General features: G+C 66.1%; 54 protein-coding genes and 2 tRNA genes (1 of these 56 running past the window's edge). 20 read left to right on the forward strand and 36 right to left on the reverse strand.

Annotated elements, in window-relative coordinates; translation table 11 throughout:
- From IEV87_RS04385 to IEV87_RS04395, 3 genes are all read left to right on the forward strand, one after another.
- Positions 1-579: the 3' portion of a hypothetical protein gene (locus tag IEV87_RS04385; protein WP_188476451.1), read on the forward strand. The gene continues 231 nt to the left of window position 1, outside the view; 579 of the gene's 810 nt are visible here — the last part of the coding sequence; its start codon lies beyond the left edge, outside the window; the stop codon is at positions 577-579.
- Between the two features lie 79 nt (positions 580-658).
- On the forward strand, positions 659-3,010 hold the full coding sequence (locus IEV87_RS04390) for a peptidoglycan DD-metalloendopeptidase family protein (RefSeq protein WP_188476452.1): 2,352 nt from the start codon (positions 659-661) through the stop codon (positions 3,008-3,010).
- Between the two features lie 52 nt (positions 3,011-3,062).
- Entirely contained in the window at positions 3,063-3,920 is an 858-nt protein-coding gene (locus IEV87_RS04395; RefSeq protein WP_188476453.1) for a hypothetical protein, read from the forward strand.
- 82 nt (positions 3,921-4,002) lie between these two features.
- Here IEV87_RS04395 and tssH read toward each other — a convergent pair whose 3' ends face one another.
- From tssH to IEV87_RS04470, 15 genes are all read right to left on the reverse strand, one after another.
- On the reverse strand, positions 4,003-6,624 hold the full coding sequence (tssH, locus tag IEV87_RS04400; RefSeq protein WP_188476454.1) for a type VI secretion system ATPase TssH: 2,622 nt from the start codon (positions 6,622-6,624) through the stop codon (positions 4,003-4,005).
- Positions 6,625-6,646: 22 nt separating this feature from the next.
- Positions 6,647-7,639, reverse strand: a complete 993-nt coding sequence (tssG, locus tag IEV87_RS04405) for a type VI secretion system baseplate subunit TssG (RefSeq protein WP_188476455.1) — start codon at positions 7,637-7,639, stop codon at positions 6,647-6,649.
- The gene (gene tssF, locus IEV87_RS04410) at positions 7,636-9,540 is read right to left on the reverse strand and encodes a type VI secretion system baseplate subunit TssF (RefSeq protein WP_188476456.1); all 1,905 of its coding nucleotides are present in this window, start codon (positions 9,538-9,540) and stop codon (positions 7,636-7,638) included. Before tssF ends, tssG begins: the two co-directional genes overlap by 4 nt.
- 3 nt (positions 9,541-9,543) lie before the next feature.
- Positions 9,544-10,146, reverse strand: a complete 603-nt coding sequence (tssE, locus tag IEV87_RS04415) for a type VI secretion system baseplate subunit TssE (RefSeq protein WP_188476457.1) — start codon at positions 10,144-10,146, stop codon at positions 9,544-9,546.
- Between the two features lie 51 nt (positions 10,147-10,197).
- Positions 10,198-10,683 (reverse strand): Hcp family type VI secretion system effector, encoded by a 486-nt coding sequence (locus IEV87_RS04420; RefSeq protein WP_188476458.1) that lies wholly within the window; start codon positions 10,681-10,683, stop codon positions 10,198-10,200.
- Between the two features lie 38 nt (positions 10,684-10,721).
- Positions 10,722-12,215: a type VI secretion system contractile sheath large subunit gene (tssC, locus tag IEV87_RS04425; RefSeq protein WP_188476459.1), complete on the reverse strand. Its 1,494-nt coding sequence runs from the start codon at positions 12,213-12,215 to the stop codon at positions 10,722-10,724.
- A 45-nt stretch (positions 12,216-12,260) separates the two neighbouring features.
- The gene (gene tssB / locus IEV87_RS04430) at positions 12,261-12,815 is read right to left on the reverse strand and encodes a type VI secretion system contractile sheath small subunit (protein WP_188476460.1); all 555 of its coding nucleotides are present in this window, start codon (positions 12,813-12,815) and stop codon (positions 12,261-12,263) included.
- A gap of 130 nt (positions 12,816-12,945) precedes the next feature.
- Positions 12,946-14,310, reverse strand: a complete 1,365-nt coding sequence (locus IEV87_RS04435; RefSeq protein WP_188476461.1) for a type VI secretion system protein TssA — start codon at positions 14,308-14,310, stop codon at positions 12,946-12,948.
- A 10-nt stretch (positions 14,311-14,320) separates the two neighbouring features.
- A complete protein-coding gene (gene tagH, locus IEV87_RS04440; RefSeq protein ID WP_188476462.1) occupies positions 14,321-15,910 on the reverse strand; it encodes a type VI secretion system-associated FHA domain protein TagH in 1,590 nt (529 codons plus the stop codon).
- Between the two features lie 35 nt (positions 15,911-15,945).
- On the reverse strand, positions 15,946-16,530 hold the full coding sequence (locus IEV87_RS04445) for a DUF6931 family protein (protein WP_188476463.1): 585 nt from the start codon (positions 16,528-16,530) through the stop codon (positions 15,946-15,948).
- Positions 16,531-16,581: 51 nt separating this feature from the next.
- Entirely contained in the window at positions 16,582-16,839 is a 258-nt protein-coding gene (locus tag IEV87_RS04450) for a PAAR domain-containing protein (protein WP_188476464.1), read from the reverse strand.
- Positions 16,840-17,011: 172 nt separating this feature from the next.
- Complete coding sequence (locus tag IEV87_RS04455; RefSeq protein ID WP_188476465.1) at positions 17,012-17,617, reverse strand: hypothetical protein; 606 nt, start codon at positions 17,615-17,617, stop codon at positions 17,012-17,014.
- The gene (locus tag IEV87_RS04460) at positions 17,617-18,240 is read right to left on the reverse strand and encodes a hypothetical protein (protein WP_188476466.1); all 624 of its coding nucleotides are present in this window, start codon (positions 18,238-18,240) and stop codon (positions 17,617-17,619) included. Before IEV87_RS04460 ends, IEV87_RS04455 begins: the two co-directional genes overlap by 1 nt.
- Positions 18,241-19,227, reverse strand: coding sequence for a DUF4123 domain-containing protein (locus IEV87_RS04465; protein WP_188476467.1), 987 nt, complete (start codon positions 19,225-19,227; stop codon positions 18,241-18,243).
- Between the two features lie 60 nt (positions 19,228-19,287).
- Complete coding sequence (locus IEV87_RS04470) at positions 19,288-21,348, reverse strand: type VI secretion system Vgr family protein (RefSeq protein ID WP_188476468.1); 2,061 nt, start codon at positions 21,346-21,348, stop codon at positions 19,288-19,290.
- A 316-nt stretch (positions 21,349-21,664) separates the two neighbouring features.
- Between IEV87_RS04470 and IEV87_RS04475 the strand changes: the two genes are divergently transcribed.
- From IEV87_RS04475 to IEV87_RS04490, 4 genes are all read left to right on the forward strand, one after another.
- Positions 21,665-21,741 (forward strand) — tRNA-Asp (locus tag IEV87_RS04475).
- Between the two features lie 217 nt (positions 21,742-21,958).
- A tRNA-Asp gene (locus IEV87_RS04480) sits at positions 21,959-22,035 on the forward strand.
- Between the two features lie 244 nt (positions 22,036-22,279).
- Positions 22,280-23,080: a CatB-related O-acetyltransferase gene (locus tag IEV87_RS04485; RefSeq protein WP_188476469.1), complete on the forward strand. Its 801-nt coding sequence runs from the start codon at positions 22,280-22,282 to the stop codon at positions 23,078-23,080.
- A 117-nt stretch (positions 23,081-23,197) separates the two neighbouring features.
- Complete coding sequence (locus IEV87_RS04490) at positions 23,198-24,076, forward strand: glycosyltransferase family 2 protein (protein ID WP_188476470.1); 879 nt, start codon at positions 23,198-23,200, stop codon at positions 24,074-24,076.
- Here IEV87_RS04490 and IEV87_RS04495 read toward each other — a convergent pair whose 3' ends face one another.
- From IEV87_RS04495 to IEV87_RS04510, 4 genes are all read right to left on the reverse strand, one after another.
- Positions 24,077-24,955, reverse strand: coding sequence for an alpha/beta fold hydrolase (locus IEV87_RS04495; RefSeq protein ID WP_188476471.1), 879 nt, complete (start codon positions 24,953-24,955; stop codon positions 24,077-24,079).
- The gene (locus IEV87_RS04500; RefSeq protein WP_188476472.1) at positions 24,952-26,322 is read right to left on the reverse strand and encodes a M20/M25/M40 family metallo-hydrolase; all 1,371 of its coding nucleotides are present in this window, start codon (positions 26,320-26,322) and stop codon (positions 24,952-24,954) included. The genes IEV87_RS04495 and IEV87_RS04500 overlap by 4 nt, the downstream gene beginning before the upstream one ends.
- Before the next feature lie 189 nt (positions 26,323-26,511).
- Entirely contained in the window at positions 26,512-27,039 is a 528-nt protein-coding gene (locus IEV87_RS04505; protein ID WP_188476473.1) for a DUF1697 domain-containing protein, read from the reverse strand.
- Between the two features lie 57 nt (positions 27,040-27,096).
- On the reverse strand, positions 27,097-27,849 hold the full coding sequence (locus IEV87_RS04510) for an endonuclease/exonuclease/phosphatase family protein (RefSeq protein ID WP_188476474.1): 753 nt from the start codon (positions 27,847-27,849) through the stop codon (positions 27,097-27,099).
- A 37-nt stretch (positions 27,850-27,886) separates the two neighbouring features.
- Between IEV87_RS04510 and IEV87_RS04515 the strand changes: the two genes are divergently transcribed.
- Positions 27,887-28,522, forward strand: coding sequence for a hypothetical protein (locus tag IEV87_RS04515; RefSeq protein WP_188476475.1), 636 nt, complete (start codon positions 27,887-27,889; stop codon positions 28,520-28,522).
- Positions 28,523-28,561: 39 nt separating this feature from the next.
- On the forward strand, positions 28,562-29,440 hold the full coding sequence (locus IEV87_RS04520; protein ID WP_308419879.1) for a DMT family transporter: 879 nt from the start codon (positions 28,562-28,564) through the stop codon (positions 29,438-29,440).
- An 81-nt stretch (positions 29,441-29,521) separates the two neighbouring features.
- On the opposite strand, the gene IEV87_RS04525 is transcribed toward IEV87_RS04520, so the two are convergent.
- Positions 29,522-30,928 (reverse strand): protein adenylyltransferase SelO, encoded by a 1,407-nt coding sequence (locus IEV87_RS04525; RefSeq protein ID WP_188478341.1) that lies wholly within the window; start codon positions 30,926-30,928, stop codon positions 29,522-29,524.
- On the opposite strand from IEV87_RS04525, the gene IEV87_RS04530 reads away from it, so the two are divergent.
- The gene (locus IEV87_RS04530) at positions 30,928-31,926 is read left to right on the forward strand and encodes a hypothetical protein (RefSeq protein WP_188476476.1); all 999 of its coding nucleotides are present in this window, start codon (positions 30,928-30,930) and stop codon (positions 31,924-31,926) included. The two genes, IEV87_RS04525 and IEV87_RS04530, sit on opposite strands and share 1 nt — an antisense overlap.
- Position 31,927: 1 nt before the next feature.
- On the opposite strand, the gene IEV87_RS04535 is transcribed toward IEV87_RS04530, so the two are convergent.
- The 3 genes from IEV87_RS04535 to IEV87_RS04545 all read right to left on the reverse strand — a co-directional run bounded on the left by IEV87_RS04535 (position 31,928) and on the right by IEV87_RS04545 (position 34,014).
- The gene (locus IEV87_RS04535) at positions 31,928-32,374 is read right to left on the reverse strand and encodes a GNAT family N-acetyltransferase (RefSeq protein ID WP_188476477.1); all 447 of its coding nucleotides are present in this window, start codon (positions 32,372-32,374) and stop codon (positions 31,928-31,930) included.
- Positions 32,371-33,309, reverse strand: coding sequence for a nucleoside hydrolase (locus IEV87_RS04540; protein WP_188476478.1), 939 nt, complete (start codon positions 33,307-33,309; stop codon positions 32,371-32,373). The genes IEV87_RS04535 and IEV87_RS04540 overlap by 4 nt, the downstream gene beginning before the upstream one ends.
- Before the next feature lie 78 nt (positions 33,310-33,387).
- Positions 33,388-34,014, reverse strand: coding sequence for a TetR/AcrR family transcriptional regulator (locus IEV87_RS04545; RefSeq protein ID WP_188476479.1), 627 nt, complete (start codon positions 34,012-34,014; stop codon positions 33,388-33,390).
- Between the two features lie 99 nt (positions 34,015-34,113).
- Here IEV87_RS04545 and IEV87_RS04550 point away from each other — a divergent pair, with 99 nt between their 5' ends.
- Entirely contained in the window at positions 34,114-34,683 is a 570-nt protein-coding gene (locus IEV87_RS04550) for a carboxymuconolactone decarboxylase family protein (protein ID WP_188476480.1), read from the forward strand.
- Positions 34,684-34,966: 283 nt separating this feature from the next.
- On the opposite strand, the gene IEV87_RS04555 is transcribed toward IEV87_RS04550, so the two are convergent.
- Positions 34,967-35,977, reverse strand: a complete 1,011-nt coding sequence (locus IEV87_RS04555; protein WP_188476481.1) for a Fe(3+) ABC transporter substrate-binding protein — start codon at positions 35,975-35,977, stop codon at positions 34,967-34,969.
- 79 nt (positions 35,978-36,056) lie between these two features.
- Positions 36,057-36,875 carry a nucleoside triphosphate pyrophosphohydrolase gene (gene mazG / locus IEV87_RS04560; protein ID WP_188476482.1) on the reverse strand — a complete coding sequence of 273 codons (819 nt, stop codon included), beginning with the start codon at positions 36,873-36,875 and terminating at the stop codon, positions 36,057-36,059.
- A gap of 64 nt (positions 36,876-36,939) precedes the next feature.
- On the opposite strand from mazG, the gene IEV87_RS04565 reads away from it, so the two are divergent.
- Entirely contained in the window at positions 36,940-38,103 is a 1,164-nt protein-coding gene (locus IEV87_RS04565) for a M20 aminoacylase family protein (protein ID WP_188476483.1), read from the forward strand.
- Positions 38,104-38,106: 3 nt separating this feature from the next.
- Positions 38,107-39,072: an agmatinase gene (speB, locus tag IEV87_RS04570; RefSeq protein WP_188476484.1), complete on the forward strand. Its 966-nt coding sequence runs from the start codon at positions 38,107-38,109 to the stop codon at positions 39,070-39,072.
- A 58-nt stretch (positions 39,073-39,130) separates the two neighbouring features.
- Here the strand turns inward: speB and IEV87_RS04575 are convergent, their stop codons facing one another.
- From IEV87_RS04575 to yajC, 5 genes are read right to left on the reverse strand one after another with little or no spacing between them, the layout of a single operon-like run.
- On the reverse strand, positions 39,131-39,484 hold the full coding sequence (locus tag IEV87_RS04575; RefSeq protein ID WP_188476485.1) for an Mth938-like domain-containing protein: 354 nt from the start codon (positions 39,482-39,484) through the stop codon (positions 39,131-39,133).
- 11 nt (positions 39,485-39,495) lie between these two features.
- Positions 39,496-40,248 carry a sulfite exporter TauE/SafE family protein gene (locus tag IEV87_RS04580; RefSeq protein WP_188476486.1) on the reverse strand — a complete coding sequence of 251 codons (753 nt, stop codon included), beginning with the start codon at positions 40,246-40,248 and terminating at the stop codon, positions 39,496-39,498.
- On the reverse strand, positions 40,241-41,209 hold the full coding sequence (gene secF / locus IEV87_RS04585) for a protein translocase subunit SecF (protein WP_188476487.1): 969 nt from the start codon (positions 41,207-41,209) through the stop codon (positions 40,241-40,243). The genes IEV87_RS04580 and secF overlap by 8 nt, the downstream gene beginning before the upstream one ends.
- Before the next feature lies 1 nt (position 41,210).
- A complete protein-coding gene (gene secD / locus IEV87_RS04590) occupies positions 41,211-42,842 on the reverse strand; it encodes a protein translocase subunit SecD (protein WP_188476488.1) in 1,632 nt (543 codons plus the stop codon).
- 23 nt (positions 42,843-42,865) lie between these two features.
- The gene (yajC, locus tag IEV87_RS04595; protein WP_188476489.1) at positions 42,866-43,156 is read right to left on the reverse strand and encodes a preprotein translocase subunit YajC; all 291 of its coding nucleotides are present in this window, start codon (positions 43,154-43,156) and stop codon (positions 42,866-42,868) included.
- Between the two features lie 215 nt (positions 43,157-43,371).
- Here yajC and ccmA point away from each other — a divergent pair, with 215 nt between their 5' ends.
- Genes ccmA through IEV87_RS04620 form a run of 5 tightly spaced genes read left to right on the forward strand, consistent with a single transcriptional unit; the run spans position 43,372 to position 46,097 of the window.
- Positions 43,372-43,989 carry a heme ABC exporter ATP-binding protein CcmA gene (ccmA, locus tag IEV87_RS04600; protein ID WP_188476490.1) on the forward strand — a complete coding sequence of 206 codons (618 nt, stop codon included), beginning with the start codon at positions 43,372-43,374 and terminating at the stop codon, positions 43,987-43,989.
- Complete coding sequence (ccmB, locus tag IEV87_RS04605) at positions 43,986-44,642, forward strand: heme exporter protein CcmB (protein ID WP_188476491.1); 657 nt, start codon at positions 43,986-43,988, stop codon at positions 44,640-44,642. The genes ccmA and ccmB overlap by 4 nt, the downstream gene beginning before the upstream one ends.
- Positions 44,643-44,684: 42 nt before the next feature.
- Positions 44,685-45,416, forward strand: a complete 732-nt coding sequence (locus IEV87_RS04610) for a heme ABC transporter permease (protein WP_188476492.1) — start codon at positions 44,685-44,687, stop codon at positions 45,414-45,416.
- The gene (ccmD, locus tag IEV87_RS04615) at positions 45,413-45,574 is read left to right on the forward strand and encodes a heme exporter protein CcmD (RefSeq protein WP_188476493.1); all 162 of its coding nucleotides are present in this window, start codon (positions 45,413-45,415) and stop codon (positions 45,572-45,574) included. Before IEV87_RS04610 ends, ccmD begins: the two co-directional genes overlap by 4 nt.
- Complete coding sequence (locus tag IEV87_RS04620; RefSeq protein WP_188476494.1) at positions 45,561-46,097, forward strand: DsbE family thiol:disulfide interchange protein; 537 nt, start codon at positions 45,561-45,563, stop codon at positions 46,095-46,097. The genes ccmD and IEV87_RS04620 overlap by 14 nt, the downstream gene beginning before the upstream one ends.
- Positions 46,098-46,278: 181 nt before the next feature.
- Here IEV87_RS04620 and acnA read toward each other — a convergent pair whose 3' ends face one another.
- Positions 46,279-49,053, reverse strand: a complete 2,775-nt coding sequence (gene acnA, locus IEV87_RS04625; RefSeq protein WP_188476495.1) for an aconitate hydratase AcnA — start codon at positions 49,051-49,053, stop codon at positions 46,279-46,281.
- A gap of 228 nt (positions 49,054-49,281) precedes the next feature.
- Here acnA and IEV87_RS04630 point away from each other — a divergent pair, with 228 nt between their 5' ends.
- Positions 49,282-49,995, forward strand: coding sequence for a DUF1223 domain-containing protein (locus tag IEV87_RS04630; protein WP_229737422.1), 714 nt, complete (start codon positions 49,282-49,284; stop codon positions 49,993-49,995).
- On the opposite strand, the gene IEV87_RS04635 is transcribed toward IEV87_RS04630, so the two are convergent.
- The 5 genes from IEV87_RS04635 to purB form a co-directional block, all read right to left on the reverse strand.
- Complete coding sequence (locus IEV87_RS04635) at positions 49,992-50,900, reverse strand: lysophospholipid acyltransferase family protein (RefSeq protein WP_188476496.1); 909 nt, start codon at positions 50,898-50,900, stop codon at positions 49,992-49,994. The two genes, IEV87_RS04630 and IEV87_RS04635, sit on opposite strands and share 4 nt — an antisense overlap.
- A gap of 12 nt (positions 50,901-50,912) precedes the next feature.
- Complete coding sequence (locus IEV87_RS04640; protein ID WP_188476497.1) at positions 50,913-51,812, reverse strand: DMT family transporter; 900 nt, start codon at positions 51,810-51,812, stop codon at positions 50,913-50,915.
- 136 nt (positions 51,813-51,948) lie between these two features.
- Positions 51,949-53,001: a flagellar motor switch protein FliG gene (locus IEV87_RS04645; protein WP_188476498.1), complete on the reverse strand. Its 1,053-nt coding sequence runs from the start codon at positions 52,999-53,001 to the stop codon at positions 51,949-51,951.
- Positions 53,002-53,079: 78 nt separating this feature from the next.
- Positions 53,080-53,235, reverse strand: a complete 156-nt coding sequence (locus IEV87_RS04650; protein ID WP_188476499.1) for a hypothetical protein — start codon at positions 53,233-53,235, stop codon at positions 53,080-53,082.
- Positions 53,236-53,319: 84 nt separating this feature from the next.
- A complete protein-coding gene (gene purB / locus IEV87_RS04655) occupies positions 53,320-54,627 on the reverse strand; it encodes an adenylosuccinate lyase (protein ID WP_188476500.1) in 1,308 nt (435 codons plus the stop codon).
- Between the two features lie 100 nt (positions 54,628-54,727).
- Between purB and IEV87_RS04660 the strand changes: the two genes are divergently transcribed.
- Positions 54,728-55,135 (forward strand): DUF6314 family protein, encoded by a 408-nt coding sequence (locus IEV87_RS04660; RefSeq protein WP_188476501.1) that lies wholly within the window; start codon positions 54,728-54,730, stop codon positions 55,133-55,135.
- Positions 55,136-55,251: the final 116 nt, after the last annotated feature.

A 55,251-nucleotide genomic window follows, 5' to 3' on the forward strand; every position in this document is an offset into this window, starting at 1 on the left:
CCGGGGCGGCCGCAGCCGTCGATCATCGTCGGGCTGATCGATCCAGGCGCGGAGGAAGATTTCGGCGTGGAAACGCTGCTTCCCGCCACGGTGGACCAGTTCGGCTTTGCCTTCGACGATCTCGTCAAGCGCGCCGCCATGCGCGCCGAGGACCCGGAGATGTTCCGCAAGCTGGTAGAGGGCGGCCATCTTGACCCGCCGGTCGGTGAGGAAGCCCGCGCGCTGCAGACCGAAATGGCGCGGATGAGCTGCTATCGCATGGGCATCGACGGCCAGTGGGGTCCGGGATCGCGCCGCTCCGTCGACAGCTACTTCGAAACGCTGGACAACGGGCTGACGCGGACCGAGGAGGACGCGACGCCGGAACTGTTCCGCACGGTGCTGCTGAACGGCGACGTGGACTGCCCGGTGCCGGTGGCGGCCAGCCCCGCGCCGCGGGCATCGTCGTCCACCTCATCCCGTCCCGCCGCGACATCGACGGCGCGGCAGTCGACCCCGCGTGCAGCGCCCGCTCCGGCGGCGAAGCCTGCGACCAACACCGGCCGGCTCGGTCGGCTTGGAACGGGCGTTCTGCGCTAGGACCGGAGGGCGGGGACGTGCAGGGCAGGTTTCCCCAGCTTTGGTCCGGACCATCCCGGAACCGCCGCCCTGATCCCGCATGAGCTATGACGTCGACCCCAGTTTCCGTGGCTCCGGCAGGAAATGGCGGCGGCGGCGGCAATGGCGACTGGTCCGGCGGGTGCTGGGCGGGGTCGCGGTGCTTGGGCTGCTTGGCTTTGGCGGGGTGATGATGTTCGGCGGTCCGGGCGATCCGGAATATGCGTCCGGAAACGCGGGTGACGGCGGGGGCCTTGGCGACGACGAGGAACTGGTGCAGACGCAGGAATCGGCGGATGCAGGCATCACCGTGGCGGCGGCTGCGGCGGATGTGTTCCTCGACATTCGCGGCGAGCCGATGATCCTGACGCTGGCGACCGGGCCGGGGCGGGGCGGGCGCAAGATGATCCTGTCGGCCCCTCTCGACCCAGACCGTGCGCGCGCGGGAACTGAGGTGGTGGCGCTGAACGACACGCTGCTCGACGCGTCGCAGCAGGTGCAGCTGACCATTCCGTCTTCCAGCGCGGACCTCGCCGCCTTCCAGGCGCGGCGCGCGACGGCCTTTGAGTCGGAACCGGCGGACTCCGCCCCGGTCGAGGACCTGGGAGAGGTGGAGGAGGGTTCCATCGTCACAGTGCAGGACGGGGATGCAAGCTGGGGCGAGGTTCTGGGCGGGGACGGCACCGGCTCGACCGAGGTCAGCTATGTCGAGACGGTGATCGAGAACACCACGACCGAGCGCGGCGCCATCCCGGGCGAGGCGCGGTCGGTGCTGTTCCGTGACGACGTGACCCGGCTGAGCGCGGACAAGGACCTGAAGACCGTGCTCGAGGAATTCGGGGTCGAGACGGAGGAGGCCGAGCGCACGGTGCAGGCCCTGACACGCCGGGCGGAAGAGGCGGGCAGGGACCCGGGCCCGATGGTGTCGCTGGTCGCCGGGGGGCTGGTCGCGATCCGGATGACCGAAACCCGGCCCGGCGCGCAGATCCTGCAGCTGTCCATCTATGCCCCGACCGGATACCTCGTCAGTATGGCGCAGCCGGGGCCGGGGCGGTTCGACCTCGCCTCCGATCCGTGGTTCAACGACAACCTGCTTCTCAAGGCCGGGCGGGCGCAGCGGCGCAGCAGCGAACGGGGAGAGGTGCGGCTGAAGGATGCGGTCTACACCACCGCGCTGCGCAACGGGGTGCCCTCGGACCTCGTCGGGGAAATGATGGTGATGCTGGCGCGGGTGCAGGACCTTGACCAGATCGCGGGTGAGGAAGACCGGTTCCGCCTGCTCTACAAGACCGGGTCGGAGGGGGCGCCTGCGGGGCGGATCCTCTATGCCTCGCTCTCGGGGCCGCAGATTTCGCTGGACTGCTACGTGGTGACGCGGGCGGACGATGCAGGCCTGTTCGAATGTTTCGATCCGAACGGGACCGGCGGGATTTCCGGCGGCGGCGCGGGGCTTGGTCCCGGTTTCGTGGTGCCGGTCGCGGGGACCAAGACCAGCGGCTTCGGCCCGCGCATGCATCCGGTGCTGGGACGGATCATCAACCACAACGGCGTCGACTGGGGCGCACCGACGGGCACGCCGGTGCACGCCACCGCCGGCGGTCGCATATCCCGCGCAAACCGGTCGGACAGCTACGGCAACATCGTCTACATCGACCACCCGGGAGGGGTGCAGAGCCGCTACGCCCACCTCGACAAGTTCGCGACGGGACTGAAGGAGGGGCAGAGCGTGGATGCGGGGCAGCTGATCGGCTTTGTCGGCACCACGGGCCGGTCCACCGGGCCGCACCTGCATTTCGAGATCATCATGAACGGCACACCGGTCGATCCGCTGACACTTGGCGCGTCGCAGGGCGGCGGCGGTGCGGTGGAGGCGCTGGTCAACCGGATCATCCAGGTGGAAAGCGCGGGCAATGCGCGCGCCAAGAACACACGGTCGACAGCGACGGGACTGGGGCAGTTCATCGACTCCACCTGGCTTCGGATGATGCGCACCTACCGGCCCGACCTGGTCAAGAGCCTCAGCCAGCAGGAGCTTCTGGACCTGCGTTTCGATCCGGGGATGAGCCGCACCATGGTCACCAACCTCGCCCGCGAGAACGAGGCCTTCCTGCGCGGACGGCGGCACGAGATCACGTCGGGGCGGCTGTACCTTGCCCACTTCCTCGGACCGGCGGGGGCGGACGTGGCGCTGCGAGCGGATCCGTCGGCAACGGTGCTGGCGGTGATGGGTTCGGGGGTGGTCAACGCCAACCCCTTCCTGCGCGACAAGACGATCCGCGACCTGACCGACTGGGCCGACCGCAAGATGAACAGCGCCCCCGCGCGGAGTTCCGTCGTCTCTGCCCCGCGGGTGGTGCCGGCGGCAGTGACGGCGTTCAAGGAAGCGGTGGACAAATTCTGGGAGGCTCTCTAGGCTTTCCGCCAAGTCAATTTGTCAAGTCTTTTCATAGCGTATGAGGTCGATCATGGGTGGCGGAACGATCAAGCTTGCGGAGAGCCCGATCGGGGCTCGGACCAACCACAGCATCGGGGTATTGAGCCCGGCCAGCTGCGGGGCCTTGCGTGACAAGGTGGCCAACATCGAACGCACGATCCGCGCCGCCGAAAAGCGCATGGACGAGGAGCTGGCACATGTCGAGTACATGATGCGGCTGAACGCAGGCCTCTTCACCGCCAACATCGTGCGCGATACCTGCACGGCCTTTCTGGACCTCGGGGCGTCGATTGCCGGGATGATGGGACTGAAACAGGTTGAAGCGACCGCCAAGGCCGGGATCACCGCCATAGACACGGTGAAGCTGGGGGGCGAGGTCTACATGGGCCAGAAGTCCTGGGGACAGGCGGCGATCGAAGGCGCGGACCTCGGGGCCAAGCATCTGCCATTCGGCAGGATGGTGCCCGGTGGCGGCAATCCGGCGGACGCGGCGGCACTGGCCTTCGCGACGCAGAAGGTGACAAAGACGGGCAAGTTCGGCGCAGACCTCGCCTCCGCCCCGTCCGACGAGAAATCAAGGGCCACGGTGCGCTTTCTCGCGGACAGCATCACCTCGACCTCCGGCCTGATCCAGGAGGGGATCAAGGGGCCCAACCCGAAGGGTGCCGGCTTCCTCGGCGCGTTCAACGGAGCCGTCGGCGTGGTGATGGCGGCAGAGAACTACGACGTGAACATGACCAAGGCGATGGACAGCTATTTCGAGGAACGTGGCAACCTCGAGGTCAAGGCGATGGAAATCCGCTTCCGTTTCAAGCGCAAGATCGCGCCCTTCCTGGCCGAGACCGACCGGCTGGCGAAGGAGCTCGAGGGGTGTGCGCCGGCGGGGTGAGATTGAAGGCAGATACCGGACGCCCGAAGCAGGCGCCGGACGGAACAGTCAACCCGAGCCAGTGCAGCGGCAGGTTCGCACGTTACGCAATCTCGTAGGCAAACGCCCCGTCGTTCAGCGTGACCTCGACCTTCCGGATTTCCTCTCCGGCGACCATCTTCTCCAGAACCTTGCGCGACAATTCCGGCAGGATGGAATTGGTGATGATGTTGTCGATCATCCGCCCTCCCGAATCCGGGTCGCGGCACTGGTCGGTGATGTGGGTCAGGACGTCGTCGCCACAGACCAGTTCGGCGTTGTGCGAGGCTTTGAGCCGTTTCGCGACGGAGCGCAGTTTCAGCCGGGTGATGTCGGCGAGCGCCGCCGCCCCGAGGGGGAAGTAGGGGATCGACACGATCCGGCCCAGAAGCGCGGGGGGGAAGACGTCGAGCTGGAAGGGTTTCAGACCGGCCGAGAGTTCCTCAACATCCGGGGTGGTGTTGCCCTGGTCCGCCATCTCCATGATGACCTCGGTGCCGACGTTGGAGGTCAGCAGGATCAGCGTGTTCTTGAAGTTGATCGGGCGGCCGTTGCCGTCCTCCATGATGCCCTTGTCGAAGACCTGGAAGAATAGTTCGTGGATGTCGGGGTGGGCCTTTTCGACCTCGTCCAGCAGGACGACGGAATAGGGTTTGCGCCGCACCGCCTCGGTCAGCCGCCCGCCTTCTCCATAGCCGACGTAACCCGGAGGGGCGCCTTTGAGGAGGGAGACGGAATGAGCCTCCTGAAACTCGCTCATATTGATCGTGATGATGTTCTGTTCGCCGCCATAGAGCGCCTCGGCGAGTGCCAGCGCAGTTTCGGTCTTGCCGACGCCGGAGGGGCCGCAGAGCATGAAGACGCCGATCGGCTTGTCGGGGTTGGCGAGCCCGGCGCGGGAGGTTTCGATCCGTTTGGCGATGGTGGTCAGGCCGTGATCCTGGCCGATCACCCTTTCCTTGAGCCGGTCGGCGAGGGTGAGCACGGCGGCCAGTTCGTCCTGCACCATCCGGCCCGCCGGAATACCGGTCCAGTCAGAGATCACGGTCGCCACGGCCTGCGCGTCGACATGGGCGTAGACCATGCGGTCATCGGGCTTGGCGGCTTCCAGTTCGGCCATCTTCGCGGCTAGGGTGGATTTCGTCTCCTCTGTCGCGTCTTCGGCCCGTGCGGCGTCGCGGAGCGAGATGATCTCGTCGACCAGCGCCTTCTCGGCAGTGTATTTCGCTTCGAGTTCAGCAAGGTCCGCCTCGATCTTCGCCTTGTCCTCGGCGGCGGCGGTCAGGCGGTCCTCGTCCGTGCGGCCCAGTTCGCGTTCCGAGGTCTTGGAGGCCATTTCAACGTCCAGCGCGCGGATCGCTTCGCGGAGGTCGGCGATGCGGGCGGGGGTGGTGGCCTGGCTGACGGCGACGCGGGAACAGGCGGTGTCGAGCAGGGAGACGGCCTTGTCGGGCAGTTGCCGCGCGGGGATGTAGCGGGCCGAGAGGGAGACGGCGGCGACGATGGCCTCGTCCGAGATACGCACGCCGTGGTGCTTCTCCATCGGGGCGAGGATGCCGCGTAGCATGAAGCAGCAGCGTTCCACGTCCGGTTCGTCCACGTTGACGGGCTGGAAGCGGCGGGTGAGGGCCGGGTCCTTTTCGAAGTAGGTGCGGTATTCGGCAAAGGTCGTCGCGCCGATGGTGCGCAGGGTGCCGCGTGCGAGGGCCGGTTTCAGCAGGTTGGCCGCGTCGCCGGTGCCCGCCGATCCGCCCGCGCCGATCAGGGTGTGCGCCTCATCGATGAAAAGGATGATCGGGGTGGGGCTGGCCTGCACCTCGTCGATGACGGATTTCAGGCGCTGTTCGAATTCACCCTTCATGGACGCGCCGGCCTGCATCGCCTGGATGTCGAGTTCGAAGAGCTTTGTCCCCTGCAGTTTCGGCGGCACGTCGTTCTTCGCCAGCCGCTGCGCGAAACCTTCGACCACGGCGGTCTTGCCGACCCCGGCCTCGCCCGTCAGGATCGGGTTGTTCTGGCGGCGGCGCAGCAGCACGTCGATGATCTGGCGGATCTCGTCATCGCGGCCGGCGATCGGGTCCATGGTGGCAGCGGCAGCGGTCATGTCCTTGGCGAAACGGCCAAGGGCGGTGGAGGCCTTGGGGCCGTCCTCAGCCGTGGCGGAGGGGGAGGACAGGCCGGAGCCGTCCATGGGGCGCATGTCCGATTCCTCGCTTCCCGCCCAGAGGGTCGCGGAGTCGGCGGCGAGGGTGTCGGCGGAAAGATCCCCCAGGACCGGGGACAGGGCCCGCAGGTTGCGGCGTTGTTCGGATTTCGACAGCATGGAAACCAGCGCGTGTCCGGTGCGGATCTGGACCTCTCCGAACAGCAGCGTGGCATAGGTCCAGGAGTGGTTCAGCGTCGAGGACAGGGTTTCCGAGATCGTCGGCATCTGCGTGACGTTCTTGTCGAGCTTGGAGAGCGCCGTGGTCAGGTCGGTCAGCACACGGGCGCGGTCCAGTCCCATCTCGCGCAGGGTGACGGAGATGTCAGAGTCCTTGTTGGACACCACATGGTAGAACCAGTGCAGGATATCGACATGGCGGTGGCCTTCGCCCTTGGCCATGCGCATGGCCTGGATGAAGGCGTCATAGCCGGTGCGGTTGAGCTTTCCGGCATAGGTTTCGACTTCGATTTCTACGGCCATGATCTATCCTCTGGGTCAAATGTCAGGGTCCGGGCACGCGGTACCGGCACAGTTTCACAAGCGGGTTCCCCGGATCGGCGGGGGAGGTATCGGGCAGGGCAGTCATCCAGCCGAGTTCGGCGCTCGCGCCAAGGCGGGCTGGGACAACGGCGGCACGGGGCAGCCAGAGCGCGACCTCGACCGAAAAGAAATGGCCGAGATAGCCCTGGATCAGGTCGGCCAGTTCAGCGTGACGCGGACGGCCAGGCAGGAAGGTGCGGTATTCGTCCAGATCGGCGCATTCCAGATGCACGACGATCTTTTCCCCGGTTGTGGCGGTGCGGCTGCCAAGCTTGATGTCGCGGCCAAGCCCCATGCCGGACTGTCCCATGCGGGAAAGGTCCTCGGGCGCGAAGTCCAGCCAGCTTGAGACGAATTCGTCGATCCGGACCCTGATGCCGAAATGCGCGCGCAGAAGCTGGCGCAGTTTCACCGGGGTCTTCACGCGTCCCAGTTGCAGCGCGGTGTAGCGCAGGCGGGTGGTGTCATCGACCGCGCCGCGCCCGGCATGGGCAGGGCCGGCGTCGCCGGTGAAGGCGCGCAGGTGGTCGGGAAAGCTGCCGCCCGTGGGGTGGTCGAACTGGGTGATGGGCCGGGCGTCGGACCAGGATCGAAAGAACAGCTGCTGGAAACGGGCGACGAGGATGTCGGTGAAGCGGGTAAAGCTCGGGTCGCCGTTGCGGGCCCAGAGATCGGCCTCCCGCGTCATCGACAGGGGCAGGGGGCCGAAGGGGCCGAACATGCCAAGGAAACGCGGGCGGACCTTCGGGGGATTTGCGCTGAGGTCGACGTCGGACAGGTCGGTGTCGGGAAAACCGAGGTAGGGGTCCTGACCAAGGGCCACGATGTCGTCGTGCAGGCGGCGGCTCTGCCCGATACGGGGTTTGCGGCCCGCCTGACGCTCCAGCACGCGCAGCAGGGCGAGGAAGCCGAAACCGCGCCTGCGTTCGCGCCTCGCGTCCTTGTCGAAGGTCATAGCAGCGGTCCCGAACCGCCGCGCGGCGGCCAGCGCTTGATCTCTGTCCCCTTGCGGTTCACGGCAACAGTTTCGGTGAAGGTGTTCACCGCGGCGCTGTCGGCAAAGAACCGGTCGAGCACGGCCGACAGGGTCACGATCCCGCCGGTGTCGAAGACGTTCTCGTCGAAGGTCAGGGTGATCCGCGTGCCGCGCGTCGGCAGGTAGCCCTCGGCGCGGCGCACGGTGCGGATGCAGGGAGCGGCCTGCATTGCGGTTATGCCGTTGATCTGGGTCTCCGACAGCTGGTGCGACACGTCGGAGAACAGGCGCAGCGTCTCGCGCAGGGCGTCGACGTTGCCGCTGCCATCGGGGCCAAGGAAACCGCGGTAGGACATCGACAGGACGGAGATCAGCCGCCAGTAGTTGTCGCCCGCGCTCATCCGGTGCGGGGCCTCGCTCTCGATCTCTGCCAGGGCCTCGCGCGGTTCGCTTGGACCCGCGATGCAGGTCATGCGGACGGTGCGGTCTTCCATCAGGTGAAAGGTCGCATCGCCCATGGGGAGGATCTCCGGCAGGTGCCGGTTGGAACAGAGCGTGCTGACGAAGAGATGGGAAGCGTGATCGCCCTCGGGCGGTTCGTACAGCGTCAGCCAGGTATCCGTGCCCTCGTATCGGTAGCGCGTGCCGCCCTGGCGGAGTTCCTGGGCCGAAAGTCCCCGCCGTTCAGTATGCGCAGTGTAGTAGAGCGTCTGGCGAGGGGTGAGATCGGTGGCGGGCACGGCGTAGAGCGGCAGTACTTCTACCTTGTCGCGGTCGCCTTCGTATTGCGCGCGGACGGACGTGATGCGCTGCACCTCGTAATGCGTGATCGGCGGGCGGTTCGGGCGGACGGGCAGGCGGTGCTGGCGCTTGTCCAGCGCGATCGGCTTGGCGTCGTCGGCAAAGAGGTTGACCGCCGGGGTGCAGAACAGCCGCAGCATGTCCGGTGCGAAGTGGGAGACCAGATGCGGGTCGGGGCGGTCCAGCTCCAGCACCACCCGGACGGAGGAAGCCGGGATGCCGCGCAGGGTCTCTCGCAGCTCCATCAGGCGCAGGCCGAGGAACTTACGGGGGAAGGCGAAGTATTCCAGCAGCGTGGAAAAGCCGGGGAACAGGCGCTCGTCCCGTCCGAACAGGGGTGCGTCCGGGTCGAAGCCGATCTGCGCCAGCCGGTCGCGCGGAACGGTGCGGGTGACGGGATCGCCAAGTTCGTCCTCCCAGACCAGGCTCATCCGGGTGACGCGGCAGAAGGCCTGTTCATAGAGCGCGGAGGCATCCCGCAAGGACCCGCCGAAATGCACGGTGAGGTCCGGTGCGGCGAGGTCGGAGAGCGCCTTGGCATCGGTGCGGCGCAGGGTGAAGACCAGCGCGGCGGTGGTGTCCGGCGCGGCCTCGATCCCGAGGGCGGTGAGGGGGGTGGTGCGGTCGTGGTAGATGGCGTCGGGGATCTCCACCGGCCAGAAATCCAGCGGTTCGGCCAGGCGGAAGCGACAGGTGATGCGGCGCTGATCCTCCTGCTGGAAGGTCGCCTCGATGTAATCGCCGATGTTCAGGCGGCGGCCGGCGACCAGATCCTCGGGTTTGCCGGGCGGGTCGGCCTGCACCAGCATCGCTGCGGGCAGCGGGGCGGTGGCATCGGGGCAGACCTGATCCAGCATCTCGCGCGAAAAGGTGCGGAACTGCTGGTCGATGTTGAGCTGCACGCGGGCCGCCATGAAGGCCGCACCTTCGAGCAGCCCGGCGACGGAGGGGTCGAGGTTTTCCTCAAGCAGCCCGCCGAGACGGCTGGCGACGCCGGGGAAATCGGACTGGAACTGCGCCGCGCGTTCCTTGAGCAGGGCAAGCTCGCGCTCGTATGCTTCTTTGAATGCCTGCTTCATGGATCAGGACCGGGACTTGTGCAGGATGACCTTGCCCGACCCGGTGTCGACGTCGGCGGAGAACTCCACCGCGACATCGGCCGGGTCCGCGATCAGATCGGCGGTCAGGTGCACCGCGACACGGGCCTGCGCATTGCCTTCGATCGTGTCCATGCGCACGGCGAGCGATCCGGGAACAAGGCGCGGTTCGTGATCCTCCAGCGCGGAGCGGATGGTCTGGAGCATGTCGCGGCTGTTCAGTTCCTTGATCGTCAGGCTGGAGAGATCTGGAAAGCCGTAGTTCACCACCGACTGCTTCACGTTCGGCGCGTCCGCAAGGTCCACCGCCGCATCGAGCCGGATGGTATTCATCAGCGTGGCGAGGTGGTCCTGCACGTGCATGCGCAGGGTCTGTTCGTCGACCCCGATGCGGCGGGCGTTGGAGCGGCTGGAGAGTTCGGCGGTAGAAGACCCGTCGGCTTCCGCAATGGCGGAAGACCCCTTGCGGGCATCGTGATCCTCGAACGACTGACGGAAGACGTCGAACAGGGCAATCCGGGACCGTTCGTGGACGCGCCGGGTGCGCCGACGTCTGTCTTCTGCCGGGGTCTTTGGTCGGGCTGCCATGGTCCTGGGACAGGGAAGGGCGGACGGCCCTGGGGCCATCCGCCTGATTTATCAGATTTTCTTGTTCTTCGCGATGTCGAAGCCGGCAACGCCTTCCGGACCCTTGGACCCGTCTGCCTTCTGCGAGGTGTACTTGACCTCGTAGCTGGCGAAGTTCATGCCGACCGTTTCCATCACGCGGTCAAGGCCATCGCCCGAACCACCGGTCTGGTAGGAGGAGATGATGATCTCCTTCATCTTGATCTTGAGGTATTCCAGCGGCACTGCGCCGGCCTTGCGCACGATCAGTTCACCTTCCGCGATCGGTTCGCCCGAGGCGCAGAACTTGAGCAGTTCGTGGGTGGACATGTCGACGTACTTGGTCACGACCATGTCGTTCACGTTGACCTTGCCCGAACCGCCGCCCGGCCCGAGGTGGGTGGTGCCGGACTGGGTCATGCCCCAGGACCACTGGGTAATGTCAATTGCACCGGCGTGCTTGTCGTCGACAGACTCGCCCTTAATCTTTGAGAGAATGAGGAAAATATCGACAGCCATATCCTGTCTCCTTGATGGGTACTACAGTTGGATAGCGGTTACTTCGGGGGTGGTATCTTGGACACCAGGCTCATCCCGATATCCATGCCTTCCATCTGGAAGTGCGGTTTCAGATAGAACTTGCCCATGTAATAGCCGGGGTTCAGTTCATCCTCGACAACCTCCACCTGAGCCGCGGCGAGAGGTTTTCTGGCCTTCTCGCGCTCATCCGCGTTCTCGGGATTGAGGGTGACGTACTGGTCGATCCATTCCTGCAGGTTCCGGCGCAGCTGGTCCTTGTCGGGGCTGGAGCCGATCTGGTCGCGGATCATCGCCTTTAGGTAATGGCTGAACCGCGAGATCGCGAACATGTAGGGCAGGCGGGAGGACATGTTGTCCGAAGCCGTGGCTGCCGGGTCGACGTATTTCTTGGGCCTGTACAGCGACTGGCCGCCGAGAAAGGCTGCCTTGTCGGTGTTCTGGCGGTGGATCAGGCCAAGCAGGCCGACCTTGGAGAGTTCTCCCTCGCGACGGTCGTCGATGCTGACCTCAGTCGGACACTTGAGGTCCTTCTCGCCCGAGCCGGTGTCGAACAGGTGCGTCGGCAGCTTGGTCACCTCGCCGCCCGACTGCACGCCGCGGATGCGGACGGTCCAGCCGTGTTCCTTGAAGGCGCGGTTGATGTTGACCGCCATGGCGTGCGCGGCGTTCATCCAGGAATATTTCTGGCCGCCGTGGCCGTCCGTATCCTCGGTGAAGTTGAACTCTTCCACCGTCATGGTGCTGTCGGGGCCGTAGGGTTCGCGGGCCAGCACGCGCGGCAGGGTCAGACCCAGGAAGCGGGCGTTTTCGCTGTCACGCAGGGAATTCCAGCCGGCATAGTCGGACGCGGTGAACAGATCCTCCACATCGGGCGGATCGGCGATGTCGTTCCAGCTTTCCAGACCCAGAAGGCGCGGCGCGGCGGCCGAGATGAAAGGCGCAAGCGCGGCTTCTGAGATCTTGGAGACGGAGGAGAGCAATTCCACATCCGCGGAGGAGTGGTCGAAGTAGTAGTCGCCGACGATGCAGCCCATGGGCGCCCCGCCAAGCACGCCGAACTTGCGTTCGTAGACTTGACGATAGAGCGGCGAGCGGTCCCACTTGGAGCCGGGGAAGCGCTTCATCATGGAGGCGAGTTCGGTCTTGGCGACGTTCATCACCTCGACCTGCAGCGACGCACCGGTTTCAGAGTTGTTCAGCGTGTAGGCCAGACCGCGCCAGGAGCTTTCGAGCTTTTGGAAATCCTCGTTGTGCAGGATCTCGTTCACCTGCGAGGACAGCTGCTGGTCCAGCCCGGCAATCATCTTCTGGATCGTGTCGATGACGTCATCGTCGATCACGGTGGTATCGGCGACGGCAGCCTGCACCACGGTGGCGAGCGCGTTGTCGATCGCCTTTTCGGCGTTTTCGGTGGTCGGGTTGATGGTCTGCTTCAGGATGGCCGAGAAATCTTCGAGCTCGCTCAGCGTGCCCTGGCTCTCTCCCGATTTGACCTGTGCTTCTTCTGCCAATTGTCAGTTCCTTCACATGCACGGCGCGCGAAAGGCGCCGCTGTCTCAGCTCTCTTCGGGTTCGGCGGTTTCCGCGGCGGCGCGGCGGGCGTCGGCTTCGGCCTTGGCCTGCGCGGCAAGGACCTTCAGCCGTTCCGGATCGTTCAGCAGGTCGCGGATCTGTTCCTGCGCCTTGGGCTTGGAGGTCATGTAGAGCAGGAGGTCTGCAAGCTGCTGGCGCGCCTCGAGCAGTTCGTTAAGCGCCGGGACCTGCTTGGCGATCTGCGCGGGGGCGAAATCGTCCATGGAGTTGAAGCGCAGGTTGATGCCAAGCTTGCCGCCGCCACCGTCCTTCAGCTTGTTCTCGACCATCACGGCGAGGCCGGGCTTCACGGTCTTGGCCATGTAGCTGTCGAGGGTGGAGTTGGTGACCTTCTCGAATTCCCGCTTTTCGACCGGTTTCTTCTCGGCGCCGGGCATGTTGCCGGAAAGGTCGCTCATCACACCCATGACGAAGGGCAGTTCGACTTCCTTCTGGGAGTCGTGCGGATCCTGGTAGGCGATATGAACGCGGGGCGGTCGGTTACGGCGGATATGACCTGATCCGGTATCTGATGCCACTTGATCAACTCCCTTATTTATTACTGTTTTAGGTGACGTCCATAACGTCTTTGTGTCAACTACTTATTCAAATCGCTCCAGGGCGCGGGGCCCTGTGGAAAGTCGCCGGGGCGCCTTGATTCCCCCTACGTCAATCCTGCTTCGGAATGAACTCCTTCATCAAGGTCTCGAAATCCTTACCTACGTAGGCATGAGCCCGGGCCAGGAGCATCGGAATCGGCGAGGATTTTTCCACTGCGCGGAAATAGGCCTCCACGACCTTGATCTGGTTCCCGGCTTCGGTGGCATTGGTGATGCGCGGCGGGGGCGGGGCGGGAATGGGCGGATCCTTGCCGTCGTCCTCTTCCGGCTCCGGGTCGGGCAGGCTTTCCGATCCGGCCTGATCGGCAAGGTCGCGCAGCTTGTCGTGGGCCAGCTGGAAGCCGCTTTCGGGGCGGAAGTGGACCTTGGCCTGATCGGCGACCGAGGGCATCAGCGTGTCGAAGGCGTCGATCAGAGACTTGCCGATCAGCAGCCGGGACTGGGTCACCAGCAGCAGCGTGGCAGAGGAGGGTTCCTTGCGGCGGAAATAGGTCTCCACCGCGATCAGCCGGTTCTTCGCGTCCTCGTGGGATGTCACCTCCGTCGCGGGGCGGACGGCGACCTGTACGGTTTCGGTTGCGCCGGCGGCGGGGCGGGGCGGGGCGTCGCCCTCGGGCCGGTCGCCGGAGGGGGCGGCGGCGGGGGCCGGGGCACCGGAAAGGCTCGGCTCAGCTTCACCGATGACGGTCAGGATGCGGGTGAGTTCGTTGGCCACACCGGACAGCTGCGGGGAATGGCGGGTGCTGTGCCCTTCGCAGGCGGCGGTGATCCGGGTCAGCGCGTCGAGGAAGCCCTGCACCTGATCGCGCAGACTCTCAAGCTCCTCTCCCTGATCCAGCAGGTTGGCCATCATGTCGGCCTCATCGAGGTCGTGTTCGCCGTCATGGGCCGTCGCCTCGCCGCGCACCACCATGATGCGGCGCAGGGAGGTGCCGGTCGCCAGCAGGTCGAGATAGCGCAGCGGCAGGATCATCGCGCCCATTTGCTGCAGGTCGTTGATCGCCTCCAGCCGGTCGCGGGTGTCGCCGTCGATGACCGGGTGCGCCTCTTCCGGCATCGCCTCAAGCAGATCGGCCATGGCGGTCACGCTGTCGACGGCGGTCTCGAGATCCCCGGCCAGCACGGCCCACTGGGTGCGCAGGGTCAGCAGGCGCAGGTCGCGGGACCGCTGCAGAAGGGCGTCAATCGTCTTGAGTTCCGCCGCCAGCTTGACCGACTTCGGGTCGAAGATGCGGTCGGGGGTGGCGTGGCCGCCCTCGGGCTTCATGCCGATGCGGACATAGTCCTGCGCCTCGGGCAGGCGGCCAACGGCGTTGAAGTAATAATCGTCGAAGGCCGGATCCACGGTTTCCATCAGGTCGGGCCCGGCGGGGGCGTCTTCGGAGACGGGGGTGGTGATCCAGTCGATCGTCATCGGTCAGGTCCTACAGTTTCCGGATCGCCTCGGAGTAATGCCGCGAGAAGGCCTTGATGAAGGCGTCGAGCATCCCGTTTTCCCCTTGTGAGGCACGGGTTTCCCATCTCTTGGTATATTCCTCCCAGGCCTTGCGGCTGCCCCCGCCCAGCATCCCGCCGCCGACGGAGTCCTCGATGTCGTCCGGGGACAGGCCGTCGATCATCTCGGCCAGCGCAGGCTGGAGGGCGGCCATCACCGCCTTCTGGTGCTTGCGAATGTCGCCAAGCGCGTTCCGGAAGCCCTTTTCGCCGGTCATGTAGCCGTCGCGGGGTTTCAGGAACATCGTCTCGAACGCCTGTTCCGGGTCCGAGATGAACTTCATCGGGTTGTTCCCGGCGGCGACGCGCATGGTGCGGTCCTCGCCGCTGATGAACAGCTTCACGGCGGCGCGTTCCTGCAGCATGCTCATCATTTCGACCGTGCCGAGCCGGGCGATTTCCCCCATCATCCGTGCCAGTTGCAGCGGTGGCATGGCAAGCACCGAGGGATCGGTGATCCCGGCTCCTTCGAGGAAGGCGCGCACGAATTCCTCCTCGCCGCTGGTCGAAGGAGCCTGGCGCGTCGGGGCGGCGGGCTGGGCCGCGGGCAGGGGGCGGAACGCAGGCATCGGTTCGGGCGGCGGCGGGGGGGCGGCCTGCGGCGCAGCCTGTGGCGCGGGAGGCATCGGCGGTGGCGGCGGGGCGGCCCCGGGCGGGGCGGTCAGGCCGCGGGGCGCCGGTGCGCCCTCGAGACGGGAGAAATCGGGGCGCTGCGTTCCGGCCCCGGCGAATTCGCCGGGCTGCGGGCGCTGAAGCGCCGCGCCATGCGGATCGGGCATCGCGGTCGGGGGGCGCGACAGGCCTGTCTGCGCGCCGCCGCCAAAGGCGGAGGGGGGCTGGGACAGACCGCTGACAGAAGGGCGCGGCGACGGTGCGGGGGCGGGCGAAGGCGCGCCCCAGACGTCGTCCCAGTCTTCATCCGGCGCGGCGGCGGGCGGCTGCGGCGGCGCGGGGGGTGGCACGGGGACCGGATCGGGTGGCGGCGGCGGGGCCGGGCTGGCCGCGGGGGCGAAATCGTCGGGCAGCGGGGCCTGCGACACCTCCTCCGCCTGATTGGGCATCAGCGGCGCGCGGGGCGGCGCGGGCGGTGGCGGTGCCGGGGCGAGGTCGGGCGCCGGCATCGCCGCGGGCGGGGGCACGGGCAGCGGTTCCGGCGCCGCAGGCGCGGGGGCCGGTTCCGGGTCGGCCGCCTGGGCGCCGGGATCGCTCATCTCTGCCCGAATGATGTAGGGGCCGACGGTAAAGCGGTCGCCGTCCTGAATTTCGTGCGGTCCCCCAAGGCGATAGCGTTCGCCGTGCAGGAACGTCCCGTTCGAGGACAGGTCCACCAGAACGTAACCGTCGCCCTGCGGCGTGACGTCGAAATGGTGACCGGAGATGTGGCGCGACGGATCCGGGAGGACCCAGTGCATCCCGGCCTTGCGCCCGATATGCGCCGCCTGTCCGGTCAGCCTGAGCGTTACCGGACCACCGTTTTCCAGCGCCGAGTAGTTCTCAATTCTCAGAGTCAGGGTTTTCATGCCGGTCGGACCATAGGGGGCAATGCCGTGTCAGATCAATAGACGCGGAACAGCGCTGCCGCCAGATCGAGGACTCGCGCCAGATTGACCGATCTGTATGCCGGGTCGCCCGCCGCCAGCGCGCCGAGCACCGCGGCATTGATGGCGTGGGAGGACCGCCACTTGGGCGGAACGGAGGGGTCGTTCGGGGCCAGCGGTCCGCCCGACCAGCCGATCGCGAGGCCAAGGTAGACGACTGGAGACCTGCGCGGCGCGAACAGGGCGACCTGCAGCGTGCGCCAGCGGTTTTCCTTGGTCGGATGTTCCAGCCACTGCATGACCCAGCTCATCAGCTGAAGGTCATCGGGCGAGAGGTCGGGCAATATCGTCCGGACGCTCTGCGCGGCCCAGTGGATCGCGGCGCGGGGTTCGACCGCGAAGGCGGAGTAGGTCACCGCATCCTCGGGCGTGGTCGAGGATTTCAGGCGGGTGAGGTAACCAAGCGGGTCCTCCTCCTCCGTCGGGCGGTGCTTGGTGAAGCTGGCGAGTTCGGGAATGTCGCGGTACAGCTGGGCCGGGCCATCGGTGCGCAGCGTCTGCATCGGCGGGATGGTCAGGTCGCTGTCGGCGTCTTCGGGCATGCTCGTCATCCTGGCGTGGTCGTCCTGTTCCCGTCGCGCGGCGCTGGTCCGTCAGGGCATGACGGTGTGAAAGGGAGAACCGGTGATGATGACGCCGCCGTGGCTGGTCGTCGATCCCAGGTAGGCGACCGGCATGCCACCCTCGGTCGCCATGGAGGATCCGGTCAGGATCACCGCGCCGCAGGCCGTCGTATCCCCGACGCGGGCGATCGGCAGATTGTCGGCGGTGCTGATCCCGCCGGAGGCGATCATGTTCGGTCCGCAGATCGGACAGGCGTGCTTGTCGGTCAGGCGGGCGACGGGAAACATGACATACCTCCTTAAATGGTTGCGCAAAGCCTAGCGGAGGTCCCGTCTATCACAAAGCAAAATCATCCCGCTCCGGCCCGGCGCGGAACAGCCGGTGCGCGCGGGTCGCAGAACGCGAACTCAAGGGGCGGGTGGCGGCCGACGCAGAAAGAGTGTTCTGCAATGCGACCGGTCAGTCGGACCGGACGAAAACCGAATTCACCCTTTTCATTGCCGGACCCTTTTCCAGAAAGCTCTCAAGCGCCTGGATCGCGAGGGGTTCGCAGGCTTCCGAGATTTCCGACGTCAGGATCAGCCGTTCGACCGGAACGTCCTCCCCATGTTCCGGATGGTCGTGGTCGTGCTGCCAGCGGGTCGCGGATTCGACCCAGGCGGAGAAGGGGCGGTAATAGGCCTCGGTTTCCTGCACGATTTCGGTCTCCGGGATGCCTGCGGCGATGCCGGCACGGTCCTCGGGGTCGAGTTCCTCGGGGACATTCCCGATGTCCATCGGGCCGTTTTCGCGCAGGGCCATGTTGACCTCCCCGGCAAGGCTGAGGGTCTGGATCCAGATCACCTTGGCGGCGGCTGTGTTGACCAGCGAAATCACGTGGCCGGTGTACATGTCGTCGTCCAGATCGACGGGGCGCAGTTCGGGCTGCCAGTCGGTTTCCTTGAACCCGATGGCATGGCGCAGCACGGCGAGCCAGTAGAGCTGGGCGTTCGTGTACTGGGACAGGTCGCGGAAATAGTCCGCGAAGGGAAAGCCGGGCAGATCCTTGTAGCCGTCGAGAACCATCAGACGTCTCCGAAGGCGCGGCCCGCCTGCACTTCCAGGTCGACGCGCGGCGCGTTCGGGCCGGCGGCAGTGTTGCGGCGCACCTGGCCGGCGGGGTTGATGCCCCACCCCGCGCGGTGCCCGGCGGTGAAGCCGGAGGGCGGGGCGGAGTTCACATGCTGGCTCATCCTGGAAAAACAGGCCCCGCGCAGACCGGCGCCCTGACGGCTGATGGCCTGCGTCTGCACCAGCAGGAGAGAGACCATGCCGCGCCCCTCGGCGCGCTGCGGCGCGAAACAGTCGCGCACCCATGGGACGGAGGTTTCGACGGGGCGGGGTTCCTGCGACGGACGGTAGCCCTGAGCCTGGAACCGTCCCCGATGCGGGCCGTCGCACCTGCGGGTCGCGGTGTCGGTGTCGGCCTGGGTCTGCGGGATCGCCTGGGGCGGAGCGGTGTCCTCCTCCTCGCCCTGGATGAGGTTGCGGATATTGTCGACCGCCGTCGCACCGCCGTCGACGATCGCCTCGCCAAGCGATTGCGAGGCGCGCTGTCCGGCGGGGGTCATCAGCCACACCGCTCCGGCAACCAGACCGGCGCCGGCCACGTAGACGGCGGCGGGGACGGCGGCTGCGGGGGCGGCCATCTAGGCCGTCCCTTCCGGCAGCGGCGTGGTGGCAAGCGCGGTCAGGTAGCTTTGCTTGAGCATGGCGATGCGTTTGGAGATCGGGATCATGGTCTCTCTCATCAGGGGGCCATTCAGGACTGTGGACCAGTTGGGGCCAAGAAGAAAGGCAAGCATGGCCAGTTCGATGCAGTCCTGTTCGATGTCCTGCGACTGTCCCGGCCCGTAGCGCCGGATGAATTTCAGCGCCCCGTCGGCATAGGTGGCGGGCTGGCCACCATGGTCGGGGCCAAAGTTGCCGAACCCCTTGGCCAGCCGGTCCGTAACGCGGGCGAGCATCTGGCGGTCAGCGGCGACGCGGAAGTTCTGCAGATCCTCAGCGTCGAATACGGGGCCGAGAAGCGGCGCGGCGGGGTCGGGCAGGGCGGAAAGGCGATAGGCCACAAGGGTGTCTGACGTGTCGGGCGACGGAGTCCAGAAGGCAGGGATCAACGGCGCGCCGCGCCACTGGCCAAAGAAACGATGCAGTCTTTCCGGGCGGTCCTGCGTGGCATCGGCATATCCGGAAAAGACCGCGCCGTCCCAGAAGCGGAACAGCCGGACGTGCCCTTCGGGATCCCGCATCCGGACGAAAGGCTTGAGGTGTTCTGCCACCAGTTCCGCCCCGGCGGGGCTGTGCAGGAAGACCGGGCGCGAGCGGCCCCAGAGATGCCAGGGCGCATCGGAGCGGGTGAACAGTTTGCGGGTAAAGGGGTTGGCGGGATCCAGCACGGCCAGCCACGGGCCGAAGGGGACGGTGTCGTCATCCTCCCCCCAGAGCGAATGATGCTCTACCCCGTCAGCTTCCAGCATGTCGGTCAGGTTGGGCAGGACCGCGCCATCCAGAAGGACCATTCCGTGACGCTTGGCCAGCAGGTCCGACAGCGCCAGCGCGGGCAGCGGAGCGGATGGCGGCGCGGTGCCGTCAAGCGGCACCAGGGGGGCGGTCTGGGCTCGGGTCAGGGACATCGGGATAGGGGGATCAGGGAAGGGGATTGCCTTGGCGGGCCTGTCGCTTGCGGCCCGGGGTTATTTCTTCTTCTCGCATTCCTCGACCAGCGGCAGGGCCTTCTTGGCCGCGCCCTGCAGTGTCGGGACCTGCGCCGTTCCGAACCCGCCCATGGCGACCTTGCCCTTCAGGGTGATCATCGGTGCCTCCATCGTGATGCCCGAGGGGTCGATGGTGATCTTGCCGCCCGGTCCCTTGATGACGAATTTCTTGAAGGCCATCAGGGTGTGTTCGCCGGTGTTGTTGGTGATCTGCTGCGTCACGTTCAGCGTCGACTTTCCCATCACCGTTTCCTCGTGGTTGCCGCCGATGGTGACGAGGTGGTCCGTGCCGATGTCCTGCTTGTGGATGTTGCCGACGGTCTGGACATGGTCCTTGCCGTAGCTTTCCTGCTGGTTCTGTCCGACCGTGTAGACGACGTCGCGGCCGATGGTTTCGGTCTGGTCCTGACCGACGTTCATGGTTTCGTTCTGGCCGACGGACTGGGTGCGGTCCTGGCCTATGGTGTTGGATTCATCCCGCCCGATGGTCTTCATGCGGTCGTTCTGGATCACGATCTCCTGATCCTTCTGGCCGTGCATGTAGATCAGTTCCTCGTTGGCCTGGTCCTCGAAAGACAGTTCGTTGAAGCCCGACCCCTGGTGCGTGTTGGTCTTGAACACCGACTTCGTCTTGTGGTCCGGCAGGGCATAGGGCGGGTCGTTGGCACCGTTGTAGACGCAGCCGGTGACCAGCGGCTTGTCCGGGTCACCTTCGAGGAATTCGACGACCACCTCCATGCCGATTCGCGGAATGATCATTCCGCCCCATCCCCGCGACGCCCAGTTCTGCGAGACGCGGCAGCGCATGGAGTAGGAACCGTCGAGATCCCAGTGGAACTGCACGAGGATGCGGCCGTATTCGTCGCAGTCGATTTCCCCCTGGCCGACGACCTTGGCGGTCTGCGGACCCTGAACAACGGGGATGGGCGTGACGCGCTGCGGCCGCATCGGGGCGGAGACGGGCTGGAGCAGGAAGCGCCCGGCATAGGCATAGGTTTCCCCGCTGCCGCCGCCGCCGGTCGCATAGGCATCCGAGACATAGCTGTGGGTGGCGCCGAGGCAGAGGTAGGTTTCCTTGAGCACGGAGGGAAGATGGTCGCCGGTCACGCCGATCTTCACCCCGGATTTCAGCGGCGCGATGTCGCCGGAGGCATGGATCTGGCGGTCCAGCGCGCGCTCCTGCTCCATCCGGATCGGGGCGACTCGGTTGTTGCCGTCGTCGTTCTCAAGGTAATCGCCGGGGTAGTCGTAGCTTTCCCAGTCGCTCTGCTGGTATTCGGCGGGCAGGTCGTAGCTGGTCTCCATCGAGGCGTTCGGGGTCTTGAAGTTGTAATCCGCCGCCCGGTACGCCCCGGTGGTGATGTTGCGTTCGGGGCGGAACTCCTCGAAATGTTCCTCTTCCTGCTGGTGGTGGCCGTCGACGGGCTTGTAGGGCCGCGTTTCGCCGGTGATCGTGGGATGTTCGTCGACGCTGTCGGTCATCACCAGCGTGTGGGAGCCGTCCTTGTGGGTGAAGTGGAAGCTGATCCCGAAGCGCTGCATCATGCGCATGACGAAGTCTAGATCGCTTTCCCGGTATTGCACCGTATATTCAAGCGTCGGGTAGGCGTTGACCAGCTTGTTCTCGACATGCGGGTCGCCCAGGGCGCCGTAGGCATTCAGCACGGCCTCGATGATTTCGGGGGCGGTCTGTTCGTGGAAGATGCGCTGGTTGCGCCGCTTGCCCGCCAGCCAGGTCCAGGGGCGGAGTTCAAGGTCATAGCGGTGGCCGTTCTCGTCCACGCCGACCCAGACCGCGCGGGTGATGATGCCGTCGAACCAGACGGGCTCGCCGACGAAATTGTCGATCTCCACCCGGCCATGGGTGCCGAGCAGGTCGTCGAACTTGACGTCCGGGTCGGTCGACAGCGCCTCCACCCGGTAATGGAACAGCGCGTTCATCGCGTCGGTGCCGGTGAAGCGCAGCAGGACCAGCGCGTCCTTGCCGAGATCGGTGTGAAATCTGCCGATCCGGTCGGCCTGGGAAAAAGGGGCGTTCATCGCAATCTCCCCGGAGATACAAAATCATCGTAACATGACGCAACACGATTGCAATTCGCGCATCGCTGCGGTGCGGGATCCCGGTCCGGCGGGGGATGGACTGCGCCCCCGGCGGGTTGATCGGAGTTCCGACGCCGCGATCCTTACCCGAAATGCGCGGTTTGCGAAGGGAAATCTGGGTTTCCGGCTCTGCCGTGGGGCGGATCGGCCTGAAACCGCGCGCGGTCTGTCCCGGCGGGGCCGAGGCTGAACTACGGTGCAAATCGCGCTTGACGGGCGGGGCGGCAATCCGTAGACCCGCCGCCACAGCAGATGCGCGGTTGTAGCTCAGTCGGTTAGAGTACCGGCCTGTCACGCCGGGGGTCGCGGGTTCGAGCCCCGTCAACCGCGCCATTCCAAGCTTTTCGCAAGGCGAAATGCGAACCACATTCCCACAAGCACGCCGTTGAGCAGCAAGACCTGCGAAGAAGGTCTGGTACACTGCGCCCGCCACCGGCCATTTTCCACACCCGCAGCGTCTCCGCCGACCACGTCAGACGCACCTGCCTGCACCTTTCGCCAATTTCCCGCTTGACGGGTCGGGGCCCATGACCTATCCCGCCCTCCACGCGCGGTTGTAGCTCAGTCGGTTAGAGTACCGGCCTGTCACGCCGGGGGTCGCGGGTTCGAGCCCCGTCAACCGCGCCACTTAAAGCTTTTCGCAAGGCGAAAAGCCAACCCCGTTCCCGCAAGCGCGCCGTCGAGCGGCAAGAGCTTCGAAGAAGCTCTGAGAGCCAGCGCTCTTCGCAAGGCCAAAAGCCAACTCCTTCCCTTCAAGTACACCGTTGAGCGGCAAGAGCTTCGGAGAAGCTCTGAGAGCAAGCGCCAACGCCCCCCTGTGCCCCTGTGCAACCGCCTGTTAAGGTCGCCACGAACCACAGGCAGGACACATATGGCACGCATCGAGGTCACCGACGCCCTTCACCGCCGGCTCGACTCCCTGTCGATCTTCCAGAAGCGCACGGGGATGCGGGGCAAGCCCTCTCCGAAAGTCTATCCGCGCCGCTGGAAGGAGGGGCAGAGCATCGTCATCCGGCCCGATTCGGTGGTGGAGCCCTATTCGACCATCGCCGAAGGAGACCAGGTGCCCGCCATGGGGTCCTTCACCGAGGTCGCCTCGGCCTTTCCGGCGACGGCCAGCTTCGGGCGGTTCTGCTCTGTCGGGATGAAGATCACCTTCATCGGGTTCCGGCATCCGGTTGAAGCGGCCTCGACCTCCTCGGTCTTCTTTCATGAAAACCGCGAGTTCTTCACCGCCTACGCCCGCGACCGGGAGGCGGAGACGGGGCGACGTCCGGCCATCACCGATCCGGTTCCGACCCCGCAGCCGCAGCGCGGGGCGCTGAGGATCGGGCATGACGTCTGGATCGGCGAGGGCGCGGTACTGCGTGGCGGCATCAGCATCGGCGACGGGGCGGTCATCACCGGCGGGGCGGTCGTGACGAAGGATGTCGCGCCCTACACCATCGTCGGCGGCAATCCGGGGCGGGTGATCCGCACCCGGTTCCCCGAGGAGATCTGCGCCGCCCTGCAGGCCAGCCGGTGGTGGGAGATCGCGCTGGAGGATCTGCTCCGCCTGCCCATGGCGGACCCGGAGGCGCTTGTGAACGCCATTGCGCAGCGCGGCAACGATCTGGTCCGGGTGGAGCCGCTGCAGACCCCGCTGCTGGAGTTGCTGAAGCGCCCGATCTGAGCCCTTGCATCCGTGCAACGCTTTGCGGACCCCAGGCGGAAATTCCTTACGTTTGCCATTTTCCCCGGGCTATGGTCGCGCCCGAGACGCCGAAGCGCGTCAGTTTGCGAGGCCGAGATGCAATCCACCGCCTGCGCCGTGACCATGGTGCGCGACGACCTGTTCTTCCTGCGGATCTGGCTGGACTACTATGGCGGACAGTTCGGGCTGGAGAACTGCTACGTCATCAACCACGGTCGCGGAGAGGGTGTGGCCGAGATGGCGCGCGGCGCCAATGTCATCGGCCTGCCCGGCGATCACCACAAGAATTTCGACGCGAAACGCTGGCGGCTGCTGAACGGTCTGCTGGCTGGTCTGCGCAACTACTACACCCATGTCGTGATCGGTGACGTGGACGAGATCGTCGTCGTCGACCCGGCGGCGGGGCGCGGGCTGCTGGAGTTTCTTGAACGCCGGCGGTCGAACCGGGTGTTCACGCCGCTCGGGCTCGAGATCGTGCATATCGTCGATGAGGAACCCGACCCCATCACCGGGCCTGTCATCGGTCCGCGCCGTCATGTGCGGCTGGCCGGGCATTACTCCAAACCCTGTGTGATCTCTGCCGCCGTCAAGGTCGCGCGGGGCGGGCATTACACGACCTTCCCGGAACTGATCGCGCCGGAATACCTCTATCTCTTTCACCTCAAATACTGCGACTTCCCGACCTATGCCGAGGTCATGGACCGCCGCAACGCGGTGACGGAGGCGGTTGGTGTCGCCGATCACAAGGATGCCTCCATCGGCAAGCACTGGTTCGCGGAGGCACGGGGAGAGGACCGGGCCGTGTTCGAAGAGTTCGCCCGCTACGAACGGATCGACGGGTTCGACATGACCGACTACCGCGCGGAGATGGCGGACACCTTCCGGCCGCGCGGCGATCAGGGCATGTACGAATTCGACCGCCAGAAGCGCCCGCTGCTGTTCACCTTGCCGGAGCGGTTCGTCGGCGTTCTCTGATCAGAACGGGTGGTCTGCAAGAAAGCCCGCGAGCGCGGCGGCGGTCTCCCGCGGTGCGGTGTCCGGAAAGAAATGCCCGCCCGGCAGGGGCGTGGCGCGGGGCGGCGCGGCGCAGCGGTCGGCCCAGGTGGCGGGCACGTCGTATTGTTTGCCCATGACACCCTCCGCGCCCCAGAGGACATGCACGGGGCAGGTCATGCGGCGGCCGAGGTCGGCGGCATCCAGCGCGACGTCGATGTCGATCGCGGCGCGGTAGTCGTTGCAGAGCCCGCGGATCACCTCCGGCTTGCGCCAGGCCGTGCGGTAGGCCTCCATCTGCTCTGCATCGAAGCCCTCCAGTGCGGACGGGGCGAGCCCGGCCATGCAGGTTTCGAAGAAGAAGTCCGGGTCGGCGCCGATCAGCCGTTCCGGGAAGGGTTCGGGCTGGGACAGAAAGAACCAGTGGAAATAGGCGCGCGCAGTGTCCTGGCGCAGCTCCGACAGCAGCAGATGCGTCGGGATGATGTCCAGAAGCTGCACCGTCGCGATCCGTTCGGGCGCGTCCAGCACCATCCGGTGCGCGGTCCTTGCGCCCCGGTCATGGCCGATCAGGTGGAACCGCGCGTGCCCGAGGTGGGACATGAGGTTCAGCAGGTCCCGGCCCATGGCGCGGAAGGAGGCGTCCTCCACCCCCGCCGGTTTCTCGCTGTCGCCGTAGCCGCGCAGGTCGGCGGCTATGACGCGGTGGTTTCGCACAAGCTCCGGACCGATCCGGGCCCAGAGCGCGCGGGTCTGGGGAAATCCATGCAACAGCAGAACGGGCGGTCCGTCACCGCCCTCCGACCAGGCGACGCGGGCGCCGTGCAGAACCTCCGCGTGATCCGCGAAACCGGGGATCATGTCAGGGCGTCGAGGATGCGCGCCCAGCTCCGGATGCCGCGGTGGAAGGAACTCAGATCATACTTCTCGTTCGGGGAATGGATCTGGTCGTCGTCCTTGCCGAAGCCGATCAGCATGGCGTCTGTGTCGAGGATGGTCTTGAAATAGCCCGCAATCGGGATGGACCCGCCGCAGCCGACATAGGCCGCCGGATTGGGCCATTCGTCGGACAGCGCCTGCCGCGCGGCCTCGAACGCCGGGTGGTCGATCTGCATCTGTCCGGCGGGGCTGGCGCCATGGCCATGCCAGGCGACCTTGCAGTCCGCGGGCAGCTGGCTTTCCACATAGGCGCGGAAGTTCTTGCGGATTTCGTGCGGGTCCTGCTGGCCGACCAGCCGGAAGCTGATCTTTGCAGAGGCCTTTGATGGCAATACGGTCTTGAAGCCCTCGCCGGTGTAGCCGCCCTTGATGCCGTTGACCTCGCAGGTCGGGCGGGACCAGATCATTTCGAGCGGGGTGCGGTCCTGCTCTCCGGCGGGCACCGACAGGCCGACCTCGCCCAGGAACCCCGCGTGGTCGAAGTTCAGCCCCTGCCACTGCGCGCGCATCTCGTCCGACAGTTCGGGCACGCCGTCGTAGAAGCCGGGTACGGTGATCCGTCCGGTCTCGTCATGCAGGCCGGTGATAATGCGCGACAGGACCCGGATCGGGTTCATCGCCGGGCCGCCGTACATGCCGGAATGCAGGTCCTTGGACGCGGCTGTGATGGTCAGTTCCTCACCCAGCAACCCGCGCAGCATGGTGACGATGGCGGGGGTGCTGTCGCCAAAGAGGCCGGTGTCGCAGATCAGGGCGATGTCGGTTTTCAGCTCGTCCGCGTTCTCCTTCATGAAGGGGATGAGGGAGGGGGAGCCGCTCTCCTCCTCGCCCTCGAAGAAGAAGGTGATCCTGCAGGGCAGCGCACCGTTCTCTGCGATCCAGGCGCGGCAGGCCTCCACGAAGGTCATCAGCTGGCCCTTGTCGTCCGAAGACCCGCGTCCGCGGATGACCTTGCCCTTCGGCCCCTCCTGGATCTCAGGATCGAATGGGTCGCGGTCCCAGAGTTCGAGCGGATCGACCGGCTGCACGTCGTAGTGTCCGTAGAACAGAAGGTGCGGCGCGCCCTCGCCGATATGGCCGACCACCATCGGATGGCCGGGGGTCGGCCGTTTTTCGGCCGTCGCGCCGAGCGATTGCAGATCGGCCACCAGCCAGTCGGCAGCGCGGTCGCAGTCGGCCTTGTAGGCGGGATCGGTGGAGATCGAAGGGATGCGCAGAAGGTCGAGCAGCCGGTCGGTCGCGGCGGGCAGATCGGCGTCGATGCGGGATAGGACGGCGTCGAGGGTCATTAGAGGCTCCTGTTCGTTTGCGGCGGAGCCTAGCAGCGGGCAGGGCAGTGTCCAGTGGCGGCGGCGCAGGGGGGCGTCGCCCCCCGTCACTGGAGTGACTCCCCCCGGGATACTTGGGGCAAGATGAATGGCCTGTCCGTTTCATCTTGCTGAAAATATCCCCGCCGGAGGCGACGCGCTGCAGGCGCGTCAGGCGAGTTCGAGGATCGCGCGCATCGAATTCAGGTTGCGCGCCGTGGTCGGCACGCCAAGGGCCCTTGGCACCCATTCGGCGACCTTCGACCTGCCATAGCCGGCGGGTGGCCAGTGGTAGAGACAGTTCGGGGTCAGTGTCATCTCTTCTCCCGGGTAGAGCAACGGGCGGAGTTTTTCCAACGCGTCACCGGCAGGGGTCCCGGAAAAAAGGTGGAAGTGGAGGAATTTCGGAGTCTCCGGCGCCGGATAGGGATTGGCATGGATGAAGCCGGCAAAGTCGGGCTTCGTCCATGCCAAAGCGGCAGGGCGATGGCCGAAGGTCTGTGCGATCAGGTCAGAGGTCCAGTCGGCGACCTTTGCGGCGACGGTTTCCGGCAGGCTCATCACGATGTTGCCGGACTGGATATAGGTGGCGACATCCTCCGCGCCGGCCTTCGTGAGTGCGGCACGCAGTTCGGCCATGGGCAGCTTGCCGTGGCCGCCGACGTTCACGCCGCGCAGGAGGACGATCCAGCGTGTCATATGATCTCCGGTGGTGGAGGGAGCGTGGCGGTCGGACTCGGGGTCAGGGGCATGCGGCTATCCCTCGGGGTTGCGGTCCGATAGCACGTTGCAGTCCGCCGGACCAGTTGTGCGCAGTGTCGTCACCAGCGGCAGATGGTCGGAGGCGATGCGGGCGGGCTGCGCCGTGTGGACCTTCGGCCGGGTGGCGGAGAGGTGCGGTGAGAGGGCGATCCGGTCCAGCGCGCCGAGCGGGCGCGGGGCGGGATAGCTCGGCGGGCTGTCCAGGAACCGCAGCTGGCGGATGGCGTGACCCAGGGTCGTGATGCTGCGCCACTCGTTGACGTCTCCGGCCAGAACGGTTGGTCTGTCATTCAGCCGCTCCAGCATCTGCGACAGGGCGTGCAGCTGGCGCAGGCGGTCGCGGCGGCGCAGGCCGAGGTGGGTTCCGATCACCCGCAGGGGCCCGAGAGGCGTGTCGAGCTCTGCCCGGATCGCGCCGCGCGGTTCAAACCCGGGCAGGTCGAGGCGGTGCAGGGAGATCACGCCGATGCCGGGGCGGGTCAGCATGGTGTTGCCGTGCCAGCCGAGGGAAGGCCCGCCGGGCCCGAGGGGGCTGAAGTCCAGCACGCTCCACCCTGCCGCACGCACCATCTCTCGCGGGAGCGCGGCGGGACGGGGCGGCAGGCGCTTGTCCACCTCCTGCAGCACGGCCAGCTGCGCGCCGGTGTCGGCCAGCACATCCAGCGTGCGCCCGGGGTTGCGGCGGAGGTCCATGCCGACGCATTTCTGCAGGTTCCAGGTTGTCAGGACGAGTTCGCGTGCTTTCATAGGGGGAGAATTGAACCGCACCGGAGATTTGTCACCCATGTTCCGCAGGCAGTCGCTTTTGACCCGCGCAATCTGGGCCGCGCTGGTGCTTGTTGCGGCAGAGGCACTGATTACGGGCCGCCTTTCGCTGGCCTTCATCGCGATGCTCACGCTCGGGCTGTCGATGGTGCCGGTCTACGTGGCGAGATGGGCAGAGGTCGAGGTGCCGCCGGGCTTCATGCTGGCGGTCGTGGCCTTTGTCGGCGGCACGATCTTCCTGGGCGAGGTCTTTGACTTCTACAACCGCTTCTGGTGGTGGGACATCGCGATGCACGGCGGATCGGCCATCGGGTTCGGGCTGACCGGATTCGTGCTGGTCTTCATGATGTTCCAGGGCGACCGGTTTGCCGCCCCGCCTTCTGCCATCGCCTTCTTCGCCTTCTGCTTCGCGCTGGCGATCGGCGCGATGTGGGAGGTGTTCGAATTTGCCATGGACCAGAGCTTCGGCACCAACATGCAGAAGTCGGGACTGATGGACACCATGGGCGACCTGATCGTCGACATGGGCGGAGCACTGATCGGTGCCGGGTCGGGCTATGCCTACCTGCGGGGCCGCGCGCTTGGCGGGCTGACCGGGACCATCGAGTACTTCGTTTCGCGCAATCCCCGGCTTTTCCGGAAGTGGCGCAAATAGCGATTGACGCTGCCGTATGGTGTGCTTGGGATGCGCGCCATGAGGAAATCCCAGATCGATCTGCCGGGCGCGGCCGGGCTGCTTGTCATCGCCACCATCCTTGCCGGAAACCAGATCGTCATGAAGCTGACGGCGACGGGGCTGTCGCCGGTGTTCCAGGCGGGGGTGCGGTCGGTTCTCGCCTTCCTCGTCATCCTGGGATGGGTGCTGCTGCGCGGGGTGCGTCCGGGGTCGTTCCGGCGGTACTTCTGGCCCGGCGTCCTGCTTGGCGTGCTGTTCACAGCAGAGTTCATCGGGCTCTACATCGCGCTGGATCTGACGGCGGTGTCCCGGGCCTCGATCATCTTCTACACCATGCCGATGTTCCTGAGCCTCGGGGCGCATCTGCTGATCCCGGACGACCGGCTGACGCCGGTGAAGGTGGCGGGGCTGGTCTGTGCCTTTCTCGGCGTGGCGATCGTGCTCAGCGACCGCAGCGGAGGCGAGGCGAGCCTTGCGGGGGACCTGCTGGCACTAATGGGATCGGTGTGCTGGGCTGGCATCGCGCTGACGGTCCGGGTGAGCCGGATATCGGAAGCGCCACCCGAGGCGCATCAGCTCTGGCAACTGGGCGTGTCGGCACTGCTGCTGCCGGCCCTTGCACCGCTGTTCGGGCCGCTGGTGCGGGACTTCGGGGCAGAGCATGCCTGGCTCATGGCCTATCAGGTGCTGCTGGTGGCCAGCTTCGGCTTCCTGTTCTGGTTCTACCTGCTCAAGGTCTACCCGGCGTCGAGCGTGGCGAGCTTTGCCTTCCTCACGCCGGTCCTGTCGGTGGTCATGGGCTGGGCGATCCTGGGGGAGCGGCTGCACCTGTCGGTGCTGGTTTCGCTGGCGCTGGTGTCGGCCGGGATCGTGCTGATCAACCGGCGTGCGCGGTGAGGCGCGGGCGCGTCGCGTCGTACTCCGCCCCTTGCCCTGTCGTCACGTCGGGAGATGTCGGAGCCAGTGGTTCACAGGTCCTCAGGTGCCGCAGAACGTGGCGGTGACGACCTCATGCTGCGCCGGCGGCGCGGCGAGAGTATCATCCGCCGGCGCGTCGTAGGGCGTGGCGAGCGCGGCGGCGAGGGTTTCGAAGGGGGTCATGTCGCCTTCGACCGCGGCGGCGATCATCTGTTCGACCCGATGGTTGCGCGGGATGACCGCCGGATTGGTGCGCATCATCAGGGAGTGCGGATCGGGTTCCTCTGCCAGCCGGTCGTGCCAGCGCGCGGTCCAGTCCAGAAACGCCTCCCGGTCGGCGATCTGGTCTTTTGCGTCGTTGCCGGGAAGGGCACGGAAGGTGTTGGTGAAATCCGACGCCCCGGCCTGCATCAGGGTGAGGAGATCGTCGATCAGCGCGCCGTCCTCGGGCCGGGGGGTCGTTATGCCGATCTTGGCCGCGAAGACCCGCAGTCGCTCGGCTTCGATCCGGTCGGGCATGGCGTGCACGGCTTCGGTGAAGGCAGGGATCGCGGCTTCGGGATCCGGCATCAGAAGCAGCAGGGCCGAGGCGAGCTTGGCCATGTTCCACGGCAGAATCCGGGGCTGGTTGGACCAGGCGTAGCGTCCGTGGCGGTCGATGGAACTGAACACGGTATCCGGGTGGTACGCGTCCATGAAGGCACAGGGGCCGTAATCGATGGTCTCGCCCGAGATGGAGGTGTTGTCGGTGTTCATGACGCCATGGATGAAGCCGAGCCCCATCCACTGCGCAACCAGGCGGGACTGGCGCGCGATAACGCCGTTCAGGAAATCCAGCGGGTTGGCGGCCTCGGGGTCGTGACGCGCGACCGCGTGATCGTAGAGCGCCTGCAGGGACTCCTTGTCGCCCCGCGCGGCGAAATATTCGAAATGGCCAACGCGCAGGTGGCTGGCAGCGACGCGGGTCAGGACCGCGCCGGGCAGGTCGGTTTCCCGGCGGATGACCTCTCCGGTCGCGACGGCGGCGAGGGCGCGGGTGGTGGGGACGCCAAGGGCATGCATCGCCTCGGACACCGTGTATTCGCGCAGGACGGGGCCAAGCCAGGCCCGCCCGTCCCCGGCGCGGGAATAGGGCGTGGGGCCGGAGCCCTTGAGCTGGATGTCCCGACGGTGGCCGTGGCGGTCGACCACCTCGCCAAGCAGCAGCGCCCGGCCGTCACCGAGGGAGGGCGAGAAGCCGCCGAACTGATGCCCCGCATAGGCCTGGGCGAGGGGGGCGGCGCCATCGGGTACGGTGTTGCCGGCAAAGACTGCCGCGTCCGGCGGACCCGCGATGCCAAGCTCCTCGGCCAGCGCCGTGTTCCAGGCAAGCAGGCGGGGCGCTGCCACCGGCGTCGGATCGAGCCGGGTGAAGAGCGTCGCGGGCAGGCGGGCAAAGCTGTTGTCGAAGGGGATGTTCACGTGCAGTGTGGCTCTTGGTGTCTGTCTGCGAGGAGTCTGGGGTGGTTGTTCGACATTACAAGGTCAGGCGTGGAGACAGCGTCTATCAGATCATGAACGATTTGTACGGCCGGACAACGGCGACCAGGAATCGGGATGAACTGAGCAAATTCGTCCTGATGCACAATCCCAAGATCAAGTCGCTCGACCTGGTCTATCCGGGGCAAGTCATCATCATGCCTGAACCGGCAACGCTTCAGACCCCGGGGACCGAAACCGGTTCCGCTCCAGTCCGGCTTTCGGATGACGAGATTGCGATGCATTCGAACCTCGCACAGGAGGTCGAGGCATCGGAACCGGCCGTCCAGTCGCTGCTGTTCGCTCTGGGACACAGGATGGTCAGCGGAAGCCCGGATGACTTCGCGCTCACCGCGGCGATCACGGCGCTCAAGATGCGGCCCAAGCTGCAAGAGATCATCAAGGAATATCGCGGTCACCAGTCGGGGCTGACGAAACCGTCGAGCTACGGCAATCTCCGAACGAGGAATATCCGGACCATACGCCGGACATCCGGCGCGCTGGAGAAACTGTTCTTCACGGATGTCGCCGAGGCCTTTTCCCCGAAATCGGCGAACCTCTCGTTGCGTGTGGACCGGACTGCCAAGGGGGTGGAGAGGGCCCGCAGCTACGTGAAGTATTCGAAGAGCCTGAAGCGGGTCGCGATTGGTGGAGGGGCCGCGTTCGTCGGCCTGAAGGCCCTGAGTATCGCAAGCGCCCACGACGCTTACCAATCCGCCGATACCAAGGCCGAAAAGATCGGCATCGTCGCCGACTATGCGGGCAGCCTTGCGGCCGGAGTTGCCATGACCCTTCTCGTCACGACTCCCGTGGGGTGGGTCGGGATCGTCGGGGTTGTGGCGGGATCCGCCATCGCCTCCGCAGCGGCCGGCGCCGCGGCCGAAACGATTGCCGAGGGCGTGTTGGCCGACAACTGGCAGTGGCCCTGGGAGCAGTTCCTGGACTAGCTCAGAACTTCCGCGTCATCAGAAGGTAGTCGTGACGGGGCTGGAAACCGGCGCGCTTGTAGGCCTCCTGCGTCTTGATCGCGACGCGGGAGACCTCGAGATGGATCGCCTTCAGCCCGGTGGCGGAAAGCGTCTTGGGGAGATGGGTAAGCACCTCTGTCCCAAGCCCGCGGCCGCGCACGGAGGGGCGGATGTAGAGTTCGTCGACAAAGCCGTCCATGCCGCCGAACTCCACCGACCAGCCGAAGGAGATCACCACGTATCCGATCGGTGCGCGGGCCGGGCCGATCAGCCAGGCTGCGCCATGAGGGGAGCCTTCGAGTAGCGGCGTGAGCGCGGCGAGGCGTGCGTCCTCGTCTACCGGAATGCCCGCTTCCTCGTGGAAGGCGCGGACGAGGGGCAGCAGGCGGGTCAGGTCGTCCGGCGTTGCCAGATTGATCGCGGTCACAGGCGGGCCAGCCTTTCGGTCAGCAGGTCGAAGAAGCCCTGCGCGTCGATGTCGCCCATGAAGAGCGCGTTCTTCGGACGTTTCGTGACGCCCCACCAATCGGCCACGGTCATGCCCATGGTCAGTTCCGACTGCGTCTCGATCTCCACGTTGATGCGGCGGCCCGAGAACAGGTCGGGCCGGATCAGGTAGGCGGTGACGCAGGGATCGTGCAGCGGTGCGCCGTCGGAGCCGTATTTCTCCTTGTCGAAACGCTCGAAGAAATCGGTCATCTCGGCCACGGCAATGCCGACCTTCGTGCCAAGCGCCCGGAAGGCTTCGTTCCGTTCGGGGGTCACCAGCGCTCTGTGCGTGACGTCGAGCGGCATGACGACAATCGGCGCGCCGGATTTGAACACGATTTCAGCAGCCTGCGGGTCGACGTAAATGTTGAATTCGGCGGCCGGGGTGATGTTACCGACCTCGAAATAGGCCCCGCCCATGAGCACGATTTCCTGCACCTTCTCGACGATGTCGGGCGCGCGCTTGAAGGCGGCGGCGATGTTCGTCAGCGGGCCGAGCGGGCAGAGCGTCACCGTGCCTTCGTCGTGATCGCGCAGGGTGTCGATGATGAAATCGACGGCGTGCTGGTCCTGCAGCGGCATCTTCGGATCGGGCAGTTTCGGGCCGTTCAGCCCCGTCTTCCCGTGGACATGTTCGGCGGTGACAAGTGCGCGGCCGAGCGGGCGGTCACAGCCGGCAAAGACCCGGGTGTCGGGCTTTCCGGCCAATTCGCAGACGATGCGGGCGTTCTTCGCGGTCAGGTCGAGCGGGACATTGCCGGCGACGGCAGTGATGCCAAGCACCTCGATCTCCTCGGGGCTGGCCAGCGCCAGCAGAATGGCGACGGCGTCGTCCTGTCCGGGATCGGTGTCGATGATGATCTTGCGCGGCATCTGGCCCCCTTTTCGCGTCGCGGCACACTGGCGCGGGGCGGGGCGGATGTCCATGGGGTCGTGGGGGAATGGCGGCGTCTAGTCCGCAGGACGCGCGAACCCGATCAGGTCGAGCAGACGGCGGGACATCTGCCACAGTTCCTCCTCCGTCGCGCCGGACTTTGACCAGGTCGAAAGGCCCGCGAGATGTGACAGGATCAGGTTGCCTGTCGCGGCCGCATCGGTTCCGGCGGGCAGTTCCCCCTCGTCGACGGCGCGGGCGATCAGCGCCTGCATGAGCCTGCGTGATCCTTCGAAGTTCCGCTTCACCGTGTCAGTGACCGGCGTGTCCATGGCGAGCAGTTCGCCAAAGCTGTTCATCGCGAGACAGCCGCGCCGGGCCGGGTCACCGCCCATGGTCCGGCATGCGGCGCGAAAAAGCCGGTCGAAGGCGTCGCCGACGCGGGTTTCGCCGGGCAGGTCGTAAAGCAGCGCGGCGGGGGCGTCGGAATTGTAGGTCAGCAGCGCCTCGAGAAAGATCGCGTCCTTGCTTTCAAAGGCGTTGTAAACGCTGGCGCGGGTGAGATTGGCCGCCTGTGCGATTTCGCTCAGCGACACGTCGCGGTACCCGCGGGTCCAGAACAGGTCCTTGGCCAGCGCGACGACGTCGTCCCGCCGGAAAGTGGCAGGGCGACCGGGGCTGCGGGGAACGGCTGCTTGCGTCATGAGGGCGTTCTACAGGTTTTATACAGGGGTGTAAATAATCGTTGCGCGACTCATTTTAGACAGATACGTCTAAAATTGGTTTCAACAGGGAGAATGACGATGACGAGGTTTACCAGCTACACGCTCGACACGGTGCCGGACCGGTCGCGGGAGGCCCTGGAGGGAGTGGTCCGGAAGTATGGAGAATTGGTCAATGTCTACGCGGACATGGCCGAAAGCCCGCTGCCGATCGAGATCTACGGGATGGCGCAGGACATGGTGATGAAACGCGCGACGCTTGGTCCCGTGAAGGCAAACCTTGCACAGCTGGCGATCAGCGTGGAACATGCCTGCCAGTTCTGCGTGCCCGCGCACAGCTGGGCCGCCAGTGCCGTTATCAAGACCGATCCCGAGATCGTGGCGGCTGTGCGGGACGGGCGCGACGGGCCGGATGCGGAAGTCAACGCGATGGTGCGTTTCGTCCGGCTGCTGGTGCGGCACCGGGGCCATGTGCCGGAGGCCGAGATCGACGCCTTCCTTGCGGCGGGCGGCACGCGCGAGCAAGTGTTCGAATTGCTTTGCATCGTGGCCTTCAAGACCATCACGAACTACACCTCCGCGCTCGCCGGGACAAAGCCGAACGAAAGGATGATGCCGTTCGCATGGGAGGGGGAAGCGGTTCCGACGTGAACCGGGCGGAGCCGGAGGCGACGGCGGCGCGCCGGGCTCCCGTTGCGCCCGATGTCTTGCGCGCTACGTCATCCTCGGATTGGATCCGAGGATCTCGCGCTGTGCGTGGACGGGAGCCGGGGCGATCAAACTGCCGTGAGAGATCCCCCGGTCAAGCCGGGGGATGACTGGGCGAGAGTTGCGACGGGTTCTGTCCCCGATCTCGTTCCTGATCCTCCCCCCCGGGCGGGGGGAGGGTATCTTATCGCAACGGGCCGGCCAATGGCGGGCCCGCGTGGCCGGTTCAGCCGTCGAAATCGACGGACTGGATGATCTGCAGCGCTTCCGGGCGCAGCTTGGCGAGGTCGGTCAGGTTGACCTCGTCCGGGGTAAAGGTGCCCCAGCTTTTCACCAGCTCGGCCGGTTCGGTGCCCGGCGCGATCGGGAATTCGTAGTTCGCCTCGGCGTAGATCTCCTGCGCCTTGGGCGAGGTAAGGAATTCCATCATCTTGATGGCGTTTTCCTTGTTCGGCGCCGCCTTGGTCAGCGCCACGCCAGAGATGTTCATATGCGCGCCGCCGCCCTCGAAGGTCGGGAAGACGATGCGCACGGAGTCGGCCCATTCCTTCTGTTCCGGATCGCTCAGCATCGCGCCCATGTAATAGGTGTTGCCGATGGAGATGTCGCATTCGCCGGACCAGATGCCCTTGACCTGCGCGCGGTCGTTGCCCTGCGGCTTGCGGGCGAGGTTGGCCTTCACGCCTTCCAGCCAGGTCTTGGTTTCCTCGGCACCGTGGTGGTGCAGATAGGCGGCGACGAGCGCCACGTTGTAGGCATGGGTACCGGAACGGGTGCAGATGCGGCCCTTCCACTTCGGATCGGCGAGATCCTCGTAGGTCGTGACCTCTCCGTCGGCGACGCGTTCCTTGCTGGCATAGACGATGCGGGCGCGGGTGGTCAGGCCCCACCAGTGGCCTTCGGGGTCGTGGAAGGCGGCGGGGACGTTCTGTTCCAGCGTCTCGGACTGAACCGGCTGCGTCAGATCGTTGGCGACCACGTCGTAGATGCGGGCGATGTCCACGGTCAGAACGAGGTCTGCCGGAGAACGCGCGCCCTCGGCCTTCAGGCGTTCGACCATGCCGTCTTCAAGATGGGCGACGTTGACCTTGATGCCGGTTTCCTCGGTGAAGGCGTCTGTCAGCGGGGCCAGCAGTTCGGGCTGCCGGTAGGAGTAGAGGTTCACCTCCTGCGCCATGGCTGGCATGGCGATGGCGGTCAGCGCCGCGATGGCGGGGATACGAATGGCAAAGGTCATGGGGTCCTCCCGGTTGGCTCATTGCATTGCCGCGCTTAAACCCAAGTATTTTGGTCGGGTCAATGTCCGATTCAAAACGTCAGGATTTTTCCGCGCGCTTGGCCTCGTTCCACAGGGTGTCCATTTCCTCCAGCGTGCTCTGCTCCGGCGTGCGTCCCTTCGCGGCGAGGGCCGATTCGATGGCGGCGAAGCGGCGGGTGAACTTGGCATTGGCGCGGCGCAGGGCGGCTTCGGGATCGACGCCGAAGTGGCGGGAGAGGTTGGCCATGACGAACATCAGGTCGCCCATCTCCTCCTCCACCTCATCTGGGCCCAGGTCGTTGCGCGCCTCTGTCAGTTCGGCGGCTTCCTCCTGAAGCTTGGCCAGCACCTGATCGGTGGAAGGCCAGTCGAATCCGACCCTTGCGGCGCGTTTCTGAAGCTTCATCGCCCGCAGCAGGGCCGGCAGGCCAACCGCCACGTCATCCAGCACGCCGTTGGCACCCCGGGCGGCGCGTTCGGCGGCCTTCACCGCCTCCCAGTCCTGTGTCTGCTGTTCCGCCGACTTGTCGCGGCTTTCGTCGCCAAAGATATGCGGGTGGCGGTCGATCATTTTCTGCGCAACTTCATGCGCCACGTCAGGAAAGGCGAAATGTCCTTCTTCTTCAGCCATCTGCGCGTGGAACACGACCTGGAGGAGGAGGTCGCCCAGTTCCCCGCGCAGGTCCTGCATCGCGCCGCGTTCGATGGCATCCGCAACCTCGTAGGCTTCCTCTATCGTGTAGGGCGCTATGGTGGCGAAGGTCTGTTCGATGTCCCAGGGGCATCCGGTTTCCGGGTCGCGCAGGCGGCGCATGATGGCCAGAAGCCGCTGCATCGGGTCGGCGATTGCGGTTGCGGGGTCAATCTCTCTGGTCATCCGGGTGTGCCTGTGGTTGGGATCTGGGGCCAACCTGACCAGCCCGGCCGAAGGAGTCCAGCCGATGCCCGTAATCAACCGAATTGCCGGATATTCCGAGGAAATGACCGGGTGGCGGCGTCATCTGCATCAGCATCCGGAACTGGGCTTTGACTGCGTCCGGACCGCTGCTTTTGTCGCGGAGCGGCTGCGCGAGTTCGGGGTGGACGAGATTCACGAAGGCATTGCGAAGACCGGTCTGGTGGCGCTGATCCACGGGCGGGGCAAGGGGCCGGTGACGGGGCTCAGGGCCGACATGGACGCGCTGCCGATCGAGGAGGTGACCGGGCTCGACCATGCCTCCACCATTCCGGGCAAGATGCATGCCTGCGGGCATGACGGGCATACGACCATGCTGCTCGGAGCCGCCAAGTACCTAGCGGAGACGCGGAATTTCGCCGGCTCCGTCGCGCTGATCTTCCAGCCGGCGGAAGAGGACGGCGGCGGCGGCGGCGTCATGGTGGACGAGGGGATCATGGACCGGTTCGGGATCACGCAGGTCTATGCGATCCACAACGCACCCGGCTTCCCGGAGGGCGTGTTCGTGACCGGTCCGGGGCCGGTTCTTGCGGCGGTCGACACGTTCCATATCCATGTGAAGGGCGTCGGCGGTCACGCCGCCAACCCGCACGAGACGAAGGACCCGATCCCCTGTGCCGTCTCCATCGTGCAGGCGATCCAGACCATCGTCAGCCGGAACCACTATGCGCAGGACGATCTGGTGATCTCCGTCACGCAGATCCACGCCGGATCGGCCGAGAATATCGTGCCCGACAAGGTCTATGTGAACGGCACCGTGAGGACCTTCGACCCGGCCGTGCAGGACATGGTGGAGCGGCGGATGACGGAGATCGTGGCGGGGCAGGCGGCGTCCTTCGGGATCAAGGCGGAGCTGGTCTATGACCGGCATTACCCGGCCACGGTGAACGACGTGGAAAAGAGCGAATTCGCCGCCGAGACCGCGCGCGAGATTGTCGGCGACAAGGTGATCTACAAGGAGGGGCGCGAGATGGGGGCGGAGGATTTCTCCTACATGCTTCAGGCGCGGCCCGGTGCGTTCATCTTTCTCGGGCAGGGCGAGGACGGACCGAGCCTTCATCAGCCGGATTACGATTTCAACGACGCCATCGCGCCGGTCGGTGCGTCCTATTTCGTGCGCCTCGTGGAGCGCGCGCAGCCTGTGGAGTGAGCCATGGCCCTGGAAGATGCCAAGACCAAGATCGACGACGCCTTTACCCGCGAGGACCCGCGCGGGCTGAGCTATGAGAACGCCTTCGCCGGGGCGACATCGTTCCTGCGGCGGAAATACACCAAGGACCTGAGAGGGTTTGACGTGGCGGTCACAGGCGTGCCTTTCGATCAGGCGGTGACGCACCGGACGGGGACGCGGTTCGGGCCGCGCGCGATCCGGGAGGCCTCGACCCTGCAGCCCTACGACCCGCCCTATGGCTGGGGCTTCGATCCGCTGTCGGAGTTCGCGGTGGCGGACTACGGCGATCTCGCGTTCGATTACGCGAAGGTCTGGGAGTTTCCGGCGGCGCTGCAGGCCCACGTGGCCGGTATACTGGCGCAGGATGTGGGAACGGTGGTTCTGGGGGGCGATCACTTCGTGACCCTGCCAATTCTGAGGGCGCACGTGGAAAAGCACGGGCCGCTGGCGCTGATCCAGTTCGATGCACATTCCGACACGTGGCAGGACGACGACATGGAGCGGATCGACCACGGCACCTTCGTCTACAAGGCCGCCAAGCTGGGTCTGATCGACGTGGACCGGTCGGTCCAGATCGGGATCCGGACGGTCTGCGACGACCACTGCGGCATTCATGTCATCGACGCGGCGGAGGTGCATCGGACGGGGCCTGAAGCGGTGGCGGAGAAGGTGCGGGGGATCGTCGGGGATGCGAAGGCCTATTTGACCTTTGACATCGACTGTCTCGATCCTGCCTTTGCACCGGGGACGGGGACGCCGGTCTGGGGCGGGCTGTCCTCGGCTCAGGCGGCGACGATCCTTCGCGGACTGGCCGGGGTGAACCTGACCGGAGGAGACGTTGTGGAAGTTTCTCCGCCCTTCGATCACGGCGGTATCACGGCCGTGGCGGGGGCGCATGTGGCGATGGAGATCCTCTGCCTCTGGGGCTGGACCCGGCGGGCGGGCTAGAGGGGGGCGCTGCCCCCGTCCTGCGGACTCCCCCGGGATACTTCCGGCAAGATGAACGTCAGACGGGCAGAAGGGCGGCGGCGACGCGGCGCCCTTCGGAAAGCAGCACGTTGAATGTGCGGCAGGCGGCCGGGGTCGCCATGGGTTCGACGCCGATCCCGGCGGCGTCCAGCGCGTTGCGGAAGGCGGGGGGCAGGTAGGTCATCTGCTCTCCGGTGCCGATGAAGAGCACGTCGATCTGACCGGCGAGGCCGAGCAGGGGCGAGGTGTCCTCATAGCCGCCCCAGGGCGTCGCGCGGTCTGCGGTGGCGATCACCGGGCCTTCCAGCTTCTCGCCGCCGATACGGAAGAAGCCGGGGCCGTATCCGTCGATCGGACGCGCCCTGCCGTAGTCGATTTCGTTGAGCTGCATGGGATGTTCCTTCAGTCGAGCAGCGGCAGACCCAGGATGACTGCCGCCGCGATCAGGATATAGGCTGCGGTGCGGTAGAGACCCTCGCGCTCCGGCCGGAACAGGCGGCGGCCAAGCACCGTGCCCGCACCGTAGGGGACCAGCATCAGCAGGCCAAGGGGCACCACCGCCCAGGTGACGACGCCCTGCGCGGCCATGAGGGGCAGCAGCAGGACGCTAGTGACGGTAAGGAAGACGAGGGTGCTGGCGCGGCTGCGCACGGCACCGTCACGACCGGCGAGCTGGAAGATCACCACAGCCGGGCCGAGCAGGCCGGTTGCGCCGCCCAGGAAGCCTGCGGCGAGGCCGACACCGGCACGGGTGCGCCGGCCCGGGGTTGCTGCATAGCGCCAGCCGGAGATCAGGGCGACCAGCGTGGCGGAGATCACCGCGACGACCGCCCATCTCAGCGCGGTGACGTCGGCGTGTTTCAGCACCCAGATCCCGGCCGTTGCGCTGAGGCAGGCGGTGACGATCTGCAGGGTGACGGCGGGACGGTCGACCTCTCTCCACGCTTTCGGAACGACGGTGAAGAGCGAGGCGATGGCGGAGACGTTGAAGGAGGCGATGGCGATCTCGAGCGGCACCACCCGCGCTGCCACCGGCAGGAAGATCAGCGCCGCGCCGAACCCGGCAAAGCCGTAGACGACGCCGGCGATGAAGACGGTGACCAGCAGGACGGCAAGCCCGAAGGACGTGACGCCTTCGGGCAGCCAGTCAGGCATCGATATTGGCGAACTGGTTGCCGGTGGTGTCGGTCGGCTTGGACCAGTCGCGCTTCACTCCGAGCCAGAGCACGATGTTCTTGGCCACGTAGACCGAGGAGTAGGTGCCGACGACGATGCCCCAGGTGATCGCGAAGACGAAACCGCGGATCACGTCCCCGCCAAGCGCCAGCAGCGCGATCAGGGCGATCAGCGTTGTGCCGGACGTCATGAGCGTACGGCTCAGCGTTTCGTTGACCGAGAGGTTCATGACGTCCTGCAACGGCATCGTCTTGTACTTCCGCAGGTTCTCGCGCAGGCGGTCGAAGATGACCACCGTGTCGTTGATCGAGTAGCCGATGATCGTCAGCAGCGCGGCGATGGTGGCGAGGTCGAAGCGGATCTGCAGCAGGGAGAAGATGCCGATGGTGACCAGCACGTCGTGGAACAGCGCCGCGACCGCGCCGACGGAGAACTGCCATTCGAAGCGCAGCCAGATATAGATCAGGATGGCCGCAAGGGCTGCGGCCACCGCCAGCACCGCGGTCTGCACCAGCTCGCCCGACACCTTGGGGCCGACGGATTCGACCTGGGTGAAGTGCACGGATTCGTCGACGGTCTTCAGCGCGGTTTCCACGGCGGCGATGGTGTCGGCGGGCAGGCTTTCCTCGCCCTCCTGGGACTGGATGCGGATCATCGCGACATGCTGGTTCGCGTCGAAGGAGGGATCGAAGACCTCGGAGATCGACACGTCGCCAAGGCCGAGCGGATCGATGGCTGCGCGGTACGCGCCCACATCGACGGCCTGTTCGGACTGGGTGCGCAGTGTCGTGCCGCCGCGGAAGTCGATGCCGAAGTTCAGCCCGACGGTAAGCCAGAGCGCCAGCGAAGCGATCATCATGACCACGGAGAAGCCGAAGGTCACGGTGCGGTACTTGAAGAAGTCCCAGTTGGTCTGATCGGGTACGAGTTTCAGGCGCATGTCAGACCTCGATCGTTTTGGGGCGGGCGCGGTCGAACCAGGTCACGATCAGCAGCCGCGTCACGAAGATCGCGGTGAAGACCGAGGTCAGGATGCCGATGCCAAGTGTCACCGCAAAGCCGCGCACCGGGCCGGAGCCGAGTACGAAGAGGATGAGCGCGATGATGAAGGTGGTGATGTTCGCGTCCACGATGGCCGAAAGCGCGCGTTCATAGCCAAGCTCGATCGCGCGGGCAGGGCCCTTGGCGGATTTCATCTCTTCCCGGATACGTTCGAAAACCAGCACGTTGGCGTCCACCGCCATGCCGATGGTCAGGACGATGCCGGCGATGCCGGGCAGAGTGAGCGTGCCTCCGATCAGGGAGAGCAGGCCGAAGATCAGGGCGACGTTGAACATCAGGGCGATGTTGGCAAACAACCCGAACAGCCCGTAGGAGGCGAACATGAAGACCAGCACCGCGCCGCCCGCGACGAGGCAGGCGATCTTGCCGGCCTGGATCGAATCCGCGCCAAGTTCCGGTCCGATGGTCCTCTCCTCGAGGAAATCGAGGCCGGCGGGCAGGGCGCCCGCGCGCAGCAGCACGGCAAGGTTGGTGGAGCTTTCGACGGTGAAGTTGCCGGTGATGATCCCGGAGCCGCCGGCGATATGGCTCTGGATCACGGGGGCGGAGATGACCTCGTCGTCGAGAACGATGGCGAAGGGGCTGCCGATGTTGGCCGCCGTGTAGTCTCCGAACTTGCGCGCGCCACCGGGGTTGAAGCGGAAGCTGACCGCGGGCCGCCCGTTCTGGTCGAAGGAAGGCTGGGCGTCGACCAGTTCCTCGCCGGTGACAACGGGACTGTCCTCGAGAACGTAGAATTCGCCGGGTTCGTCCACGGAGGGCAGCAGCATGTTGCCGACTCCCGGCGCGGCGTTTTCGTCGCTGGTGCGGCGCACGACGGGCTGGAACGTCAGCTGCGCGGTGGTGCCGATGATCGCCTTGAGTTCGGCCGCGGAACCGACGCCCGGGACCTGGATCAGGATCCGGTCGGTGCCCTGACGCTGGATGGTGGGTTCGCGGGTGCCGACCTCGTCGATGCGGCGGCGGATGATTTCGAGCGACTGCTTCACGGTGCGGTCGTCGGTGGCAAGCCGCTCTGCCTCGGACAGGCGCACGGTCAGCAGGTCGCCGTCGCCCGAGACCTCGATATCGGACTGCCCGGCGCCGGTCAGACTGACGACCGGGCGGGCGATGTCGCGGACGAGGCGCAGGGCCTCGTCCATGGCGTCGGGGTTGGCGATGCGGATGCGGAGTTCGTCGGCGGGGCCGTCCTGCAGCCGGATGGTGCCGACGGTGTCGCGGGCTTCGCGCAGGCGGGTGCGGATTTCGGGCCAGAGCCCCTTCATGCGGGTGGCATAGACATCCGCCACCTTGACCTCGGCCAGCAGGTGCGCGCCGCCGCGCAGGTCGAGCCCGAGGTTGACCAGCCCGGAGGGCAGGTAGTCGGACCAGCCCTCCGCCGGTTCGCCGGCAGCGACGGCGTCGTTATAGCCCTCGACCCGCGAATAGAAGGCATTGGGCAGCGCCAGCAGCAGGCCAAGCGCCACCAGCCCCCAGATGAGAAGACGTTTCCACAGGTCGATCTGCAGCATGCTCGGGCCCCTTTGCCGTCAGATCAGCTGGCCTCGGCCGGTTCGGTCTTGGATTTGACATCTGCCAGGGTCGACTTGATCACGCGGACCTTTACGCCCTCGGCGATCTCGACCTCGACCTCGCCGTCCTCGCGCACCTTGACCACCTTGCCGATGATGCCGCCCTGGGTGACGACCAGATCGCCGCGCCGGACCGCGTTCACCATCGCCTGATGATCCTTCAGCTTCTTCTGCTGCGGACGGATCAGCAGGAAATACATGATCGCGAAGATCAGGATGAGCGGGAGAAACTGGGCGATTGCGCCACCTTCCATGGAACGGTTCCTTCTGTTCGGCGGGCGGCCCGCGATTGTTGGCGGAACCTATGGGCGCGACCACGGGATTGCAAGCCTGCGCGGGCGCTCGCGATGCGTCAATTGTCGCAGGGTGCGCTGCCCCCGTCCTGCGGACTCCCCCTGGATATTTCGGGCAAGATGAAGAAGGTAGCTTGGCGCTTTGCGGTCCGCCGGAAATCGGCTAGTGGCAGGGCATGAGTTTGAAGATCGTGGATCTCGGGGTGGCGCGAGGGGGCGTGCCGGTGCTGGAAGGCGTCAATTTCGCCGTCGCACCGGGCGAGGCCGTCGTGCTGACCGGGCCGAACGGGGTGGGCAAGACCACACTGCTGCGGACCATCGCGGGGCTGCAGCCGCCCTATGACGGCAAGATCGTCGTGCCGGACGTGGAGGCGATGACCTATGCGGGTCATGCCGACGGGATCAAGGCGGCGCTGAGCGTGGCAGAGAACCTCATGTTCTGGGCGCGGGTTCACGGGCAGCGAGACATTTCCGGAACGCTTGAGGATTTCGCCCTGACGGACCTCGCCTCGCGGCCCGCGGGGCAGTTGTCGGCCGGGCAGAAGCGGCGGCTCGGCCTGGCGCGGCTGCGGGTGACGGGGCGGACGATCTGGCTGCTGGACGAGCCGACGGTGTCGCTAGACAAGGGTTCGGTCGATCTGTTCGGGCAGGTGGTGCGTCGGCATCTCGCCGGGGGCGGTCTGGCGGTGATCGCGTCGCATATCGACATGGGGCTGGATGTGCGGGTCATCGACCTGACGCCCTACCGGGCAAGGGCCAAGGTGGCGCGCGGCTATGACGAGGTGTTTCTGTGACGGCCCTTCTGATCCGGGACCTGAGGCTTGCGGTCAGGGCCGGGGGCGGCTTCGGTCTCGGCCTCGCGTTCTTCCTGATCGTCGTGGTGCTGGTGCCCTTTGCCGTCGGTCCGGCCATGGGTCTGCTGGAGCGGATCGCGCCCGGTGTGCTCTGGATCGGGGCGCTGCTCGCCTGCCTGCTCTCGCTTGACCGGATCTTCGCGCTGGACCGGGAGGACGGGTCGCTCGACCTGCTCGCCGTGTCGCCGCTGCCGCTGGAGGGGGTGGTCGCGGTCAAGGCCCTCGCGCACTGGCTGACGACCGGGCTGCCGCTGGTCGCCGTCGCGCCGGTGCTTGGTCTGCTGCTGTCGCTGCCCGGCAAGGGGGTGATCTGGCTGGTGGTGTCGCTGCTGGCCGGGACGCCGGCGCTGTCGGTGATCGGGACCTTCGGGGCGGCGCTGACCGTGGGGCTGAAGCGGGGCGGGCTGCTCCTGTCGCTGCTGGTGCTGCCGCTTTACGTGCCCACGCTGATCTTCGGGGCCGAGGTGGCGCGGGCCGGGGCCACGGGGCTGGATACCGCGACGCCGCTGGTGCTGCTGGCAGCGGTGACCTGCGTCGCCGTGGCACTGTTGCCCTTTGCCTCCGCTGCGGTTCTAAGAATGAACCTGCGGTAATGTGACTTGGCCCGCCGGGGCCGGAGCGGGTAGGGGAAACGCATGGGGTCGTTCTGGGAATATGCCAATCCGAAGCGGTTCACGCAGGTCGTGGACCGAGTTCTGCCCGCCGTGTCGGGGCTGGCGGTGGCGGCGCTGGTGGCGGGGCTGATCTGGGGCTTCTTCTTCACGCCGGACGATTACCGGCAGGGGTCGACGGTGAAGATCATCTACCTGCATGTGCCTTCGGCCCTGCTGGCGATCAATGCCTGGCTGATGATGCTGGTTGCTTCCCTTGTCTGGCTGGTGCGGCGGCATCATGTGTCGGCTCTTGCGGCGCGGGCTGCGGCGCCGGTCGGGGCCGTCATGACGGTGATCGCGCTGCTGACCGGGGCGATCTGGGGCCAGCCGATGTGGGGGACGTGGTGGGCCTGGGACCCGCGGCTGACGTCGTTCCTGATCCTGTTCCTGTTCTACCTCGGCTACATAGCGCTCTGGTCGGCGGTCGAGAATGACGATACCGCGGCGGACCTGACCTCGGTGCTCTGCATCGTGGGGTCGGTCTTTGCGATCCTGTCGCGCTATGCGGTCAACTTCTGGAACCAGGGACTGCACCAGGGCGCATCCCTGTCCATGGACAAAGAGGAGAACGTGGCCGACGTCTTTTACATCCCGCTTCTGGTCTGCATCGCGGGTTTCGTGCTGCTTTTCATCGCGCTGGTACTGCTGCGCACGCGGACGGAGATCCGGGCGCGGCGCACGCGGGCGCTGCTGGCACGGGAGGTCACCGCATGATGCCGGACCTCGGGAAATACGCCGCGACGGTGCTGAGCGCCTATGGCGGGGCACTGGCGCTGCTGGTCGCGCTCGTGGTCGCGAGCCTCTGGCGGTCGGCGCGGGTGGCACGGACCCTGCGCGAGGTGGAGGAACGGGTGCGTCATGGCCGGGATTAAGCCGCTGATGCTGCTGCCGCCGGCGATCTTCGCCGGTCTTGCAGCCGCCTTCCTGATCGGGCTGGGGCGGGAGGATCCGGATCAGCTGCCCTCCGCCCTTGCCGGGAAGCAGGCGCCTGCCGTGGTGCTGGACCCGCTCGGCGGGCTGCCGGGGTTCGATGATGCGACCCTGCGGGATGGCAAGGTCAAGCTGGTGAATTTCTGGGCCAGCTGGTGTGCACCCTGCCGGGTCGAACATCCGACGCTGACCGAACTGGCGGAACAGGGGATCACCGTGCTCGGGGTGAATTACAAGGACGATCCGGGCAAGGCCATGGGGTTCCTTGAGGAACTGGGCAACCCCTATGCCGGTGTCGGCGCGGACCCGCAGGGGCGGATGGCACTGAACTGGGGGCTCTACGGCGTGCCGGAGACCTACGTGATCGACGGCGAGGGGCGGATCGTGCTGCGCTTTGCCGGTCCGGTCACGCAGCGGGTCATGGCAGAGCAGATCGGCCCGGCGCTGGATAAAGCGGCGCAGTAGCAGGGGGTGCTGCCCCCGTCCTGCGGACTCCCCCGGGATATTTCGGGCAAGATGAAAGCCTGACTTCAACCCTCTTTGGTTTGGACAAATATCCTGGGGGAGCCCAGAGGGCGGGGGCAAAGCCCCAAAATGAAAAAGGCCGGTCACGAAGACCGGCCTTTCGGGTTTCTGTCTGACGCGATCAGCTTGCCTTGGCCAGGTCCCGCAGCACGTAATGCAGCACGCCGCCATGTTCGATGTATTCGATCTCGATCGCCGTATCGATCCGGCATTTAATCTGGATCTCCTTCACCGAGCCGTCGCCGTAGGTGATCGTGCACGGCACGGTCTGGAGCGGCTTGATCGTGTCGAGGCCGGAGATGGAGACGGTTTCGTCGCCCTTCAGGCCAAGCGTCTTGCGGGTGTCGCCTCCGGTAAATTCGAAGGGGATGACGCCCATGCCGACGAGGTTGGAGCGGTGGATACGCTCGAAGTTCTCCGCGATGACCGCCTTCACGCCAAGCAGCGCCGTACCCTTGGCCGCCCAGTCGCGCGAGGACCCCGCGCCGTACTGTTCGCCGCCGAAGATCACCAGCGGGGTGCCGGCGGCCTCATAGGCCATGGCGGCGTCGTAGATGGAGGTCTGCTGGCCGTCAGGGCCGAGGGTGTAGCCGCCCTCCACGCCGTCCAGCATCTCGTTCTTGATGCGGATGTTGGCGAAGGTGCCGCGCATCATGACCTCGTGGTTGCCGCGGCGAGACCCGTAGGAGTTGAACTCCCGCACCGGAACCTGATGGTCGAGCAGGTACTTGCCCGCCGGGGTGGTGTCCTTGAACGAGCCGGCCGGAGAGATATGGTCGGTCGTCACCATGTCGCCGAGGATGGCGAGCACCTTGGCGCCCTCGATGTTCGAAATCGTGCCGGGTGTCTTGGACATGCCCTGGAAGTAGGGCGGGTTCTGCACGTAGGTCGACGTCGCCGGCCAGTTGTAGGTTTCGCTGTCCGTCGTGTCGACGGCCTGCCACTTCTCGTCGCCCTTGAAGACGTCGGCGTATTTGGACTGGAAGGCCTCGCGCGTCACGGTCTTCTCGACGAGGTCGGCGATTTCCTTCTGCGACGGCCAGATGTCCTTGAGATAGACGTCGTTGCCGTCCTTGTCCTGACCGATCACGCCGTTCGCCAGATCGACGTTCATGTCGCCGACCAGCGCATAGGCCACGACCAGCGGCGGGGAGGCGAGGTAGTTCGCGCGCACGTCGGGGCTGATCCGGCCTTCGAAGTTGCGGTTGCCCGACAGGACTGCGGTCGCGACCAGGTCGTAGTCGTTGATCGCCTTGGAGATCGGGGCGTCCAGCGGGCCGGAGTTGCCGATGCAGGTGGTGCAGCCGTAACCGACGAGGTTGAAGCCGATGGCATCGAGGTCTTCCTGAAGGCCGGCGGCCTCCAGATAGGCCGACACGACCTGAGAGCCCGGAGCGAGGGAGGTCTTCACCCAGGGCTTGCGGTTCAGGCCAAGCGCGCGGGCCTTCCGCGCCACGAGACCGGCGCCGATCATCACGTAGGGGTTCGACGTGTTGGTGCAGGAGGTGATGGAGGCGATCACGATGGAGCCGTCATGCAGCTGGTGCGCCCCGTCGGTGGTCTTGTACCAGCCCTTGGAGTGATGGCCCTCGTCGCCCGGTATCTCGCGCGGTTCGGGGGCGCCGCCTTCGCCTTCCCAACGGACCTCCTCTTTCACCGATGCATCTTTTCCGGCGCGCAGGCCCTTGATGTATTTGCTGAATTCAGTGGATGCCTTGTCCAGCGCGATGTAGTCCTGCGGGCGCTTCGGGCCCGAGATCGCCGGAACGATGGTGCCCATGTCGAGCTCCAGCGTATCGGTGTAGATCGGCGCATAGTCCGCCGTCCGCCACATGCCGTTTTCCTTGGCATAGGCTTCGACCAGGGCGATGGTGTCCTCGTCGCGGCCGGAGTTGCGCAGGTAGCGCAGGGTTTCGCCGTCGATCGGGAAGAAGCCGCAGGTGGCGCCATATTCGGGGGCCATGTTGGCAATGGTGGCGCGGTCGGCCAGCGGCAGGGTGTCGAGCCCGTCGCCGTAGAATTCGACGAACTTGTTCACCACGCCCTTGGCGCGGAGCATTTCCACGACCTTGAGCACGAGGTCGGTGCCGGTGGTGCCTTCGATCATCTTGCCGGTGAGCTTGAAGCCGATGACCTCGGGGATCAGCATGGAGATGGGCTGACCGAGCATGGCGGCCTCTGCCTCGATCCCGCCGACGCCCCAGCCGAGGACGGCGAGGCCGTTCACCATGGTGGTGTGGCTGTCGGTGCCGACGAGCGTGTCGGGATAGGCGACCATCTCACCGTTCTGGTCGGTGTCGGACCAGACGGCCTTTGCCAGATACTCCAGGTTCACCTGGTGGCAGATGCCGGTGCCCGGGGGCACGACGCGGAAGTTTTCGAACGCGCCCTGACCCCACTTGAGGAACTGGTACCGCTCCATGTTCCGTTCATATTCGCGGTCCACGTTCATCTGAAAGGCGCGGGGGTTGCCGAATTCGTCGATCATGACGGAGTGGTCGATGACGAGGTCGACGGGGTTCAGCGGGTTGATCTTCTGGACGTCGCCGCCCAACCCCTTGATGCCGTCACGCATCGCGGCCAAGTCGACAACGGCGGGAACGCCGGTGAAGTCCTGCATCAGCACGCGGGCCGGGCGATAGGCGATTTCGTTCGGGTTCTTGCCGCCGTTCTTGCCCCAGGCGGAGAAGGCCTTGATGTCGTCGACCGAGACCGTCTTGCCGTCCTCGAAACGCAGCATGTTTTCCAGCACCACCTTGAGCGCGGCGGGCAGATTGGCGAATTCGCCCAGTCCTGCGGCCTCGGCGGCGGGAATGGAGTAGTAGGCAAAGGTCTTGGACCCGACCTTGAGCGACTTGCGCGTCTTGGCGGTATCCTGTCCGACGACGATGGGCATGGATGGCTCCCTTCCGGTGAGATGAGGGTCGTAGCTGGCCTGCTTCTGCCCGATTGCGGGGCGTCAATCAAGAGGGTGCGGCGGGTTTTGTGTACGATAGTATACAGAATGTGATCGGGTCACGGCTGTGGCGCCGGTGCCCGTTGACGGACAATCTCGAAACCTTGATTGGTTGTTTCAGTCACCTCTGTCTAGGTAAGGTGCAGGGACACGGACAAAGGGGCGAGGATGTTCGCACGCGTCGGCATTGCCGCACTGATTTCGCTGGTTTTTCTGGGCGGGCCGGGGATGGCCCAAACCTCTCGGGAAACGCCGGTCGTGGTAGAGCTGTTCACTTCCCAGGGCTGTTCCTCCTGCCCGCCGGCGGATGCGTTCCTTGGCCTGCTTGCGCCGCGCGACGACGTGATCGCACTGGGCCTGCATGTCGATTACTGGGACTACATCGGCTGGAAGGATGTCTTCGGGTCGCCCGTTAATTCATCGCGCCAGAAGGCCTACGCCAAGGCGGCGGGGCGGCGGTCGGTCTACACGCCGCAGATGATCGTGCAGGGTGAGGCCGACGTCGTCGGCAATCACCCGATGGATGTCACCGACCTGATTGCCGAATACCGCGAACGCCCGCAGCGCGTGTCGCTGGCCATCCGGCGCGGCGAGGGGTCCGTGCTGCATATCGAGGCGCGGGCTGTCGCGTCGGTGACCCGGCCGATGGTGGTTCAGGTCGTGCGCTATCAGCCGGAAACGCAGGTGGAGATCACGCGCGGTGAGAACGCGGGGCACAAGCTGGCCTATTCCAACGTGGTGACGGAATGGAAGGTCGTCGGTGAATGGACCCCGCCCGCGCCCTATGACGCGGAAGTGCCGATTGAGGGTGACCGACCCGTCGTCGTGCTGATCCAGCAGCGCGGGCCAGGTCCGATTGAGGCGGCGGCGCGGCTGCGCTAGGTCTCGGCCTCGGACCTGCCATCTTCGCCTTTCCAGCGGCGGTGCAGCCAGAGCCATTGTTCAGGGTGCCCGCGCACCATCGCTTCGAGTGAATCGTTGAGAGCCTGTCCCATCTCCTCGGGCGTGGTGTGGGGGATCGGGGCTTCGAAGACCAGCCGGAAGGACAGGCCGTCGGGCTGGCGGATGCCATAGCAGGGCACGATCAGCGCGTCGTATTTCAACGCGATCTCCGGTACCGACAGGGCCGTGAAGGCGCGCTGCCCGAAGAAGGTAAGCGGGGCGCCGTGGCCGAAGTGCTGATCGCTGAGCATGGCCATGACATTGCCGTCGCGCACGAATTTCATCATCTCCGCCAGCCCGCGCCGCCCGCGTTCGAAGACGGGCAGAGAGGTGCGTGCGATGGCCCGCACGTAATGGCGGTTGAAGTAGACGTTGTTCAGTGGCCGGTAGAGCCCGCCGACCTGACCGTATCGCATCGCCACAAAGGCGCGGACCGCATCGTAATTGCCGAAATGACCCGAGATCAGGAAGACGGGGCGGCCCTTGGCCTGCGCCTCTTCGATGGCGGGCCAGCCGGGGCCTTCGGGGGGGGTGTCGCGCAGGCGGGGTTTCAGGTCCTCGATCGAATAGATCTCGATCAGCGTGCGGGCGGCATTGTCGGGAACCTGACGCACCAGCCGCTCCACCTCGGATCGGGGCAGGTCGGGCCAGGCGTGGGCCAGGTTGTCGCGGATGCGTTTGGGCCAGCCCGCCAGCGGGGCGACCAGCCGCGACGCCATCCAGCCGATCAGCGGCACGCGCATCCTGTAGGGCAGGGAAAGCGCAAGGCGCACCATGCCCCCCAGCACCAGATTGAGGAGATACTGGCCGGTGCGGGTGGCCGGGGGCAGTTCCTTTGGCTCCATCGACGGGTCCGGTCAGAGAGTGTCCGGCGCCTTTGCCCCGGCGAGGGCCGGCGCGGCGCGGGTTTCGCGGTGCCAGACATAAAGCCCCGCGCCGACGACGACAACCGCGCCGGTCACGGTCCAGATGTCGGGAAACTCACCAAAGATCACGGCGCCCCAGAGCACCGCGAAAATCAGGCCGACATAGCCGAAGGGCGCAAGCATGGCCGCTTCCCCGGCGGCGAAGGCCCGGATGAACAGCAGTTGTCCGGTGGTGCCCACACAGGCCAGCACGATCATCAGCAGGGCGGTCACGGGATCGGGGGTCTGCCAGTGGAACGCCGCCACGCCGGTCATGACGAGAGAGCCGAACATCGCGGCGTAGAGGAGAGAGGTCCAGGGATCCTCCCGATGACCGACGAAGCGGGTGGCGAGGGAGTAGGAGGTGTAGAATATCGCCGCGCCAAGGGGGAAGATCGCGGCCCAGGAAAAGACGCCCATGCCGGGGCGGATGATGATCATCGCGCCGATCAGGGCGATGCCGATGGCGATGATCCGTCGGGGGCCAAGGGATTCGCCAAGGAACAGGGCCGCGCCAAGTGTGATAAGCACCGGATTGATGTCCATGATCGCCGTCATCTCGGCCAGGCCCATATGGCTGAGACCGAAGAAGAACGACGTAGTGGCGCAGAGCAGGAAGACGGAGCGGAGCAGCTGGAGCTTGGGGTAATGGGTGCGCGACACCTTTTTCAAGCGCGGCGCGACGAGGATCAGCACCAGCACCATCTGCCCGATGTAACGCGCCCAGAGCGCCATGACCGGGCTGGAGCGCAGCCCGACCGCCTTGGCCAGCGCGTCCATGGAGGAAAAACAGAAGATCGCGCCGACCATGAGCAGGATCGCGCGGTTCTTGGGGCTGAGGCGGGACCACATGGTTCAGGATCCCTTCGGTGGCGTCTGGTGTATCATCGCGCCAGCAATATGGGCCGGCCGGAGGGGTGTCCAGTCGCAGACCATGCAGGGACGGGGTTGGGGTCTTGCCGCGTTCCTGCGCGGGGAAGGGCGCGCGCTAGTCCTCCTCCTCTCCGGCGATGAGCAACAGTTCGCCGGAGGCTTCGAGTTCCCGTACGGCTGAGACGATGGCGGACATGGCGGTTTCGGCGTCCTTGGGTTTGACCTTGCCGGCGTCCTTCACCTCTTCCCGCAGGGCATCGGCCATGCGCCCGGACATGTTGTCCAGCACGTATTCGGCGGCGCGCGTGAGTTCGGGCGTGGTGGCCCCGGCGATGGCCGTCACCAGATCCGCCTGGTCGATCCCGCGGATCACCTTGGGGATGTCGCGCGGCGCGATGCGGTCGGGGAAGTTGGCGAAGGTGAAGATCGACCGGCGCACATCCTCCGCGAAGACGCGGTCGGCTTCGTCGAGGCCGGTCAGCACGTCTTCGCGCGCCGCGGCGGTCGAGAAGTTGAGGATTGCGCCGACCCGTTCCGCCGGCCCCTTGTCGAAGACCGACTCCGGCACGCCGTCCAGCTGCGCGGCCAGCGACAGGCCGATGCGGTCCAGCGCGTCCTGCGTGACGGCAGAGGTCTGGCTGACCGCATAGGCGATGCGCCGCGCCCTTTCGCCGGGCAGCAGGCCAAGCAGTTCCGCCGCCTTGGAAATATCCAGCTTGGACAAGATGATCGCCGCGACCTCCGTGCTTTCGGATTCGATGACGGGGACCAGTTTGCGCGGGTCGAGCTGGCGCAGCCGTTCCCAGGGGTCGCCGGTGTGGCGCACCCCGGCCTCCTTTCGCAGGCGTGCGGCGGTGTGCGGGCTGATCCGCCCGTCCAGCACCGACAGCGCCCCGGCCACGCCACGCGGAAAGGTCAGACCGACGGATTCGAGATCACCGGCGAATTCCTCCACCACCTCGTTCAGCTGGTCGCGGGTGATCGGGCGCATCGCGCCGAGGATGCGGGTCAGGTCGGCCTGCAGATCCTCGGGCAGGTCCTGAAGCGGCATGTCCGCCCCCTGGGACAGCGCCAGCCGGATGATGATCGCCGCCTTCTGGCGGCGGGTCAGAGCGGCACCGCCCCGCGCGGGTGGCGCGAGCTGTGCCAGCGGTGTGAGATTGCCCATGTCCTGCCCGGTCTACCTGTCCGACTCGGGGTCAGGATAGACGGTCAGGGGTGAACGAATCCTGAAGCCGGGTGAGGCTCAGCTGGACACGACCTGTTCGCAGGCCTTGGTTTCGTCGTTCCACATGGTGCCGGCCGCGCAGTTCTGGGCCTGATGCTTTTCGGCACAGGAGGACTGGGCAGCGGCGAAGGTCGGCAGGGTCAGCAGGGCAGTCAGAAGTAGCGTCCGGGTCATGGCGGTCTCCTTGTGCGACAGGGTCACGATAGCACGCGAGCCCGCGCCGACAAAGCGCGCCGTTCCGGTCGGGCGATGCGCCGCTCAGTCCTCGTGAAAGACCCGCGCGAAGATCGTGTCGACATGCTTGGTGTGATAGCCGAGGTCGAACTTCTCGTTGATCTCGTCCTCCGACAGGGCCTTGCGAACCTCTTCGTCGGCCAGCAGTTCCTCACGGAAGTCGGTGCGATGGTCCCAGACCTTCATGGCGTTGCGCTGGACGAGGCGATAGGCATCCTCGCGCGACACGCCGGCCTGCGTCAGCGCCAGCAGCACGCGCTGCGACATCACCAGACCGGGGAACTTGTTCATGTTGTCCAGCATGTTCTGCGGATAAACGAGCAGGTTCTCGATCACCCCGGTCAGGCGGGCCAGCGCGAAGTCCAGCGTGATCGTCGCATCGGGGCCGATATTACGCTCGACCGAGGAGTGGGAGATGTCGCGTTCGTGCCAGAGCGCCACGTTCTCCAGCGCCGGGATTGCCATCGAACGGACCATGCGGGCGAGGCCGGTGAGGTTCTCGGTCAGCACCGGGTTCTTCTTGTGCGGCATGGCCGAAGAGCCCTTCTGGCCCATGGAGAAGAACTCGGCCGCCTCCAGCACCTCGGTGCGCTGCATGTGGCGGATCTCGATGGCGATATTCTCGATGGACGACGCGATGACGGCCAGCGTGCAGAAGAAGGCGGCGTGGCGGTCGCGCGGGATCACCTGGGTCGAGATCGGCTCCGGTACCAGCCCCATCTTGTCGCAGACATGTTCTTCCACGCCCGGGTCGATATTAGCGAAGGTGCCGACCGCGCCAGAGATCGCACCGGTGGCGATTTCGGCGCGGGCATCGCGCATGCGGGACAGGTTGCGGTCCATCTCCCCGTAGAACCGCGCGAAGGTCAGGCCCATGGTCGTCGGTTCGGCATGGATGCCGTGGGACCGGCCGATGCGCACGGTGTCCTTGTGCTCATAGGCGCGTTTCTTCAGCGCGGCCAGCAGCGCCTGCAGGTCGGCGATCAGGATATCGGCGGCGCGGGTCAGCTGCACGTTGAAGCATGTGTCCAGCACGTCCGAGGAGGTCATGCCCTGATGTACGAACCGCGCCTCCTCCGACCCGACGTGTTCTGCGAGGTGGGTGAGGAAGGCGATGACATCGTGCTTGGTCTCCCGCTCGATCTCGTCGATGCGGGCGATGTCGAACTCCACATCCTTGGCTTTCCACACCGCGTCGGCATTTTCGCGCGGGATCACGCCGAGGTCGGCCATGGCGTCGCAGGCATGGGCCTCGATCTCGAACCAGATGCGGAAGCGGGTTTCCGGCGACCAGATGGCAACCATGTCGGGGCGGGAATAGCGTGGGATCATCCGGAGCTCCTGTCGAAGGGTTGCCCGCGTCTTAGCGCCGGGGCATCAGGGGGACAAGTGGAGGCAGGGGCGGCGCGGTGCCGCGCCGGGGGAGCATGCGATGCAACTGGGCGATTTCGAGGGGCGCTGGCGGATGAGCCGGGTGGTGCATCACCACGGCGGACCGGACGCGCGGTTCGACGGGATCGCCACCTTTGATCGCGACGCCGAGGGGCTGGTGCTGACGGAGGAAGGGGAGCTGCGCCTGCCCGGTCAGGTGCCGATGCGGGCGACGCGCCGATATCTCTGGCGGCAGGAAGGTGCGCATATCGCGGTGTTCTTCGATGACGGACGGGCCTTTCACCACATCGGGGCGGAGCCGTCCGGGGTGGAAGCAGAGCATCACTGCGACCCCGATCTCTACCGCGTGCGTTATGATTTCGGTGACTGGCCGCTCTGGCGGGCGGAGTGGCGGGTGACCGGTCCGAGGAAGGATTACCGCATGGTCACGGAGTACCGGCCCGCCTGAACCGGGGCAGTTTGCAGATTTGCGGTTTTGCTGCATCAAGGGTCGCGGTGTTTGCAACTTCCTGAGCCCCGGTCACGCGGAGCCGCTTGCGCTAGGGCGCCGCACGGGGGTATCAC

The organism is Primorskyibacter flagellatus (genome assembly GCF_014638275.1).
Lineage (GTDB): Bacteria > Pseudomonadota > Alphaproteobacteria > Rhodobacterales > Rhodobacteraceae > Pseudooceanicola > Pseudooceanicola flagellatus_A.

Bases quoted from the DNA above. Each gene is read 5' to 3' on its own strand.
- IEV87_RS04390 (WP_188476452.1), top strand. From the start codon at position 659: ATGAGCTATGACGTCGACCCCAGTTTCCGTGGCTCCGGCAGGAAATGG.
- IEV87_RS04395 (WP_188476453.1), top strand. From the start codon at position 3,063: ATGGGTGGCGGAACGATCAAGCTTGCGGAGAGCCCGATCGGGGCTCGG.
- tssH (WP_188476454.1), bottom strand. From the start codon at position 6,624: ATGGCCGTAGAAATCGAAGTCGAAACCTATGCCGGAAAGCTCAACCGC.
- tssG (WP_188476455.1), bottom strand. From the start codon at position 7,639: ATGACCTTCGACAAGGACGCGAGGCGCGAACGCAGGCGCGGTTTCGGC.
- tssF (WP_188476456.1), bottom strand. From the start codon at position 9,540: ATGAAGCAGGCATTCAAAGAAGCATACGAGCGCGAGCTTGCCCTGCTC.
- tssE (WP_188476457.1), bottom strand. From the start codon at position 10,146: ATGGCAGCCCGACCAAAGACCCCGGCAGAAGACAGACGTCGGCGCACC.
- IEV87_RS04420 (WP_188476458.1), bottom strand. From the start codon at position 10,683: ATGGCTGTCGATATTTTCCTCATTCTCTCAAAGATTAAGGGCGAGTCT.
- IEV87_RS04435 (WP_188476461.1), bottom strand. From the start codon at position 14,310: ATGACGATCGACTGGATCACCACCCCCGTCTCCGAAGACGCCCCCGCC.
- tagH (WP_188476462.1), bottom strand. From the start codon at position 15,910: ATGAAAACCCTGACTCTGAGAATTGAGAACTACTCGGCGCTGGAAAAC.
- IEV87_RS04445 (WP_188476463.1), bottom strand. From the start codon at position 16,530: ATGCCCGAAGACGCCGACAGCGACCTGACCATCCCGCCGATGCAGACG.
- IEV87_RS04450 (WP_188476464.1), bottom strand. From the start codon at position 16,839: ATGTTTCCCGTCGCCCGCCTGACCGACAAGCACGCCTGTCCGATCTGC.
- IEV87_RS04455 (WP_188476465.1), bottom strand. From the start codon at position 17,617: ATGGTTCTCGACGGCTACAAGGATCTGCCCGGCTTTCCCTTCGCGGAC.
- IEV87_RS04460 (WP_188476466.1), bottom strand. From the start codon at position 18,240: ATGGCCGCCCCCGCAGCCGCCGTCCCCGCCGCCGTCTACGTGGCCGGC.
- IEV87_RS04465 (WP_188476467.1), bottom strand. From the start codon at position 19,227: ATGTCCCTGACCCGAGCCCAGACCGCCCCCCTGGTGCCGCTTGACGGC.
- IEV87_RS04470 (WP_188476468.1), bottom strand. From the start codon at position 21,348: ATGAACGCCCCTTTTTCCCAGGCCGACCGGATCGGCAGATTTCACACC.
- IEV87_RS04485 (WP_188476469.1), top strand. From the start codon at position 22,280: ATGGCACGCATCGAGGTCACCGACGCCCTTCACCGCCGGCTCGACTCC.
- IEV87_RS04490 (WP_188476470.1), top strand. From the start codon at position 23,198: ATGCAATCCACCGCCTGCGCCGTGACCATGGTGCGCGACGACCTGTTC.
- IEV87_RS04495 (WP_188476471.1), bottom strand. From the start codon at position 24,955: ATGATCCCCGGTTTCGCGGATCACGCGGAGGTTCTGCACGGCGCCCGC.
- IEV87_RS04500 (WP_188476472.1), bottom strand. From the start codon at position 26,322: ATGACCCTCGACGCCGTCCTATCCCGCATCGACGCCGATCTGCCCGCC.
- IEV87_RS04505 (WP_188476473.1), bottom strand. From the start codon at position 27,039: ATGACACGCTGGATCGTCCTCCTGCGCGGCGTGAACGTCGGCGGCCAC.
- IEV87_RS04510 (WP_188476474.1), bottom strand. From the start codon at position 27,849: ATGAAAGCACGCGAACTCGTCCTGACAACCTGGAACCTGCAGAAATGC.
- IEV87_RS04515 (WP_188476475.1), top strand. From the start codon at position 27,887: ATGTTCCGCAGGCAGTCGCTTTTGACCCGCGCAATCTGGGCCGCGCTG.
- IEV87_RS04520 (WP_308419879.1), top strand. From the start codon at position 28,562: ATGAGGAAATCCCAGATCGATCTGCCGGGCGCGGCCGGGCTGCTTGTC.
- IEV87_RS04540 (WP_188476478.1), bottom strand. From the start codon at position 33,309: ATGCCGCGCAAGATCATCATCGACACCGATCCCGGACAGGACGACGCC.
- IEV87_RS04545 (WP_188476479.1), bottom strand. From the start codon at position 34,014: ATGACGCAAGCAGCCGTTCCCCGCAGCCCCGGTCGCCCTGCCACTTTC.
- IEV87_RS04550 (WP_188476480.1), top strand. From the start codon at position 34,114: ATGACGAGGTTTACCAGCTACACGCTCGACACGGTGCCGGACCGGTCG.
- IEV87_RS04555 (WP_188476481.1), bottom strand. From the start codon at position 35,977: ATGACCTTTGCCATTCGTATCCCCGCCATCGCGGCGCTGACCGCCATC.
- mazG (WP_188476482.1), bottom strand. From the start codon at position 36,875: ATGACCAGAGAGATTGACCCCGCAACCGCAATCGCCGACCCGATGCAG.
- IEV87_RS04565 (WP_188476483.1), top strand. From the start codon at position 36,940: ATGCCCGTAATCAACCGAATTGCCGGATATTCCGAGGAAATGACCGGG.
- speB (WP_188476484.1), top strand. From the start codon at position 38,107: ATGGCCCTGGAAGATGCCAAGACCAAGATCGACGACGCCTTTACCCGC.
- IEV87_RS04575 (WP_188476485.1), bottom strand. From the start codon at position 39,484: ATGCAGCTCAACGAAATCGACTACGGCAGGGCGCGTCCGATCGACGGA.
- IEV87_RS04580 (WP_188476486.1), bottom strand. From the start codon at position 40,248: ATGCCTGACTGGCTGCCCGAAGGCGTCACGTCCTTCGGGCTTGCCGTC.
- secF (WP_188476487.1), bottom strand. From the start codon at position 41,209: ATGCGCCTGAAACTCGTACCCGATCAGACCAACTGGGACTTCTTCAAG.
- secD (WP_188476488.1), bottom strand. From the start codon at position 42,842: ATGCTGCAGATCGACCTGTGGAAACGTCTTCTCATCTGGGGGCTGGTG.
- yajC (WP_188476489.1), bottom strand. From the start codon at position 43,156: ATGGAAGGTGGCGCAATCGCCCAGTTTCTCCCGCTCATCCTGATCTTC.
- ccmA (WP_188476490.1), top strand. From the start codon at position 43,372: ATGAGTTTGAAGATCGTGGATCTCGGGGTGGCGCGAGGGGGCGTGCCG.
- IEV87_RS04610 (WP_188476492.1), top strand. From the start codon at position 44,685: ATGGGGTCGTTCTGGGAATATGCCAATCCGAAGCGGTTCACGCAGGTC.
- ccmD (WP_188476493.1), top strand. From the start codon at position 45,413: ATGATGCCGGACCTCGGGAAATACGCCGCGACGGTGCTGAGCGCCTAT.
- IEV87_RS04620 (WP_188476494.1), top strand. From the start codon at position 45,561: ATGGCCGGGATTAAGCCGCTGATGCTGCTGCCGCCGGCGATCTTCGCC.
- acnA (WP_188476495.1), bottom strand. From the start codon at position 49,053: ATGCCCATCGTCGTCGGACAGGATACCGCCAAGACGCGCAAGTCGCTC.
- IEV87_RS04630 (WP_229737422.1), top strand. From the start codon at position 49,282: ATGTTCGCACGCGTCGGCATTGCCGCACTGATTTCGCTGGTTTTTCTG.
- IEV87_RS04635 (WP_188476496.1), bottom strand. From the start codon at position 50,900: ATGGAGCCAAAGGAACTGCCCCCGGCCACCCGCACCGGCCAGTATCTC.
- IEV87_RS04640 (WP_188476497.1), bottom strand. From the start codon at position 51,812: ATGTGGTCCCGCCTCAGCCCCAAGAACCGCGCGATCCTGCTCATGGTC.
- IEV87_RS04645 (WP_188476498.1), bottom strand. From the start codon at position 53,001: ATGGGCAATCTCACACCGCTGGCACAGCTCGCGCCACCCGCGCGGGGC.
- IEV87_RS04650 (WP_188476499.1), bottom strand. From the start codon at position 53,235: ATGACCCGGACGCTACTTCTGACTGCCCTGCTGACCCTGCCGACCTTC.
- purB (WP_188476500.1), bottom strand. From the start codon at position 54,627: ATGATCCCACGCTATTCCCGCCCCGACATGGTTGCCATCTGGTCGCCG.
- IEV87_RS04660 (WP_188476501.1), top strand. From the start codon at position 54,728: ATGCAACTGGGCGATTTCGAGGGGCGCTGGCGGATGAGCCGGGTGGTG.